Origin of the sequence: Mesorhizobium sp. RIZ17, from assembly GCF_051127865.1 — a bacterium.
GTDB classification, from domain to species: Bacteria; Pseudomonadota; Alphaproteobacteria; order Rhizobiales; family Rhizobiaceae; genus Mesorhizobium; species Mesorhizobium humile.
Map to the genome: position 1 here is coordinate 5,969,819 of NZ_CP147861.1, position 55,248 is coordinate 6,025,066.

Annotated in this window: 55 protein-coding genes and 2 tRNA genes (2 of these 57 only partly in view); 25 read left to right on the top strand and 32 right to left on the bottom strand. The window is 63.5% G+C overall.

Annotated features, from left to right (window positions below; translation table 11 throughout):
• On the top strand, positions 1-572 hold the 3' portion of the coding sequence (locus tag WDX12_RS29085; protein WP_434722912.1) for a carbohydrate kinase family protein. It extends 367 nt beyond the left edge of the window; the window shows 572 of its 939 coding nt (coding positions 368-939); its start codon lies off the left edge, out of view; the stop codon is at positions 570-572.
• Positions 573-611: 39 nt separating this feature from the next.
• Positions 612-1,529: a pseudouridine-5'-phosphate glycosidase gene (locus WDX12_RS29090; RefSeq protein WP_434722913.1), complete on the top strand. Its 918-nt coding sequence runs from the start codon at positions 612-614 to the stop codon at positions 1,527-1,529.
• Positions 1,530-1,734: 205 nt separating this feature from the next.
• On the opposite strand, the gene WDX12_RS29095 is transcribed toward WDX12_RS29090, so the two are convergent.
• Positions 1,735-2,058 (bottom strand): TfoX/Sxy family protein, encoded by a 324-nt coding sequence (locus WDX12_RS29095; protein WP_434722914.1) that lies wholly within the window; start codon positions 2,056-2,058, stop codon positions 1,735-1,737.
• Between the two features lie 88 nt (positions 2,059-2,146).
• On the opposite strand from WDX12_RS29095, the gene WDX12_RS29100 reads away from it, so the two are divergent.
• Entirely contained in the window at positions 2,147-2,644 is a 498-nt protein-coding gene (locus tag WDX12_RS29100) for a GFA family protein (RefSeq protein ID WP_434722915.1), read from the top strand.
• 135 nt (positions 2,645-2,779) lie between these two features.
• On the opposite strand, the gene sufA is transcribed toward WDX12_RS29100, so the two are convergent.
• The 7 genes from sufA to WDX12_RS29135 form a co-directional block, all read right to left on the bottom strand.
• Positions 2,780-3,160 (bottom strand): Fe-S cluster assembly scaffold SufA, encoded by a 381-nt coding sequence (gene sufA / locus WDX12_RS29105; protein WP_127226088.1) that lies wholly within the window; start codon positions 3,158-3,160, stop codon positions 2,780-2,782.
• Positions 3,161-3,248: 88 nt separating this feature from the next.
• Entirely contained in the window at positions 3,249-3,641 is a 393-nt protein-coding gene (locus WDX12_RS29110) for an SUF system Fe-S cluster assembly protein (protein WP_434722916.1), read from the bottom strand.
• 5 nt (positions 3,642-3,646) lie between these two features.
• Positions 3,647-4,888: a cysteine desulfurase gene (locus tag WDX12_RS29115; protein WP_434722917.1), complete on the bottom strand. Its 1,242-nt coding sequence runs from the start codon at positions 4,886-4,888 to the stop codon at positions 3,647-3,649.
• Positions 4,889-4,992: 104 nt separating this feature from the next.
• Complete coding sequence (gene sufD, locus WDX12_RS29120; RefSeq protein ID WP_434722918.1) at positions 4,993-6,264, bottom strand: Fe-S cluster assembly protein SufD; 1,272 nt, start codon at positions 6,262-6,264, stop codon at positions 4,993-4,995.
• A 22-nt stretch (positions 6,265-6,286) separates the two neighbouring features.
• Complete coding sequence (gene sufC / locus WDX12_RS29125; protein WP_042644485.1) at positions 6,287-7,042, bottom strand: Fe-S cluster assembly ATPase SufC; 756 nt, start codon at positions 7,040-7,042, stop codon at positions 6,287-6,289.
• 27 nt (positions 7,043-7,069) lie between these two features.
• Entirely contained in the window at positions 7,070-8,593 is a 1,524-nt protein-coding gene (gene sufB, locus WDX12_RS29130; protein ID WP_434722919.1) for a Fe-S cluster assembly protein SufB, read from the bottom strand.
• Between the two features lie 236 nt (positions 8,594-8,829).
• Entirely contained in the window at positions 8,830-9,990 is a 1,161-nt protein-coding gene (locus tag WDX12_RS29135) for a cysteine desulfurase family protein (RefSeq protein WP_434722920.1), read from the bottom strand.
• A 266-nt stretch (positions 9,991-10,256) separates the two neighbouring features.
• On the opposite strand from WDX12_RS29135, the gene WDX12_RS29140 reads away from it, so the two are divergent.
• Positions 10,257-10,931 carry an alpha/beta hydrolase gene (locus tag WDX12_RS29140; RefSeq protein WP_140815574.1) on the top strand — a complete coding sequence of 225 codons (675 nt, stop codon included), beginning with the start codon at positions 10,257-10,259 and terminating at the stop codon, positions 10,929-10,931.
• Between the two features lie 34 nt (positions 10,932-10,965).
• On the opposite strand, the gene WDX12_RS29145 is transcribed toward WDX12_RS29140, so the two are convergent.
• Positions 10,966-11,829 carry a phosphatase PAP2 family protein gene (locus WDX12_RS29145; RefSeq protein ID WP_434722921.1) on the bottom strand — a complete coding sequence of 288 codons (864 nt, stop codon included), beginning with the start codon at positions 11,827-11,829 and terminating at the stop codon, positions 10,966-10,968.
• A gap of 47 nt (positions 11,830-11,876) precedes the next feature.
• Entirely contained in the window at positions 11,877-13,520 is a 1,644-nt protein-coding gene (locus WDX12_RS29150; protein ID WP_434722922.1) for an ArnT family glycosyltransferase, read from the bottom strand.
• 272 nt (positions 13,521-13,792) lie between these two features.
• Between WDX12_RS29150 and tyrS the strand changes: the two genes are divergently transcribed.
• Positions 13,793-15,046 carry a tyrosine--tRNA ligase gene (gene tyrS, locus WDX12_RS29155; protein WP_434722923.1) on the top strand — a complete coding sequence of 418 codons (1,254 nt, stop codon included), beginning with the start codon at positions 13,793-13,795 and terminating at the stop codon, positions 15,044-15,046.
• Positions 15,047-15,057: 11 nt separating this feature from the next.
• Here tyrS and WDX12_RS29160 read toward each other — a convergent pair whose 3' ends face one another.
• Complete coding sequence (locus WDX12_RS29160; protein WP_434722924.1) at positions 15,058-18,483, bottom strand: hypothetical protein; 3,426 nt, start codon at positions 18,481-18,483, stop codon at positions 15,058-15,060.
• Positions 18,484-18,578: 95 nt separating this feature from the next.
• On the opposite strand from WDX12_RS29160, the gene WDX12_RS29165 reads away from it, so the two are divergent.
• Positions 18,579-19,046, top strand: coding sequence for a peroxiredoxin (locus WDX12_RS29165; protein ID WP_434722925.1), 468 nt, complete (start codon positions 18,579-18,581; stop codon positions 19,044-19,046).
• A 40-nt stretch (positions 19,047-19,086) separates the two neighbouring features.
• On the opposite strand, the gene WDX12_RS29170 is transcribed toward WDX12_RS29165, so the two are convergent.
• Both WDX12_RS29170 and WDX12_RS29175 read right to left on the bottom strand, forming a co-directional pair.
• A complete protein-coding gene (locus tag WDX12_RS29170) occupies positions 19,087-20,223 on the bottom strand; it encodes a GNAT family N-acetyltransferase (protein ID WP_434722926.1) in 1,137 nt (378 codons plus the stop codon).
• Positions 20,220-21,221: a sterol desaturase family protein gene (locus WDX12_RS29175; RefSeq protein WP_320295963.1), complete on the bottom strand. Its 1,002-nt coding sequence runs from the start codon at positions 21,219-21,221 to the stop codon at positions 20,220-20,222. The genes WDX12_RS29170 and WDX12_RS29175 overlap by 4 nt, the downstream gene beginning before the upstream one ends.
• Before the next feature lie 304 nt (positions 21,222-21,525).
• On the opposite strand from WDX12_RS29175, the gene WDX12_RS29180 reads away from it, so the two are divergent.
• A complete protein-coding gene (locus tag WDX12_RS29180) occupies positions 21,526-22,806 on the top strand; it encodes a M23 family metallopeptidase (protein ID WP_434722927.1) in 1,281 nt (426 codons plus the stop codon).
• 134 nt (positions 22,807-22,940) lie between these two features.
• Here WDX12_RS29180 and WDX12_RS29185 read toward each other — a convergent pair whose 3' ends face one another.
• Both WDX12_RS29185 and WDX12_RS29190 read right to left on the bottom strand, forming a co-directional pair.
• Positions 22,941-24,161, bottom strand: a complete 1,221-nt coding sequence (locus tag WDX12_RS29185) for a M20 metallopeptidase family protein (protein WP_434722928.1) — start codon at positions 24,159-24,161, stop codon at positions 22,941-22,943.
• Positions 24,148-25,326 carry a M24 family metallopeptidase gene (locus tag WDX12_RS29190; RefSeq protein ID WP_434722929.1) on the bottom strand — a complete coding sequence of 393 codons (1,179 nt, stop codon included), beginning with the start codon at positions 25,324-25,326 and terminating at the stop codon, positions 24,148-24,150. The genes WDX12_RS29185 and WDX12_RS29190 overlap by 14 nt, the downstream gene beginning before the upstream one ends.
• Before the next feature lie 197 nt (positions 25,327-25,523).
• Here WDX12_RS29190 and WDX12_RS29195 point away from each other — a divergent pair, with 197 nt between their 5' ends.
• From WDX12_RS29195 to WDX12_RS29225, 7 genes are all read left to right on the top strand, one after another.
• Complete coding sequence (locus WDX12_RS29195; protein WP_320295894.1) at positions 25,524-26,960, top strand: FAD-binding oxidoreductase; 1,437 nt, start codon at positions 25,524-25,526, stop codon at positions 26,958-26,960.
• Entirely contained in the window at positions 26,957-27,691 is a 735-nt protein-coding gene (locus tag WDX12_RS29200) for a FadR/GntR family transcriptional regulator (protein WP_320295895.1), read from the top strand. The genes WDX12_RS29195 and WDX12_RS29200 overlap by 4 nt, the downstream gene beginning before the upstream one ends.
• Before the next feature lie 2 nt (positions 27,692-27,693).
• The gene (locus tag WDX12_RS29205; protein ID WP_320295896.1) at positions 27,694-28,128 is read left to right on the top strand and encodes a VOC family protein; all 435 of its coding nucleotides are present in this window, start codon (positions 27,694-27,696) and stop codon (positions 28,126-28,128) included.
• A 66-nt stretch (positions 28,129-28,194) separates the two neighbouring features.
• Positions 28,195-29,247, top strand: a complete 1,053-nt coding sequence (locus WDX12_RS29210; RefSeq protein WP_434722930.1) for an ABC transporter substrate-binding protein — start codon at positions 28,195-28,197, stop codon at positions 29,245-29,247.
• Positions 29,247-30,020: an ABC transporter ATP-binding protein gene (locus WDX12_RS29215; RefSeq protein ID WP_434722931.1), complete on the top strand. Its 774-nt coding sequence runs from the start codon at positions 29,247-29,249 to the stop codon at positions 30,018-30,020. The genes WDX12_RS29210 and WDX12_RS29215 overlap by 1 nt, the downstream gene beginning before the upstream one ends.
• A complete protein-coding gene (locus WDX12_RS29220; protein ID WP_320295898.1) occupies positions 30,017-30,772 on the top strand; it encodes an ABC transporter permease in 756 nt (251 codons plus the stop codon). Before WDX12_RS29215 ends, WDX12_RS29220 begins: the two co-directional genes overlap by 4 nt.
• A gap of 163 nt (positions 30,773-30,935) precedes the next feature.
• The gene (locus tag WDX12_RS29225) at positions 30,936-31,493 is read left to right on the top strand and encodes a hypothetical protein (RefSeq protein ID WP_430699252.1); all 558 of its coding nucleotides are present in this window, start codon (positions 30,936-30,938) and stop codon (positions 31,491-31,493) included.
• 74 nt (positions 31,494-31,567) lie between these two features.
• On the opposite strand, the gene WDX12_RS29230 is transcribed toward WDX12_RS29225, so the two are convergent.
• Positions 31,568-31,643 (bottom strand) — tRNA-Val (locus WDX12_RS29230).
• Between the two features lie 218 nt (positions 31,644-31,861).
• On the opposite strand from WDX12_RS29230, the gene WDX12_RS29235 reads away from it, so the two are divergent.
• A tRNA-Asp gene (locus WDX12_RS29235) sits at positions 31,862-31,938 on the top strand.
• Positions 31,939-32,269: 331 nt separating this feature from the next.
• Positions 32,270-32,473, top strand: a complete 204-nt coding sequence (locus tag WDX12_RS29240; RefSeq protein ID WP_027166441.1) for a hypothetical protein — start codon at positions 32,270-32,272, stop codon at positions 32,471-32,473.
• 236 nt (positions 32,474-32,709) lie between these two features.
• Here WDX12_RS29240 and rbsK read toward each other — a convergent pair whose 3' ends face one another.
• From rbsK to WDX12_RS29255, 3 genes are read right to left on the bottom strand one after another with little or no spacing between them, the layout of a single operon-like run.
• The gene (gene rbsK / locus WDX12_RS29245) at positions 32,710-33,654 is read right to left on the bottom strand and encodes a ribokinase (RefSeq protein WP_434722932.1); all 945 of its coding nucleotides are present in this window, start codon (positions 33,652-33,654) and stop codon (positions 32,710-32,712) included.
• A 4-nt stretch (positions 33,655-33,658) separates the two neighbouring features.
• On the bottom strand, positions 33,659-34,111 hold the full coding sequence (locus WDX12_RS29250) for an RbsD/FucU family protein (protein WP_434722933.1): 453 nt from the start codon (positions 34,109-34,111) through the stop codon (positions 33,659-33,661).
• Between the two features lie 26 nt (positions 34,112-34,137).
• Positions 34,138-35,196 carry an ABC transporter ATP-binding protein gene (locus WDX12_RS29255; RefSeq protein ID WP_320295901.1) on the bottom strand — a complete coding sequence of 353 codons (1,059 nt, stop codon included), beginning with the start codon at positions 35,194-35,196 and terminating at the stop codon, positions 34,138-34,140.
• Between the two features lie 281 nt (positions 35,197-35,477).
• Between WDX12_RS29255 and WDX12_RS29260 the strand changes: the two genes are divergently transcribed.
• From WDX12_RS29260 to WDX12_RS29270, 3 genes are all read left to right on the top strand, one after another.
• Positions 35,478-37,142, top strand: coding sequence for an ABC transporter substrate-binding protein (locus WDX12_RS29260; RefSeq protein WP_320295902.1), 1,665 nt, complete (start codon positions 35,478-35,480; stop codon positions 37,140-37,142).
• A gap of 93 nt (positions 37,143-37,235) precedes the next feature.
• A complete protein-coding gene (locus tag WDX12_RS29265; protein ID WP_320295903.1) occupies positions 37,236-38,351 on the top strand; it encodes a carbohydrate ABC transporter permease in 1,116 nt (371 codons plus the stop codon).
• Positions 38,352-38,360: 9 nt separating this feature from the next.
• Positions 38,361-39,278, top strand: a complete 918-nt coding sequence (locus WDX12_RS29270; RefSeq protein ID WP_434722934.1) for a carbohydrate ABC transporter permease — start codon at positions 38,361-38,363, stop codon at positions 39,276-39,278.
• 170 nt (positions 39,279-39,448) lie between these two features.
• On the opposite strand, the gene WDX12_RS29275 is transcribed toward WDX12_RS29270, so the two are convergent.
• Positions 39,449-40,192, bottom strand: a complete 744-nt coding sequence (locus tag WDX12_RS29275; protein WP_434722935.1) for a creatininase family protein — start codon at positions 40,190-40,192, stop codon at positions 39,449-39,451.
• Between the two features lie 3 nt (positions 40,193-40,195).
• The gene (gene hxlB, locus WDX12_RS29280) at positions 40,196-40,762 is read right to left on the bottom strand and encodes a 6-phospho-3-hexuloisomerase (RefSeq protein ID WP_434722936.1); all 567 of its coding nucleotides are present in this window, start codon (positions 40,760-40,762) and stop codon (positions 40,196-40,198) included.
• Positions 40,763-40,948: 186 nt separating this feature from the next.
• Here hxlB and WDX12_RS29285 point away from each other — a divergent pair, with 186 nt between their 5' ends.
• Positions 40,949-41,971 (top strand): aldo/keto reductase, encoded by a 1,023-nt coding sequence (locus WDX12_RS29285; RefSeq protein ID WP_434722937.1) that lies wholly within the window; start codon positions 40,949-40,951, stop codon positions 41,969-41,971.
• Positions 41,972-42,038: 67 nt separating this feature from the next.
• Here WDX12_RS29285 and hupB read toward each other — a convergent pair whose 3' ends face one another.
• The 4 genes from hupB to clpP all read right to left on the bottom strand — a co-directional run bounded on the left by hupB (position 42,039) and on the right by clpP (position 47,393).
• Positions 42,039-42,311, bottom strand: coding sequence for a DNA-binding protein HupB (gene hupB, locus WDX12_RS29290; RefSeq protein ID WP_027166452.1), 273 nt, complete (start codon positions 42,309-42,311; stop codon positions 42,039-42,041).
• Positions 42,312-42,505: 194 nt separating this feature from the next.
• Positions 42,506-44,917 (bottom strand): endopeptidase La, encoded by a 2,412-nt coding sequence (gene lon, locus WDX12_RS29295; RefSeq protein WP_320295908.1) that lies wholly within the window; start codon positions 44,915-44,917, stop codon positions 42,506-42,508.
• A gap of 274 nt (positions 44,918-45,191) precedes the next feature.
• Entirely contained in the window at positions 45,192-46,466 is a 1,275-nt protein-coding gene (gene clpX / locus WDX12_RS29300) for an ATP-dependent Clp protease ATP-binding subunit ClpX (protein WP_320295909.1), read from the bottom strand.
• A gap of 291 nt (positions 46,467-46,757) precedes the next feature.
• The gene (gene clpP, locus WDX12_RS29305) at positions 46,758-47,393 is read right to left on the bottom strand and encodes an ATP-dependent Clp endopeptidase proteolytic subunit ClpP (protein WP_434722938.1); all 636 of its coding nucleotides are present in this window, start codon (positions 47,391-47,393) and stop codon (positions 46,758-46,760) included.
• A gap of 344 nt (positions 47,394-47,737) precedes the next feature.
• On the opposite strand from clpP, the gene WDX12_RS29310 reads away from it, so the two are divergent.
• Positions 47,738-48,325, top strand: coding sequence for a hypothetical protein (locus WDX12_RS29310; RefSeq protein WP_434722939.1), 588 nt, complete (start codon positions 47,738-47,740; stop codon positions 48,323-48,325).
• Positions 48,326-48,394: 69 nt separating this feature from the next.
• Here the strand turns inward: WDX12_RS29310 and WDX12_RS29315 are convergent, their stop codons facing one another.
• Both WDX12_RS29315 and cysE read right to left on the bottom strand, forming a co-directional pair.
• On the bottom strand, positions 48,395-48,598 hold the full coding sequence (locus tag WDX12_RS29315; RefSeq protein ID WP_027166457.1) for a DUF3126 family protein: 204 nt from the start codon (positions 48,596-48,598) through the stop codon (positions 48,395-48,397).
• A 150-nt stretch (positions 48,599-48,748) separates the two neighbouring features.
• Positions 48,749-49,597: a serine O-acetyltransferase gene (gene cysE / locus WDX12_RS29320; RefSeq protein WP_434722940.1), complete on the bottom strand. Its 849-nt coding sequence runs from the start codon at positions 49,595-49,597 to the stop codon at positions 48,749-48,751.
• A 121-nt stretch (positions 49,598-49,718) separates the two neighbouring features.
• Here cysE and WDX12_RS29325 point away from each other — a divergent pair, with 121 nt between their 5' ends.
• Positions 49,719-50,324: an HD domain-containing protein gene (locus WDX12_RS29325; RefSeq protein ID WP_434722941.1), complete on the top strand. Its 606-nt coding sequence runs from the start codon at positions 49,719-49,721 to the stop codon at positions 50,322-50,324.
• 94 nt (positions 50,325-50,418) lie between these two features.
• Entirely contained in the window at positions 50,419-51,384 is a 966-nt protein-coding gene (gene speB, locus WDX12_RS29330) for an agmatinase (RefSeq protein WP_434722942.1), read from the top strand.
• A 36-nt stretch (positions 51,385-51,420) separates the two neighbouring features.
• Here speB and WDX12_RS29335 read toward each other — a convergent pair whose 3' ends face one another.
• The 4 genes from WDX12_RS29335 to WDX12_RS29350 form a co-directional block, all read right to left on the bottom strand.
• On the bottom strand, positions 51,421-51,921 hold the full coding sequence (locus tag WDX12_RS29335) for a GNAT family N-acetyltransferase (protein ID WP_434722943.1): 501 nt from the start codon (positions 51,919-51,921) through the stop codon (positions 51,421-51,423).
• Positions 51,922-51,936: 15 nt separating this feature from the next.
• A complete protein-coding gene (locus WDX12_RS29340) occupies positions 51,937-52,704 on the bottom strand; it encodes an alpha/beta fold hydrolase (RefSeq protein ID WP_320295916.1) in 768 nt (255 codons plus the stop codon).
• Between the two features lie 12 nt (positions 52,705-52,716).
• A complete protein-coding gene (locus WDX12_RS29345; protein WP_434722944.1) occupies positions 52,717-53,217 on the bottom strand; it encodes a DUF192 domain-containing protein in 501 nt (166 codons plus the stop codon).
• 114 nt (positions 53,218-53,331) lie between these two features.
• Positions 53,332-53,925, bottom strand: a complete 594-nt coding sequence (locus WDX12_RS29350) for a cold-shock protein (protein WP_320295965.1) — start codon at positions 53,923-53,925, stop codon at positions 53,332-53,334.
• A 260-nt stretch (positions 53,926-54,185) separates the two neighbouring features.
• Between WDX12_RS29350 and gloA the strand changes: the two genes are divergently transcribed.
• Positions 54,186-54,626, top strand: coding sequence for a lactoylglutathione lyase (gene gloA, locus WDX12_RS29355; RefSeq protein ID WP_320295918.1), 441 nt, complete (start codon positions 54,186-54,188; stop codon positions 54,624-54,626).
• A gap of 116 nt (positions 54,627-54,742) precedes the next feature.
• Positions 54,743-55,030 (top strand): DUF2218 domain-containing protein, encoded by a 288-nt coding sequence (locus WDX12_RS29360; RefSeq protein ID WP_320295919.1) that lies wholly within the window; start codon positions 54,743-54,745, stop codon positions 55,028-55,030.
• An 11-nt stretch (positions 55,031-55,041) separates the two neighbouring features.
• Here WDX12_RS29360 and WDX12_RS29365 read toward each other — a convergent pair whose 3' ends face one another.
• A protein-coding gene (locus tag WDX12_RS29365; RefSeq protein WP_434722945.1) for a DUF1697 domain-containing protein crosses the window boundary here: on the bottom strand, positions 55,042-55,248 show its end. 351 nt of this gene lie beyond the right edge of the window; 207 of the gene's 558 nt are visible here — the last part of the coding sequence; its start codon lies beyond the right edge, outside the window; its stop codon occupies positions 55,042-55,044.

The following is a 55,248-nucleotide window of genomic DNA, read 5'->3' on the forward strand; positions in this document are numbered from 1 at the left end:
AGATAAGGCGCTCCAAGGTCCGCGAGGCGATCGCCGCGGCAGACGCCATCCTGTGCGACGCCAACCTGCCGACGGCCGCTCTCGAACGCCTGATGGCACTGGCCGACGGCCGGCCGGTCTTCGCCATCGCCGTCTCGCCGGCCAAGGTCGTGCGCCTGACGCCGCTGCTCGACCAGCTGTCGCTGCTTTTCATGAACAGCCGAGAAGCCGCCGCGCTTGTCGATGCCGAGCCATCCGGCGAACTCCTTGTCCGCCGGCTCAGGCAGGCCGGGCTGAACGCCGGCGTTGTGACCTCCGGCAGCGCTCCGGTGCTGGGCTTCGACGACAGCGGCATCTTTGAGATCGATCCGCCCGCGCCACGCAAGGTTGCCGACGTGACCGGCGCCGGCGATGCCCTGACCGGCGCGACGGTCGCCGCCCTGTTGCGCGGCCTGCCGCTGCGCGCGGCACTGCGTGAAGGCCTTGCGGCGGCGATGCTGGCCATCGAGAGCCCTCAGGCCGTGCCGTCCTTCACGAACGCCAACTTCGGCCAAGCGCTTGCCCTTGTGCCGGAGGCGCGGGAGGTGGCATAGGGCCACCAGACATCCACTTCCTCCTGACCGGAGACAGCCGTGACGCCCGAAACCGCCCGCCCCTTCGTCGACATCCACCCGCCCGTGGCCGAGGCGCTTGCCGCCGGCCGGCCCGTGGTGGCGCTGGAAAGCACCATCATCACCCACGGCATGCCCTACCCCGATAATGGTGCGATGGCAGCCAGGGTCGAGCAGATCATCATCGACGGCGGCGCGGTGCCGGCGACGATCGCCGTGGTCGATGGCCGCATCAAGATCGGCCTGTCCGACGGCGAGCGCGAATCGCTCGCCATGACCGGCGACGCCATGAAGCTGTCGCGCGCCGATATCGGCTTCGCCGTCGCTCAAAAGCGCACCGGCGGCACCACGGTTGCCGCCACCATGATCGCCGCGCACATGGCTGGCATAAAAGTCTTCGCCACCGGCGGTATCGGCGGCGTCCACAAGGGCGCGGAAAAAAGCTTCGACATCTCGGCCGATCTCGACGAGCTGGCGCGCACGCCGGTCATCGTCGTCTCGGCCGGCGCCAAGGCGATCCTCGACATCGAAAAGACGCTGGAAGTGATGGAGACGCGCGGCGTGCCGGTGATCGGCCATGGCTGCGAGACCATGCCCGCCTTCTGGTCGCGCCAGTCGCCCTTCCGCGCGCCGCTGACGCTCAATGCGCCTGAGGACATCGCGCATTTCTACCGCACGCGTCAGGCGCTCGGCCTAAGCGGCGGCATCCTGGTCGCCAATCCGGTGCCGCAAAATGACGAGATCCCGGCCGCCGAGATGGATGGCTACATCCAGGCCGCGCAACAGGCCGCCGAGGCGCTCAACGTCACCGGCAAGGCGGTGACGCCCTTCCTCTTGTCGAAGATCCTGGAACTCTCCGGCGGCCGCAGCCTGAAAACCAACATCGCCCTGGTCGAGAACAACGCGCGGCTGGCGGCGGAGATCGCGGAGGCGCTGTAGGGCACGCGGCGAAGCCCCCTCACCCGGATTGCCAAGGCCGAATTGCGAAGAGCAATTCGGGGCATTCCGACCTCTCCCCAAGGGGAGAGGACCGGCCGGCGCCTGCGCCAACCTCTTCTCCCCAGCGGGGAGAAGGTGGCCGCGAAGCGGCCGGATGAGGGGGCGGCCTCGACATGACCTTCATAGTGTTTCAACAGCGGACCAATCACTTCCCCGCCCTTCGCCCCGCTTCATAAGCGCGCCGCGCCCACAACGTCATCTCGTCGGGATCGTCGAAAGCCTCGTCGGGAATGCTCCAATAGGGCATTGCGATCAGCTTGCCGTGCCGCGAGCCTGTATAAGTCCATTGCTTGCACCCGGCGGCCTCGAAATCAGGCGCGCTCTCCTCGTCCGCCTTGAGCAGCAATTCGCCGCGCACGACGACCGCGACGATGACGCCGTCGCAATAGATGCCCTTGCCGCCGAACAGCTTGCGGATGCTGATCGGCCCCAGGCTTTCGAACAATTCCTCAAGGCGGGCATTATCCATGCAGCAATCATCTCATCCGGCATGGGCCTTGTCCTCGCCGCAACCAAGAGCATGCTGACAGGTTGAGATCAAAAAACGGAGATCCGCCATGCCCGTCCTGCTCAAAGGCTCCTGCCGCTGTGGCGCCGTCCGCTTCGAGGTGGAAAGCCACACGCCGGTGCCGTTCATGCTCTGCTACTGCTCGATCTGCCGCAAGCAGCAGGGCGGCGGCGGCTTCGCCATCAATCTCGGCGCCGACTACGAGACGATGAACGTCCGGGGCAAACGCAGCCTCGGTGTCTACCGAGCCGAGATCGAGGACGACGAGCATCCGCATTGCGATGTCTCGACCGGTGAGCGCAATTTCTGCAAGAAATGCGGCGCGGCGCTCTGGCTCTACGATCCGACCTGGCCTGACCTCGTCCATCCTTTCGCGTCAGCCATCGACAGCGACCTGCCGAAACCGACGGAAAAGGTGCATCTGATGCTGAAATACAAGGCGAACTGGGTCGAGCCGGTGATCGGCAGACAAGACAAGGTGTTCGACGTCTACCCGGAAGAGTCGATCGCCGACTGGCACAAGCGCACAGGGATGTGGGTGGAATAGCGTTCTTCGCCCCGTTCACGGGGAGAAGATGCCGGCAGGCAGATGAGGGGCGGCGCGAACTTCGGATAGAGCAGCTCTGCCCCTCATTCGGCCCTTCGGGCCACCTTCTCCCCGTAAACGGGGCGAAGGAAGGGGTCAGGCGGAAGCGCGCGCCTCCGCAAGCGCCTTTAGGTCCGCAGGCTTCAGCTCGACGGATTCGCCGCAGCCGCAGGCCGAGCTCTGGTTCGGGTTCTTGAAGGTGAAGCCGGTGCGCAGCGTGGTCTGCTCGAAATCCATCTCGGTGCCGAACAGGAACAACGCCGCCTCCGGCGCGACATAGACATGCGCGCCGTCTCGCTCGATATGGTCGTCCTTGGGATTGGGCTCGGTCACGAGGTCGACCGTATATTCCATGCCGGCGCAGCCGCCCTTCTTGATGCCGAGACGGATGCCATGCGCGTTGTCGCGCGCAGCCACAATCTCGCGCACCCGGTCGGCGGCCTTGTCGGTCATCGTGATGACGGCGAAGCGTCCCATGTCATTCTCCACGTTCGCGCGGGTTCAAGGCCCGCGGAATGAGTCTGCCCTTAAGATGGTGAAGTTTCACCTAGCGTGCAAGTCAAGCTCAATACCACCCGACCGCCACCTGCGCCTCTTCCGACATGCGGTCGGGCGTCCAGGGCGGATCGAAGGTCATCTTGACCTCGACGCCGGAAACGCCTTCGACGGCGCCGACGGCGTTCTCGACCCAGCCCGGCATTTCACCAGCCACCGGACAGCCCGGCGCGGTCAAGGTCATGTCGATCTTGACCGACCGGTCGTCCTCGATGTCGATCCTGTAGACGAGGCCGAGCTCATAAATGTCGGCCGGGATTTCCGGGTCGTAGACGGTCTTCAGCGCCGAAACGATATCGTCGGTCAGCCGCGCCAGCTCGTCGGCGGGGATCGCCGAGGCCGAAACGATGCCGTTGCCGGCCGTTTCCGGAACAGTCTCTGCGGTCGCCCTCACATCGTCCATCATCATCACCCGAAGAACTTTCGCGCCTTTTCCAGCGCCCCGGCCAAAGCGTCGACTTCGGCCCTCGTATTATACATGCCGAACGATGCCCTGCATGTGGAGGTGACGCCGAAGCGTTTCAACAGCGGCTGGGCGCAATGCGTGCCCGCCCGCACCGCAACACCTTGCCGGTCGATCACCATCGACACGTCATGCGCATGGATACCTTGCAATTCGAACGAGATGATGGCGCCCTTGCCCGGCGCGTCGCCGAAGATGCGCAGCGAATTGATCGCCCGCAGCCGCTCATGCGCATAGGCCTTGAGGTCCGCCTCGTGTGCTGCGATCCGCTCGCGACCGACCTTCTCCATGTAGTCGAGCGCAGCGCCCAGGCCGATCGCCTGCACGATCGGCGGCGTGCCTGCCTCGAAACGGTGCGGCGGTTCGTTGTAGGTGACGATGTCTTCCGTCACCTCCTCGATCATCTCGCCGCCGCCCATGAAGGGCCGCATCTCTTCCAGCCTGTCCTTCTTGCCGTAGAGCACGCCGATGCCCGACGGACCGTAGACCTTGTGTCCGGTGAAGACGAAGAAATCGCAGTCGAGGTCCTGCACGTCGATCGGCATGTGCACGGCGCTCTGGCTGCCGTCGACCAAGACAGGAATTCCGCGCGCATGCGCGATGCGCACGATCTCCTTGATCGGCGTCACCGTGCCCAAGGCATTGGACATCTGCGTGATGGCAACCAGTTTCGTGCGCGAGGTCAATCGCTTTTCGAATTCCTCGATGTGGAACGCGCCGAGATCATCGACCGGCACCCAGACAAGCTTGGCGCCCTGCCGCTCGCGGATGAAATGCCACGGCACGATGTTGGAATGGTGCTCCATGATCGAGAGCACGATCTCGTCGCCTTCGCCGATCCGCGGCATGCCGTAACCGTAAGCAACTGTATTGATCGCCGAGGTGGTGTTGGAGGTGAAGACGATGTTGTCGGTGCTCGGCGCATTGAGGAACCGCTGCACGGATTTGCGCGCATTCTCATAGGCGTCGGTCGCGGCGTTGGACAGGAAATGCAGCCCGCGATGGACGTTGGCGTATTCCTGGGAATAGGCATGCTGGATCGTGTCGAGCACCACCTGCGGCTTCTGCGCCGAGGCGCCGTTGTCGAGATAGACCAGCGGCTTGCCGTAGACCTGGCGCGACAGGATCGGGAAGTCGCGGCGGATCGCCTCGACGTCATAGGGGGTGGTTTCGATCTTCTGGTCCATTTCCAAGTCCTTGCCGGCCAAGGCCGCGATCCTTCCAACACCCCTCATCCGTCTCGGCGCTGCGCGCCGATCCACCTTCTCCCACAAGGGGAGAAGGTTGGGCGCTACCCGTGCGTCGAAAACCAGCCGTCGAGCCGCTCTTCCAGCGCCTCGACCAGCGCCTCGTCGTCCAGTTCCTCGATCACTTCGGCCACGAACGCCTTCACCAGAAGGCCTCGCGCCGATTTCTCGTCGATGCCCCGCGCCATCAGGTAGAACAGATGGTTGTGGTCGATCTCGGTGACCGTGGCGCCATGGCCGCAGACGACGTCGTCGGCGAAGATTTCCAGCTCCGGCTTGGTCGAGAACTCGCCGTCATCCGACAGAAGCAGCGTGTTGCAGGCCATCTTGGCGTTGGTCTTCTGCGCATATTGATGCACGTTGATGCGGCCCTGAAAGACGCCGCGCGCCTTGCCGGTCACGACATTGCGCATCACCTCGGTCGAGGTCGTGTGCGGCACCGCGTGGTCGAGCACCATGGTGGTGTCGGTATGCGTGTCGCCGGCCAGAAGATTGATGCCGCGCAATTTGAAATCGGCGCCTTCGCCGGTCGTCCTGACGACGACCTCCTGGCGCACGAGCTTGCCGCCGGCGTTCATCACGAACAGCGTCAGCTTGGCATCCTTGCCGATATGCGCCTTGAACTGGGCGAGATGCGTGGCGGTGTCCGGCTGCTCCTGCACGATCAGCCAGGTCACTTCCGCGCCGTCGCCGATCACGAGCTGGCTGACCGAAGAGACGAGCGCATCGTCGCCCTCGCCCGCCTGGCGCTCGACGACAATCGCCTTTGCGCCGGCGCCGACGCGCGCCAGGAGCCGCACATGCGACTGGCCGCCGGACTGAAGGTTCTGCAATTCGACCGGCTTTTCCAGCGCCACGCCGTCGGCGATGTCGACGAAATAGCCGTCGGCGACGAAGGCCGTGTTGAGCGCACCGATCGCGTCGTCGCTGCCATAGGGATCCAGTCCCGGAGCCACGCTGCCGTCGGTGAGCTTCTCCGACAGCCGCTGCACGGTGACGCCTTCGATCTCCGGCAGCTTGGCGTTGGAGACGCCGTTCAGCACCGGAAGCACCGCCGAGCCTTCAAGGATAGGCGCAAGCGCCTTGACGACGGCGCCGGCCTCGAAAGCCGGCACCGAGGTGAGCAGCCGGCGCAGGTCCGTATAATGCCAGGATTCGACGCGTCGCGTCGGCAGGCCGTGCTTGATCGCCTCGATCGCGTCGTCGCGCTTGACCATCACCGCGCCGTCGCCGGGCAGCAGCGACAACCGCTCGCCGAAGGCGTCGATCAGCGCCGTCTCGGCCAATGTCCGCTGGGGCTGTGCGTGCATGTTCATGGCTCTTGCCTCGACCGCCATCTCACGCCGCTTCGCCGATCACGCCGGCATAGCCGTTGGCCTCGAGATCGAGCGCCAGCGACTTGTCGCCCGACTTGATGACCTGACCCTTGTAGAGCACGTGCACCGAGTCCGGTACGATGTGCTCGAGCAGGCGCTGGTAGTGGGTGATGACGACGATGGCGCGTTCCGGCGAACGCAACGCGTTGACGCCGTCCGAGACGATCTTCAGCGCGTCGATGTCGAGGCCGGAATCGGTCTCGTCGAGCACGCAGAGTTTTGGCTCGAGCAGCTTCATCTGCAGGATCTCGGCGCGCTTCTTCTCGCCGCCGGAAAAGCCGACATTGAGCGGCCGCTTCAGCATGTTCATGTCCATGCTGAGCGAGGCCGCAGCTTCCTTCACGCGCTTCAGGAATTCCGGCACCTTCAGCGGCTCCTCGCCGCGCGCCTTGCGCTGCTCGTTCATCGCCACTTTCAGGAATTCCATGGTCGCCACGCCCGGTATCTCCATCGGATACTGGAAGGCGAGGAAGATGCCGGCGGTGGCGCGCTCGGCCGGATCCATCTCCAGGATCGACTGGCCGTTATAGAGGATGTCGCCTTCCGTCACCTCATAGTCCTCGCGGCCGGCGAGGATATAGGACAGCGTCGACTTGCCCGAACCGTTCGGGCCCATGATGGCGGCGACCTCGCCGGCTTTCACCGTCAGATTGAGGCCGCGGATGATCTCGGTGCCGTCATCGACGATGCGGGCATGCAAATTCTTGATCTCAAGCATAATCTCTTCCTGAATATCGTATTGCGGTCAGCCGACCGAACCCTCGAGGCTGATGCCGATCAGCTTCTGCGCTTCGACCGCGAACTCCATCGGCAACTGCTGGATGACGTCCTTGACGAAGCCATTGACGATCAGCGCGATCGCCTCCTCTTCCGGAATGCCGCGCTGCATGACGTAGAATTTCTGGTCCTCGGAGATCTTCGACGTCGTCGCTTCGTGCTCGAACTGCGCCGTTGAATTCTTGGCCTCCATGTAAGGCACGGTGTGCGCACCGCACTGGTCGCCGATCAAAAGCGAGTCGCAATTGGTGAAGTTGCGCGCGTTGGCCGCTTTGCGATGCGCCGAGACCTGGCCGCGATAGGTGTTCTGCGAGAAGCCGGCGGCGATGCCCTTGGAGATGATGCGGCTCGACGTGTTCTTGCCGAGATGGATCATCTTGGTGCCGCTATCGACCTGCTGGTAACCGTTCGACACGGCGATCGAATAGAACTCGCCGCTGGAATCGTCGCCGCGCAGGATGCAGCTCGGATATTTCCAGGTGATGGCCGAACCGGTCTCGACCTGCGTCCACGAGATCTTCGAGCGGTCGCCGCGGCAGTCGCCGCGCTTGGTGACGAAATTGTAGATACCGCCCTTGCCCTCGGCGTCGCCCGGATACCAGTTCTGCACCGTCGAGTATTTGATCTCGGCATCGTCGAGCGCGACCAGCTCGACCACCGCGGCGTGCAGCTGGTTCTCGTCGCGCTGCGGCGCCGTGCAGCCTTCGAGATAGGAGACATAGGCCCCCTCCTCGGCGATGATCAGCGTGCGCTCGAACTGGCCGGTGTTCTTCTCGTTGATGCGGAAATAGGTCGACAATTCCATCGGGCAGCGAACGCCCTTCGGCACGAAGACGAACGAACCGTCGGTGAACACGGCCGAGTTCAGCGTGGCGTAGAAATTGTCCGTAGTCGGCACGACCGAGCCGAGATATTTCTTCACCAGATCGGGATGCTCGCGAATGGCTTCCGAGATCGAGCAGAAGATGACGCCGGCCTGCGCCAGCTCCTTCTTGAAGGTGGTGACCACGGAAACGGAATCGAACACGGCGTCGACCGCGACGCGGCCCGACTTGTAGACGTTGTCGCCAACCTCTTCTTCTTCGGCGTCGACCGCCCCGGTCTTCTGCACGCCGGCCAGGATTTCCTGCTCCTTGAGCGGGATGCCGAGCTTCTCATAGACCTTGAGCAGTTCAGGGTCGACTTCGCTCAGCGACTTCGGGCCGGGCGTGCTCTTCGGCGCGGCGTAGTAGTAAATGTCCTGGAAGTCGATCTTCGGATAGTGGACGCGCGCCCAGGTCGGCTCTTCCAAGGTCAGCCAGCGGCGATAAGCGCCCAGACGCCATTCCAGCATCCAGTCCGGCTCATCCTTCTTGGCCGAGATGAAGCGAATGATGTCTTCGCTCAGGCCCTTGGGGGCCTTGTCCATCTCGATCTCTGTCTGGAATCCGTATTTATACTGGTCGACGTCGATCTTTCGGACTCGATCGATCGTCTCCTGCACAGCAGGCATAAGCGTTCTCCATCCACGCCGGGGTCAAGGCCCGACAGTTTTCAAACTATGGCACCGCCGAAATCGCGCCCCAGGGGGCTCGCGGCGGAGTAAGTTCCATATAGTGCGTGTCCGCCGGAAATTCACCCGGCCAGGACAAAACGCACGGCTCTACCAGGCCATAAGGCCTGAATTCGTTTCCGAGCAGCGGAAATCCGAGAGCCGTAGGCGTCTCCCGCTCCGATGCTCCGCCGCCGTCAGGCGGCTTCTTCCTTGCCCGCGCGGCGGGCGACGATGCCGGCCAGCGCGGCCCGGAAGGCCTCGATATCCGCGGCGCCGGTCGCGCGGCCGATCGAGACCCGCAACGCGCCCAGGCTGTCGCCATGGCCCATCGCCTTCAGCACATGGCTTGGCCCGACTTTTCCCGACGAGCAGGCCGATCCCGCCGACAGCGCGACGCCGGCAAGATCGAAGGCGATCTGCGCCGTCTCGGCCTTGACGCCGGGAATAGCGAAGAATGTCGTGTTGGCAAGCCTGGGAGCGCCATTTCCGAAGATTTCCGCGTCCGGCGCCAGTTCGGTCACGATGGCTTCGATCCCGTCGCGGCGCCGCGAAACGGCATCGACATCGTCCAGGCCTGCCAGGGCAGCCCGCGCGGCGGCGCCGAAACCGGCGATCCCGGCGACGTTTTCCGTGCCGGCGCGATGGCCTTTCTCCTGGCCGCCGCCATTGACCAAAGGCCGCGGCATCATCAGGTCGGATGCGGCGACGATCGCGCCGACGCCCTTCGGGCCGCCGATCTTGTGCGAGGACAGGATCAGATAATCGGCATAAGGAACTGACATATCGAGCGGAATCCGACCGGCGGCCTGAACGGCGTCGACCAACAGCACCCCGCCGGCGGCCTTGACGATTTCGCCGATGCGTTCGACCGGCTGGACGACGCCCGTCTCGTTGTTGGCGGCGTGGATCGCCACCAGCGGCAGGCCGGCGGTCCTGTCATGCGCGGCAAGCGCGGCGGCAAGCGCGTCGAGATCGGCAATGCCGTTCCGGTCGACGCCGATCTTCGTCACCTGCGCAGGCGCAAACCGACCGCCATTCAGGATGCAGGGATGGTCGGCCGCCGAGACATAGAGATGGCTCATGCGGATCGAGCCGCGCCCCATCTGCCAGTCCGGCCCAAGCAGCGTCGAGGCGGCTTCGGTGGCGCCGGAGGTGAAGACGACATGCTCGGGCCTGGCGTTGACCAGCCGCGCCACGTCGCGGCGCGCGTCCTCGATCAGCCGGCGCGAGGCGCGCCCTTCCGTATGGACCGATGACGGGTTGGCGGCATCAAGCGCGGCGACCATCGCCGCCCGCGCTTCCGCAATGAGCGGCGCGCTGGCGTTGTAGTCGAGATAGGCGCGGGTTGCGGCCATTTTCGCTCAGTTCGTCCTTCCGCCAACTATCCCGCGAGGATAGCGCGTTATTTCCTTGAAATTGCAAGGCAAGCCGTCCTATTTACCCGGCTTGCGGCGCGGGCGGCCGGACCATCGGGTTTCGGCCTCCCAGTTTTGAACAATTCTAAACTAGCTTCTAGGAACACGCTCGCCCGGCGTCAAGGCCACAGAAGGTGTGGGGCCTCATGAGAGTGGGGCCAGAAGAGTTCCGGGCTAGCGCATTCATATGCCACGTGGAGTATTTTATGCCTGAGGTCATTTTCGCCGGTCCGGCTGGTCGCCTGGAGGGACGCTATCAGCCCTCGAAGGAAAAGAGCGCGCCGATCGCCATCGTGCTTCACCCGCACCCGCAATTCGGCGGCACGATGAACAACAAGATCGTCTACGACCTCTTCTACATGTTCCAGAAGCGCGATTTCACCACGCTGCGCTTCAATTTCCGCGGCATCGGCCGCAGCCAGGGCGAATTCGACCACGGCACCGGCGAATTGTCGGATGCGGCCGCGGCGCTCGACTGGGTGCAGTCGCTGCATCCGGATTCCAAGAGCTGCTGGGTGGCCGGCTATTCCTTCGGCTCGTGGATCGGCATGCAGCTTTTGATGCGCCGGCCGGAGATCGAAGGCTTCATCTCGGTCGCGCCGCAGCCCAACACCTATGATTTCTCGTTCCTGGCGCCCTGCCCGTCGTCCGGCCTGATCATCCATGGCGATGCCGACAAGGTGGCGCCGCCGAAGGACGTGCAGGGGCTGGTCGACAAGCTGCATACGCAGAAGGGCATCACCATTACGCAGAAGACGATTCCCGGCGCCAACCACTTCTTCGCCAACGATTCCGAACTGCTCATCCAGGAATGTGCCGACTATCTCGACCGGCGCCTCGCCGGCGAGCTCGCCGATCCGAGGCCGAAGCGGCTGCGCTGACCTGCGGAAGGGTCCGCAGACCCTTCGAAGAGACCTACTGTCTGTCCTCTGTCTTCTCTTCGGCGGCGCGGGACTGCCCGGCCATCGATATCCTGACATTGGGCGGATCGGACCACCACAGCCGAAATGTCCGCTTGGGCATCGGCAATTTCGACCCCGAGCGGCCGAAGATGAAACCGAGCCGGGCGAAGACCAACCCCGAGACCACCGCAAACGCCAGCCCGAGGCCGAAGCCCGCAACCGTGTCGCTTGGATAATGCGCCCCGACGAAGACGCGCGTCGAGGCGATACAGGCCGTGACCGCCAGCGCAAGGTACCAGCGCCGCGGGAACAGCAGCAGCAGGATGCCGAACACCGCGCCCATCGTCGTGGCATGGCCGGACGGAAAGCCGGCAAAACGCGCGTCCATGGCGAAGGGATGCAGCGACAGCACGCCGAAACTGTCGAAATAGAGCGGCCGGGCCCGGCCGATACCGTATTTCAGGACGTTGACCGCGAGACCGGACAGGCCGACGGCGCAAAGCACCAGGAAGGCGAAACACGTCCAGTTGTAGACAAGCATCCGCCCATCCCTGGACAGGCCACGCCAGTCCGTCAGATTGGCGGCGACCAGGCAGAGTGCCGCCGGAATGAGATACCAGCCGCCGAGGCCAAACTGCGTGAAGAAATCGGTGAAGCGCACGAAGCCGGGGGACCATTCGCCGCGCATCTCGCCGGCGCCGGCATCGAGGCGAAGGAAAACCGCCACGATGAGCAGCGCCCAGGCCAGCAGCCAGACACCCCACAAAATTCGCGGATAGCGCGCCGGGCGTACGCCAACGCGCCGCTGCACGATCGACATCGTGTCGCTGAAATTGCCGAGCGAGCGGCGGTAAAGGGCAAGGGGCGCGACGGACATGGCTTTGGCGCGTGCTTATAGGGACATTCGACGCCCGACGCTATTCATCACGGCGCCACCCGGTAAAGCCCGAGCGACAGCTTGTCTCCTGACGAATAGTTGATCCCGTCGATCTCGGTCAGGCGCTTCGCCGACTTGCCCTGGGCGGTCAGCACGTCTGCAAGCTTCTGCTCGTCCTTGATCGGCGCCAGCCCGAGCGCGCAGGAGGGATCGGCCAGCAGATGCTTCCCCACGCCCCCGACGTCCGTGAGCACGGTCTTGGTGCCGACCAGGAAGACCAGGCTCGGCTCCTGGAACTTCGCCGAGGCAAGCACGGTTGTGTCGCAAAGCCGGTTGGCGTCGACGGCGGCCCTGACGGCGGGGCTGAGCCAGATCGGTTTCAGCGACGGCGCGATAACGCCGAACAGCAGGCTGAAGGTGATGCCCGCGCCGACGGCGATCGCGGCGATGCGTGGAAGCGGCACCTGCAATTGCCGCGGGAAGGCAAGATAGCCGGTGACCAGGGCGGCGATCGCCGCCGGTACGCTCCACCAGGAAAAGGCCTTGGTGAGATAAAGCGGCGCGCCGACGCAGACCACGGCGAGGCCGATCGCCACCACGGCAAGGCCGAAAGCCGTCGCCCACCAAAGCCATGTCTGCCAGCGCTTCAGCGGCGCGTTGGCCTGGTCCGCCGGCAAGGTCAGCAGCCAGCCAATCAGAAGCGCCATGCCCGGATAGGCCGGCATGACATAATGCGGCAGCTTGGTCGGGATCGCCTCGAACACCAGCCAGAACGGGATGTACCAGGCGAGACAGAAGCGCAGGCGCGGATCGTCCCAAAACCGGTTGATCGCCTGGAGCCCGGCGCCGACCGCGATCAGCCCGAAAGGCCACATGAACAGCGAATAGGTCAGCATGTAGAACCCGGGCGGCAGGCCGTGCGATTCCTCGCCCTGCGCCACCTTGTTCAGCATGTCCTTGCCGACCGCTTCCTGGAAGAAGGCGCCGCCGCTCTTCCAGGTGATGAGAATAAGCCACGGCAGCACGATCGCGAGCACGATCAGGACGCCGCGCACCAGCTTCATCTTGGCGAGCCAACGCCAGTCGCGGTCGAAGGCAAAGAGCGCCGCGGCCGTCAGCAGCGACAAGAGCGGCGAAACCGGTCCCTTGATGAGGATGCCCAGCCCCTGCGCGATCCAGAAGATCCAGGGCAGATGCCCGGGAACAGGTTCGTTGCGCTTCGAAGCCCAGTAGACCTGCGCCAGCGCGCCTTGCGCTATCACGCAGCAGGCCAGCAGCATGGCGTCGGTCTTGGCGTTGCGCCCCTCGAATGCGGTGGCGAAGATCGCCGCCATCATCAGGCCGGCGGCCAGCCCGGCGTTGGCGCCGAAAAGTTTTGTGCCTGTCCAGCCGATGCCGACGACGGCCAGCGCGATGCCCAGCATCGAGACCAGGCGATAGACCCAGATCGGCGCCGCGGCCCCCTCGCCGCTGAGCGCAACGGCCGCCGACTGCAGCCAGTAGATGCCGATCGGTTTCTTGTAGCGCGTGACGTCCTGCAGGCGGATGTCGACATAGTCGCCCGTCTCGACCATCTGCTTGGTCGCCTGGACGAAACGGGATTCATCGCGGTCCACCGGCGGCAGGCTGGCCAGCCCGCTGACGGTCATGACGATGCTGAACAGAAAGAGGAAGAGGTAGTTCCTGTTCATCGCGGGAGCTTTTCCGATCTAAATTGCGGGATGGCCCCGGCGGCGCGTTGCGCGGCGCCTCATTACGCCAGCAAAAAGGGCGAAGCAAGGACACGTGGGCGCCTCCCGATCGGACGCAAAACCGGAAACCACTTTTGCTGATCGCCGGTCTTTTGTTTGGCGGGCGATCGGACGCAAAACCGGAAACCACTTTTGCTGATCGCCCGCGGATGCTAAACGCGCGCCTTCATATCAAGCACGGCCAAGTGCCCGGCGACCTCCAGGAAGAAAAAATGTCCGCCTTCAAATCCGATTTCCTGCGCATCATGAGCGAGCGTGGCTTCATCCACCAGATTTCGGATGAATCCGGCCTCGACCAGCTTTTCGCCAAGGAAACGGTAAGCGCTTATATCGGCTTCGACGCCACGGCCAAGAGCCTGCATGCCGGATCGCTGATCCAGATCATGATGCTGCACTGGCTGCAGCAGACCGGCCACCGGCCGATCGCGCTGATGGGCGGCGGCACCTCGATGATCGGCGACCCGTCCTTCAAGGACGAGGCGCGCAAGCTTTTGACCCCACAGGATATCGACGACAATCTCGTCGGCATCCGCCGTAATTTCGCGCCCTACCTGAAATTCGGCAGCGGCCCGGGCGACGCGGTCATGGTCAACAACGCCGACTGGCTGATGCAGATCAACTACGTCAACTTCCTGCGCGATGTCGGCCGGCATTTCTCGGTCAACCGCATGCTGGCCTTCGATTCCGTGAAGCTCAGGCTCGACCGCGAGCAGTCGCTGTCCTTCCTCGAATTCAACTACATGATCCTGCAGGCCTACGACTTCGTCGAGCTCTACAAGCGCGTCGGCTGCCGGCTGCAGATGGGCGGCTCGGACCAGTGGGGCAACATCGTCAACGGCATCGATCTCGGCCACCGCATGGAGGGCGTGCAGCTCTTCGCCATGACCACGCCGCTGCTCACCACCTCCTCCGGCGCCAAGATGGGCAAGTCGGCCTCTGGCGCCGTCTGGCTCGATGGCGACATGCTGTCGCCCTACGAGTTCTGGCAGTACTGGCGCAACACCGAGGACGCCGATGTCGGGCGCTTCCTGAAGCTTTACACGACGCTGCCGCTCGACGAGGTGGCGCGGCTGGCGAAGCTCGGCGGCTCGGAGATCAACGAGGCGAAGAAGATCCTCGCCACCGAGATCACCGCCATGCTGCACGGCCGCGACGCGGCCGAGACCGCCAGCGAGACAGCGCGCAAGACCTTCGAGGAAGGCGCGCTCGCCGACACGCTGCCCAGCGTCGAGGTGGCCAGATCGGACCTCGAGGCCGGCCTCGGCATCCTGGCACTGTTCGTCACCGCCGGGCTCGCTGGCTCGAACGGCGAAGCACGTCGGCACATCCAGGGTGGCGCCGTGCGCATCAACGACCAGCCGCTGACCGACGACCGGCGCGTCGTCACGCTTCAGGATCTCGGTCCGGAAGGCGTCGTGAAGCTTTCGCTCGGCAAGAAGAAGCACGTCCTGGTGCGGCCGAGCTGATCGGCCGCGGCTTACTGCGCATTTTGGGATGGTTGCTGCCTGTACTCGAAGATCGAGCGGAATATCCCGGGCGCCACGACCGATAGCGGGTTGATGTTGAGCGTCGGCTTGTTGGCGTTGCCGCGCAGCCGGTAGGTGACCCCGATCAGGCCGCGGTCGCGTCCGTTGCCGAGCAGCGGTCCGAACAGCGGCAATTCGCCGAAGATGCGGTTGAGACCATAGACCGGCATGAAGGTGCCGGTCATGTCCATGTTGTTGTTCGGATCGTAGAGCGTTCCCTGGAAGGTCGTGCCGATGCGCGGACCGCGCAGCAGGCCGTTCGCCAGTTTCAGATAGCCGGAACCCTTGTCGATCTCGGCGAAGCCGCGCTCGAACTGCACCCTGGACGTGTCGATATTGCCTTTGACGGCCTCGTTCAGGCTGCGCGTGTCGCCGGCCGGCGTCGTCGACACGATCGAGGCGAGCTTTGGCTCGTTGACGACATAGAAATTGCGGGCATCCACCTGTCCCTTCATCGGTCCGTCGGCGGCGCCCGAGAGCGACAGCGTGATCGCACCGCCTTCCATATGCTCGTAGACGTTGAGGAAACGCAGGATCGCGCCGGCATCGGCCGACTTGACGCTGAGCGAGCGACCGCCTTCACCGGTGGTGTTGTTGATGGTGATTGCGGCGCCGGAGCTTGCCGCGGCGGTGACGTTTAGCCCATTCACCCGCGATCCGGCGGCGCTGTATTCGAGCTTGAGGTTGGAGAGCACCTCGTCATGGAAACCGGTCAGCGATGCCACATCGGCACTGACCGAGATCGCACCATTGCCGGCGCCCTTGGTGGCGGTGTCGACATCCGAGGTGAACTGCTTGATCAGGGAGCGTGCGTCGAGCGAGGCGCCGCTGACATCGACGGCATAGCTCTTGCCGGAGCGCTTGACCGAGACCGCGACGTCGTCGCCGCGGTTGAGCGCCACCTTGGTGAAGCGGGCCGACGACAGCGAGCCGTTGACCAATGTCACATCGCCGTCGATTGAAAAGCTCTTTCCGCCGAGGTCGAAGTCCGAAAGCGTGGTGGTGCTGCCGGACTTCGCCATGTTGAAAGCGACCTTGGCGGGAATGCCGACGCCCTTGCTCCAGCCGGCCCAGGGAATATCGAGCCTGGCATTGGTCAGGTCCGCCGAGACCTGCTGGGCACCCTCGCCGCTCTTGTCGATCGCCACCTTGATGGTTCCCGAAAGCAGGTCCGACAGGCCCGGCATGCTGGCGTTGCGCGTCTTGTCGTCGAGAACCAGCGCGATCTTGCGGCTGCGCGCCGGCCCATCATCCTCGAGCGGTTCGACCAGGTCGAGCTCGGCCGGAATGCCGTTGAGCTTGGCCTCGGCCGAAATCACAGCCTGCTTCGGCCCTACGGTTATCGAGCCATCGGCGCCAGTCACCGTCTGGTCTTCGAACGGCTTGGCTAAAGACAGGTTCTGATAGTCGAGCGAAACCAGCCAATCGAGCGTCGAGGTGTCCATGCCCTTTGTCAGTGGAATGTCCGCCTTGACGTGGCCGGTAACGGTCCCCGAAAGGTCTTCCGGCGCCAGTCCGACATGGCGCATGGCATTGATCGGCTCGTAGGACGCAAGCTCGGCGATCGCCGGCGCCTCACCCGCGACGTCGATGTCGAGCCCGCCGACGACAATCGGTCGGTTCGCGTTCTTGATCGTCAACGTGCCGCCGCTTGCCGCCACGGTGCGGCCGCTCGGCATATAGACGCTGCCCGAGGAGAGCGCGATGTCGACATCGTTGCCGTGGAACGCAACCACGCCGACGGCGTCGCGGACCGGCGGGATGCGCCCGGCGGTATCGAAGCGCGACCCCTCGATCTGGAAACGGCCGAACACTTCGTCGCCGGTGAGCGGCACGCCGTTGCCCAGGCGCCCCGGCGCCACCTGGAACTGCAGATTGGCGTCGGTCACTGTGCCCCCGAACAGATTCCCCAGCACCCAGAGCCGCGCATTGCGGGCCGAGAACCATGGCCACAATTGCTTGACATGCGAAACCGGCATGTCGTGCACGTTGAGCGACAGCGATACCCCTGGCGGGCCGTTGTCGATGAAGGCGACCGTGGCGGCGCCCAGCACCTCGCCCGGCCCGCCGGAGCGCACGCCGATCTGCTCGGCGACGAGCTTGCGGCTGTTCGGGTGGTAGACGCCGGCGATGCGGGCCACGAATTGAAGCGCCGGTTCTGGCGATTCCGAAGGCGCCAGCGTCGAGCCGTCGCTGGTGAGGTCATAGCGGTAGGCTGGCTCCTCCCCCGCCACCGCCGGCTTCGGCCCGATCGATCCGGCAAGGTCGAAGCTGGAGCGGCCGCTCCCGATCCGCAGCCGGTCGACAGAGATCTTGTTCGAGCCGGCCACCAGCGTGGCATCGGCATCGACATCGGTCGGCAGCAACCCGCGTTCGTCCAGGTCGAGCACCGAACCCTTGAGCGAGAGCGAAGCCGCCAGGCGCGACGGGCTGTCGCCTGACGCTTCCGAGCCGGAAAGCTTCAACGCGATCGAACCCAGCTTGGCGCCGTCGGCCGTCGGGGCGGTTCCGGTCGAACTGTCTTCGCCGGGGGCGCCTTCTATCTCGAGGTTGGCGTCCAGCGACGAAATGCGCCTAGCCGTCGCATCGCGCGTCGCCGAGGCGATCAAAGTCGCATGTCGGCCATCGACATCGGCATCGTAGGAGGCCTGCATGCTTCCCGTGCCGGTCTGCGCGACGGTTGCCGAGGCGACGGTCACGCGCTTGACCCGCCCGGTGTCCGGCAGCTCGAACTCGACATTGCGCAGATCGATCTGGCGCATCGAGTCCTCGCGCACGGCATCCAGCGCGTCGTTGACGCTTGAAAACACCGCCGCCGACACTTTCTCCGGGTCGACAAGCCCTTCCTCGTTGCGCAGCGCTGCCGTCCAGTCGCCGCCGCCGGAGGGCATGGCGGCCACCACGATATGAGCATCGGAAAATCTGGCGCTGGTTAGCCGGACGTCGCCGGAAAGCAGCGGCAGCAGGCGCATGCCGAAACGCACGCGCCCGATATCGGCCATCGGTTTGCCGTCGGCCGTCTTCAGGCTGACATCGTTCACCTGCAGGGCGATAAAGCTCGACCCGTCGAGCGTCAGTCGCGCCGCGCCGACGGTGACGTTGACATCGACGCCGGCGAGCTTTTCGATGGCCGTCTCCGCCTCCGCCCGGAGGCGCTCCGTGCCTATACCGGAAGCGCCGAGGACATAGACGCCCGCCGCCGCCAAAAGCAGGAGCGCGCAAAACCCGGCAAACACGCGGCCGAGAATGCGGAAGCGCCGCCGCACTGCCGCCCGGCCGAGCGGCGGCACGCTGCACGCGGACGGGAGCATCGCCAGGTCGGTGATCTCGTCACGCCTGAACCTGATCTTCTCGTGCTGCGGTTCTTCCTGATCCAAGCAATATTCCGTTGTGACGAACTCGTCGTGGACGAATCCCCGCCTCACGTTATATCGATGATTTCCCGCGCGTAACCGCAAACAAGGGCATCGATATGGCTGATCTCGACGTGGGCGACGCAGCGCCGCAATTCGATCTTCCGCGTGACGGCGGCGGCTCTCTCAGCCTCGCCGCGTTCCGGGGCAAGCCCGTTGTACTCTACTTCTATCCGCAGGACGACACCACAGGTTGCACCACCGAAGCGATCGGCTTCTCGCAGTTGAAGCCGGAGTTCGAGAAGGCTGGCGCCGTGGTGATCGGGCTATCGCCTGATAGCGTGAAGAAACACGACAAATTCAAGGCGAAGCACGACCTCACCGTCGACCTCGTCGCGGACGAGGAGCGCAAGGTGATCGAGGCCTATCAATTGTGGGTCGAGAAGACGATGTACGGGCGCAAATATATGGGCGTCGAGCGCGCCACCTTCCTGATCGGCAAGGACGGGCGCATCGCCCGCATCTGGCGCCAGGTTCGCGTCAAGGGCCACGCCGAAGCGGTGCTCGAGGCCGTGCGCGCGCTTTGAGCGTCGCCAAAGCCCACAATGCAATCAACAATTATGATCGTTACTCGTCAGGTGCCTCGGCCTTCAGCTGCCGCCGCGTCCTCCAGGATTTCGAAACATGGCTCACTTGATCGGCCAGCGCGGCAAGATGGCCACGCAAGCCGCGCGCGCCCATCATGGACGACAGCGTGACTGATTGCGTGGCGAAGCGCCGCTTGAAATCCTCGCCGCCGCAGAGAAAATCAATCGTGGCAAAGCCACGGTCGAACGACCATTGGATATAGTCCATCATCAGTACCATACCCGGCGAGGCGCGCTCGTATTCGGGGTCATAGGTGGTGACGAAAGCCATCATCGTGCCGTGCTGCTCGAAGTTGATCGAGACGGCGACGATCGTGTCGTCAAGCTCCAGCACGAAGATGCGCAACAGCCCGAGGTCGGCCAGCACTGAAATAAGCGCGGCGAGAACCGGCGAGCCTTTGTCGAACAGATCCGAGGCACGACCATGGCGCGCGAGCCAGAGGCGCTTCAACGTCGCGACGCGCTCGAGCACCGGCTCGCGTGGATCCTTCGCATCCAGCAGCCGGAAGCGCAATGCACCGCTTTCTTCCATGAACTTGCGGCCACGGCGATAGTTCTGCCGACCCTTCTTGGACAACGTCTCGAACCATTCCGCCCCGCGCTGCCAGGAGCCAGCGACACGATAGCTGATTTCAGTGCGGTGGTTGGGCCGAAGCGCCTTGCCATGAGCCGGTTCCCGCAGGGCATGAACACCGGCATCCGGTAGTAGACGGTTGAGATAGATCAGGTCGAAGCCACCCTGGTCAAAAACATACTGCCAGAGGCGGGAGATCGCCCGCGGATCGCTGTCAGGTGCAACCAGCGCGTCGCCATAGTCGCTGTGATCCTTCGCCGCCCATTCGAGTATGCGGATGCCGGAACGCCTGAAGGTCGCGAGCGCTATCACGCCATCGAGCCGGTCGCCGTTCCAGGCAAGCCCAATCCTGAGCGCGCGCCGCTCCTGCTGCGGGGTGGTGCGCCACCAGGCCGCGATCCAGTCCGGGTGCTGGAAGACAAGCCCGCCAGCCCGCTTCCAGAGCGCGCTCCAGGCCGGTGCGATCTCGGCCAGGCGCACCGCCGATGTCACGACTTCGAAGGTGCGTGTCCGCGGGACTGCGAGCATAACGGGAGCGTTCATGGCCGTGTCCCCTCCGAGGATCGCGAAGTGAGCGACCGTGGCTTTCCGGGCCGGATGCGCCTGGCAATATGCCCCCACATCCGCTTCAGCGGCATGAGGTAAAGGCCTGCGAGAGACTGATAGTCGCGCACATCGCGGTCGACCAGCCCGAACTTGAAGTCCTCGTCGGGCCTCGGCACACACAATGTTCCGAAGAGCCGATCCCAGAACGAGAAGAGCAACCCGAAGTTCTTGTCGTAGTGGCGCGGATCGACGCTGTGATGCAACTGATGCCAGTGAGGACACAGGATCAAATTGTTGAGCGGGCCGAACGAGATCTTGAAATGCGTGTGCCTGACGAAATCCATCATCAGGATGTTACGCATGACATAGACGTTGACGCCAAAAACGGTCAATTCGACCAGGTTCAGCGAAATCAGCGACCAGATGCCGAAGCAGAGCCCCACGATGATGCCGTCCCAAGCTCGGTTCATCAACTCGTCGAGCGGATGGACCCGGTCCTTGGTGATTCCGACCATCACCTCGGCCGAGTGATGCACCTTGTGCAGTTCCCACAGCAGCGGATAGCGATGCTGGGCAACGTGATAGAGATAATAGGAAATGTCGTAGGCGAGGAGCATGCTGAGGGTGAAGATCAGAACCGTCACCGGCCCCGCCGGCCCCTCGATCAGAGGCGGCTGAAAGTGGAACAGTGTCGAAAACAGCCAGTTGGTCGCGTACCCCACTGCCGTGACGAAAACGATTCCGGCAGGCAACATCAGGAACGGCATCAAGGCCTTTTTCGTGACCCAGAACAGCAGGTCGGCCTTCGCGGAGGGATGGGTGATAACCTCATGCGGGATGGCAAACTCGAAAAACTCCTTCCAGCTCCTCTCCTCGACCGTGCGCCAGTAGGCCACGAGCGCGCTGACAAAGGCAGTCAGCAGCAAAAGCCCGGTCGCCAGCAGACTGGTGCCCGAAATCTTGTCGAAGATCTTGCCAACCAGATCGTCCAGCATTCCTACCGTCACGGTGAACCTCAAATACCAACACGCCTTTACTCGAAAAACGTCAACTAAATGCAATCGAAGACAGTTAAGAAACCCGAGCCTTGCTTTGCGGGCTGCAGGCTGCTCGTGGCACAATATTGGTGTTCATCGCCAACGATTTCGCGGCATGGTGTCCGCGTCCCGGAGATTTTCGTGCAACCTCCTGCCCGTGCTGCGTGCATTCAGGCCTGCGCTGTCGACGCGGCAAAACTTTGTTAACCCTAATAATGTGTAATCGAGCTTGTCGTTGGCCCCGTAACGAAAGCTCGGTCCCGTGAAACAAACCGGTCAGTCAGCTGTCTTCGGCAGACGCAAGGAACCGCACACGGTCATCATCGCCCGGGGCAATGAGATAAGGCATTTCACCATCCGCCCCTGGCTCGCCGCCTTTATCGGCTCCGCTCTGGCGGCCATCGCCATCGGTTATTTACTCGCCACGTCCTATCTGGTGCTGCGCGACGACCTGATCGGCGCCACGACGGCAAGGCAGGCGCGCATGCAGCAGGCCTATGAGGACCGCATCTCGGCCCTTCGCGCCCAGGTCGACCGCATCACCAGCCGCCAGCTTCTCGACCAGCAACAGATGGAGACCAAGGTCAGCGAGCTGCTGGCCAGGCAGACCCAGCTCAGCGAGCGGCACGGACGGCTCGGGCCGATCCTAGAGCGCGCCGAGAACGAGGTCGGCGACACACCCGCAACCGGCGCGGCGGCGCCCAAGCCCGATGACCACGCCGAGGTGACCGGCAGCCTTTCGCAGGCGCCGACCTATTCCGTCGCATCCTTGAGCGCCGGCGACACCAGGCCCTTCTCGCTTTGGTCGACAAGGTCCGAGCCGCTTGACGGCGAAACGGCCGCCGATCGCGCCGACAAGCTGTTCGTCTCAATCAATGCCTCGCTGAAGGCCATCGAAACCCAGCAGCTTTCGCGCATCACCACGCTTGCCGACAACGCTTACAAGAATGCCGATGCCATCGCCCAGGCACTGGAAGCGGCGGGCCTGCCGGTCGACAGCGAACTTAACAAGAGCGATGTCGGCGGCCCGCTGGTTCCGATTGATCCCTCGATGGTTTTCGACAGCCGAGTCAAGGAGTTGGACGAGGCGCTCGATGCACTAGACGAGGTGAAGAAGGAGGCGCGCAAGCTGCCGCTCACCAATCCTGCCCCTGGCCGTACGGTGACCAGCCCGTTCGGCGTGCGCACCGATCCGATCCTCGGCACCGCCGCCCTGCATACCGGAATGGATTTCAGGGCCCCGATCGGCATGCCGGCCAAGGTCACGGCCGCCGGCACCGTCACCCGCGCCGGCTGGGCCGGCGGCTACGGCCGCATGGTCGAGGTCGACCATGGCAATGGCTTTGCCACGCGCTACGGACATCTGAGCGAGATCGATGTTGCCATCGGCCAGAAGCTAGCTGCCGGCGACGTCATCGGCAAGACTGGCAGCAGCGGCCGCTCGACCGGCCCGCACCTTCACTACGAAGTGCGCCACGGCGGCGAGGCGGTCGACCCGCTGCGCTTCCTGACCGTCGGCAAGAAGGTAGCGCAGTATCTTTGACCGGCTGATCCAACACCGGCGCCGGCGAGCTCGCTAGAGCAATTCCAGGAAAAGTGTGAGCGGTTTTCCGCCCGGAATTGCGTAAAAACAAAGAGATAGGGCATTTCGCCGTTTCCGTGAAACGGTGAAATGCACTAGGCGTCGGGATTCTCCTGCCCGGCCAGGTACATCGTTGCTGCCGAGACCAGCGTAAGAACGCCGCTCTTCAACGCGGCCTCGTCGACGCGAAACCTGGCATGGTGAAGCGGATAGACCGACCCGACCTCCTCGTTGCGGATGCCGAGCCGGAAATAGACCGACGGACGCTTCTCGCTGTAATAGCCGAAGTCGTCGGCAATGCTCCATCCGGGCATGCTGAGCGCATTCTCCGCGCCGATGCTGGCCTTGGCGCCGGCCATGATCAGGGCTGCCATCTCGACATCGTTGACGACGCCAGGTTCGCCTCGATGCAGGTCGACCCGCACGCTGGCGCCGTGGCTGGAAGCCACTCCCTCCAGCACCTCGCGAAGCCGGCGCCAGGCACGCTCGCGGGTGGCGTCACTGCCGCTGCGGATGGTGCCCTTGAACGCGACCTTGCCGGCGGTCACGTTGTAGGCATTGCCGCCATTGATGGCGGTCACCGAAATGACCAGCGGATCGTAAGGATCGGTCTCGCGCGAAACGATCTTCTGCAGCTCGCTCACCATGGAGCAGGCCACGGTCAGCGCGTCGATGCCTTCATAGGGTTTTGCCGCATGCGCCGCCGAGCCGGTGACCAGCACATCGAACGTGTCACATGCCAAAGTGTAGGGGCCGGAGCCGACAGCGACCTTACCCGACGGCGTGTACGGATCGACATGGACGCAGATCGCGGCGTCGACATCGTCGAGAAGCCCCTCCTCCACCACCCGTTTGCCGCCTGACGGCTCATCTTCCTCGGCTGGTTGGAAGACAAGGCGGACGGTTCCGCCGAAATTTTCACGCGACCGATGCAGGTGCGCGGCCACCGCAAAGCCCATCGCGGCATGGGCGTCATGGCCGCAGGCATGCATCACGCCCGGATTTTCCGACGCATAATCGACGCCGGATTCCTCTTCGATCGGCAAAGCGTCGATGTCGGCGCGAATGGCGAGCTTGCGATTGGAGGGCCGGCCGGTGCCGACGATATCGACGGCGAGCCCGTAACCGGCAACGTCCCGAATCTCGGCGATGCCTTCGCTCGCGAGCATCTCGCGCAAATAGCGCTGCGTGCCCACCTCGCGGTTCGAAAGCTCCGGGTGGCGGTGCAGATGGCGGCGGATCTCGATCATCCGATCGAGAATCCCGGCGTCGATCTCGGGCACGGTATCGCCCGCAGGCCGGTCAGGATTTGACATGGATATCCCGCGGGAACTTCGTCAGCGTCTCGTTGCCGGTGTCGGTCACCAGAATGGTCTCGCTGATCTCGATGCCCCAGCCGTCCATCCACATGCCCAGGATCGAATGAACGACATTGCCGGGTTGAAGCATCGTCTTGTCGCCGGGTCTGAGGCTGATCGTATGCTCGCCCCAATCGGGCGGATAGGCGACGCCGATGGAGTAGCCGATGCGCGATTCCTTCTTCAGCCCGTAACGCGCGATGACCTTGCGCCAGGCAGCTTCGACCGCTTCCGCGGTCGTGCCCGGCCGTACGGTATCGAGCACCGCATCCATGCCCTCGATCACAGCCTTTGCCGTGTCCGCGACGCGGGTCGGCGTCTTGCCGAGCTGCATCGTCCTGGCCAGCCCGGCGGCATAGCGGCGGCAAACGCCGGCAAGCTCCAAGGCGATCGTTTCGTCCTTTCCGAACCGCCTGTCGCTCCACATGATGTGCGGCGCGGAAGCATTTTCACCACCCAGGATCGTCGGCGGCAGCGCGGTGATGTCGCCGGCGAAATTAGGGCTGCCGGCGATCTGCGCCGCCTGGATGGCGGCGATCGCGTCGCACTCGCGCACACCCGGCGCAATGACTTCGAACGCCCGCGCGACCGCTGCTTCGGCCAGCCTCGATGCGTTGCGCAGATAGGCGATTTCCGGCGCCGATTTCACCGCGCGGATCCAGTTCACAAGCAGGTCGGCGTCATGCCATTTCGCATTGGGCAATCCGGCGACGAGCCGCGCATGCGCCTTGGGTGAGAAATAATAGGCTTCGAGCTCGATGCCGGTGTGGCGGCTGCCCCAGCCCTTGGCGACGATCCAGGCCGCGATCCAGTCCATGGGATGACGGTCGGCGCGCTGAACATGGTCCTCCGGGAAGCCGACCACGTTTGCCGGCTTCATCCAGGCCGTCAGCAAGCCGCCGGCCGCGTCCATGGCGCGGCCTATCCAGACAGGCTCGGCATCCTCGATCGGAACCAGCACCACCTGCGGCGTGTAGAAAGACCAGCCGTCATAACCGGTGATGTAATGCTGGTTGGCGACGTCGTTGACGATCAGGAGTTCGATGCCGCGCCTGGCCATCTCGGCACGGATTTTTCCGAGCCGCTGCCGGTACTCTTCGCGGACAAAGGGCAGTTCAATCATCTTTTCTCCTCACCGGATCGATCTGGCCGGGGACGAGCCGCGTCTCCCGTAGCGCCCACCATCGCGGTGGTTTCGGCGGCCGGCAATCAGCCAGGACGATGCATAGGCAGGGCCTAGTCCGATGACAGAGTCCGCCTGTTGACTCGAATTAAGTTGTAGGATGATATGTATCACCCGATATCCAGACATGAATTTTCATGACCGTTCACCATCTCTCGCCGGAAATCCTTAGCGCCATCGAAGGCGCAGTCGGCCCAGGCGGATTCACCGCCGATGCCGCCGGTATGGCGAAATATCTGGGCGATTGGGCAGGCGATTACCGAGGCGAGGCTCTTGCCGTGCTGCGGCCAGGCTCGGTCGGCGAAGTCCAGGCCGTGATGCGTCTGTGCAGCGAGCTTGGGCTCGGCGTGATCCCGCAGGGTGGCAACACCGGGCTGGTGTCGGGCGCGATCGACAGCAAAGGCCGTGGTCTGGTTGTCGTCAGCCTTGAGCGGCTGAACGCCATCCGGCAGATCGATACGGAAAATTTCACCCTGCGTGCCGATGCCGGCTGCGTGCTGCAGACGATCAAGGACGCGTGCGAGGCGCAGGATTGCTTGTTCCCGTTGGCGCTCGGCGCGCAGGGCAGCTGCCAGATCGGCGGCAATGCGGCGAGCAATGCCGGCGGCGTCAACGTGCTGCGCTATGGCATGGCGCGCGACCTCATCCTCGGGTTGGAGGTCGTACTTGCGAATGGCGAGCTGTGGAACGGTTTTGCCGGGCTGCGCAAGAACAACAGCGGCTACGACCTGAAGCAGCTTTTCATCGGCTCGGAAGGCACACTGGGCATCATCACGGGTGTCGAGGTGAAGCTCTTTCCGAAGCCGGTTCAAACAGAGACAGCCTATCTCGGTCTCGCTTCTTTCGAAGCTGCCATCCAGTTATTCAATCGGGCGCGCCGCGACTGTTCGGACCTGATCTCCGCTTTCGAGATCATCGGTTCGGAATGTATCGAGCTCGCCCGGCTGATCGACCCAGGCATAGCTGCGCCGGTCTCGGCGCCCGTGCAGGTGCTGATGGAATTGTCCTCCGGGCCGGGTATCGATCTCAATACTCTCTTGGCCAGTTTCCTGGCCGATGCCATGGAAAAAGGCCTGGTGACCGACGCGGTTCTCGCCACGAGCAGCGTGCAGGCCAGGAGCTTCTGGGCGATCCGCGAAGGGCTGGTCGAAGGCCAGGCCAGGCGCGGCTATCATGTTCGGACCGATCTATCGGTGCGCATCTCCGACATCCCTGCCCTGATCAGCCAAGCCCGGCACTTCATCGCGAATAGCCATCCCAGCTGGATTCCGCTGGTCTATGGCCACGCCGGCGACGGCAACATCCATTTCAACGTGCTGCCGCCGCTTGAACTTGCCGAGCACCATGCCCGCGCGCGGGGCGCTGAAGTCATCGCCGGTCTCTATGAAATCGCCGTCGGCCTCGGCGGTTCGATCAGCGCGGAACACGGTATCGGCCGCAGCCGGCGCGAGGAATTCTGGACCGGGCTCTCGCCGACGCATCGCCACATGGTCGCGGCGCTGAAGACTGCGCTCGACCCCAAGGGACTGATGAATCCCGGTTGTCTGTTGCCCGCGACGGAGATTCTTTCATGAAGCAGAGACTGGCCGCCATCGGCACCGTCGAGACCTTGCCACACCGGGTCGCGGCCTTCCTTAGCCGCGAGATTGAATCCGGCGAATTGAACCCCGGCGCGCGGCTGCCGACCGAGCAGGAGCTGTCGGAAAAGTTCGGCGTCAGCCGCAATGTGGTGCGTGAGGCGATCGCTCAGCTCAGGGCTGACGGCATGATCGAGGCGCGGCAAGGCATCGGCGCCTTCGTGCTGGCGCCCGAGCAGCGGGCCGCGATCCGCATCGACCGCGAGGCGCTCAAGGACACGCACAACATGGAGCGGCTGTTCGAGTTGCGCTGCATCCTTGAGGCCGAGTCGGCGGCACTCGCCGCGGCGCGGCGCACTAAGGAGCATCTCGATTCGATCAAGGCAGCGCTCGACCGCATGGGCGGCGAAGAGCGCTGGGAAGAAGGCAGCATCGACGCCGACCTGCTCTTCCACCGCGAGATCGCGCGCGCCACCGGCAACAGCTACATCCACACTTTCATCTCGTTCGTCTGCGAGCAGATCCGTCACTCCATCCACTACGCCCGTATGACCAACCCGCTGCACGACCTCGTCGAGATCAATGTCGGCGAGCATGTGCGCATCTACGAGGCGCTGGTGGCGGGCGATCCGGCCGCGGCGGAAGCGGCAATGCGGGCTCACATCGTCGGCGCCGCCAATCGCGTCGGCGTCAGGCTGCCGCTGCCGAAAACCGACGGAGCGAAATAGCCATGCCGGCGAGCATCACCCGCATTTCCGACGTCTGCCTGCTGGTGGAAAACATCGAGCGCACCGTCGAATTCTATGTCGACAAGCTCGGCTTCCGCCTGCGCCGCCGCGCCGAAGGCTTTGCTGATTTCCATGGCGAGGGCGTCACGCTCGCCGCCTGGGAACTCGACCACATCAACCGCCATACCGGCGTGTCGAAGCTGAAATCGCAGCGCCAGGCGCACAAGGTCTGCGTCGCCGTGCAGCTCGATACGCCGGCAGACATCGACCGCATGCATGCCGAACTCAGCGGCAAGGGCGTGCCTTTCTACGGCCCGCCCGAAAACTACGCCTGGAATGCGCGCTGCGCCTATTTCACCGACCCGGACGACACACTCTGGGAGCTTTACGCCTGGCTCGACGGCGGCCCCGGCGACTACCACGACGAACAGCCGTAGACGACGCCGCGCTGAAGGGAGCGGCGCCTGAAGAAGAGACGAGAAAGTCTGCAACAGGAGCGAAAAATGAATGGGAACAGGGACTTCGAATTGAACCGTCGCGCTTTCATGAAAGGCGGCGTGGCGGCTGTGGCGGCCGTGTCGGCCGGTATGCAGCTGGTGCTGACGCCGGGCGCAAAGGCCGCCGGCAAGGTCGTCATCCAGTATGACTGGCTGATGTCCAACGGCCAGATCGGCGACATCGCGGCCGTCGCCAACGGCTATTTCAAGGATGCCGGGCTGGAGGTCGAATTCAGCCCCGGCGGCCCCAACGCTTCGACCGTCCCGCCGGTCATCTCGGGCGCCGCGCAGCTTGGCCAGTTCTCGGAGACGCCACAGCTCTATTCGGCGCGCGCTAGCGGCGTGCCGATCAAGATCATCGCCTGCGGCTTCCGCACCGGTCCCTACGCGCTGACCTCGAAGTCGGCCAAGCCGATCCGCGGCGTCGCGGATCTCAAGGGCAAGAAGATCGGCATCCAGCCGACGGCGCGCTTCGTCATCGACGAGATCCTGGCCAAGAACGGCATCGATCCTTCCGAGGTGACCATCGTCAATGTCGGCTTCGACAAGGCGCCGCTGGTGCGCGGCGACGTCGATGCGATCGGCGGCTGGATCACCAACACGCAGGCACTGAGCGTCGTCGGCGATGACCGCATCGACCTTCTGACTCGCGACCTTGGATTGAGCTCCTACGCCGACGTCTATTTCGCCACCGACACTGCGATCGAAAAGGATCCGGAGACCCTGGCCAAGTTCATCGGCGCCGTCGGCAAGGGATGGGGCTGGGTGCATGCCAACCCGCAGGAAGCGGTGAAGAAGATGGTCGCCGCCTATCCGGAAATGGATCTCGGCTGGGAGGAAAAGACCGTCAATCTGGTGCTGAAACTCTCCTTCGACGGCGCGACCGCCAAGGATGGCTGGGGCACGTTCGACCCCGCCTCGATCGAGGAGCAATTGGCGCTGCTCGACAAGGTCGGCCAATATCCGAACGGCCGTCCGGCAGCCAAGGATGTCTACACGACCAAGATCCTGGAACTGTCGGCCGCCGACCGGCCCAAGCTCGACGCGCCCGCGGCGTGATGGTGGAGGCTATCGAAGCGCGGCAGCTAGATGTCGGCTATGGCGGCCGGCAGACGGCCGTCAAAGTGCTCTCCGGCCTCGACCTGACCGTCGCGGCCGGTTCCTTCCTGTCGATCCTGGGGCCGTCCGGCTGCGGCAAGTCGACCTTGCTCAGGGTGGTGGCCGACCTGCTCGATCCGCTCGGCGGCTCAATCAGCGTGCTCGGCGAAACGCCGCATGCGGTGCGCTCGCGCCGCGACGTCGGCTTCGTCTTCCAGGATTCCACCCTGCTCCCCTGGCGCACGGTGCGCGACAATGTGCGCCTGCCGCTCGGCGTCGGCCAGGGCAGCCTGACCCGCAGGATCGAGGACCGCAGCACGGAGCTGCTGGAGCTCATGGGCCTCGGCGGCTTCAGCGAGCGCCTGCCGCACCAGCTCTCCGGCGGCCAGCGCCAGCGCGTCGCGATCGCGCGCGCCCTACTCGGCGAACCGAAACTGCTGCTGATGGACGAACCCTTCGGCGCGCTGGACGAGATCACGCGCGACCGGTTGAACGACGAGCTTCTCGCGCTCTGGCGGCGCACCGGCACGACGATCCTTTTCGTCACCCATTCGATCGCCGAGGCCGCCTATCTCGGCGAACGCGTGATCGTGCTGGCCGCCAATCCGGGGCGTGTCGTCAGGGACCTCGACATGCGGCCCTTCAAGCAGGAAAGCAATCGCTGCAAGCGCGAGGATCCGGCGATCGTCGCCGCCATGGCCGATTTGCGGACGGCGCTGGAGCGCGCATCGTGAGACAGGCGCCGCTCTCTCCGCAAATGACCCTTGCGCTTCCCGTCCTGGGCGCGGCTTCAATCCTGCTCGCCTGGCAATACTTGCTGCCCCTGCTTGGCGTACCGGCCTATATCGTGCCGACGCCGACGGCGATCTTCGGTGTCTTCCAGAAGAACTTTTCGCTCCTCATCGACAATCTGCGGCCGACGCTGATCGAGGCGCTGGCCGGCTTCGTCATCGGCAACCTGGCTGCCGTGCTGCTGGCCGTGCTCTTTGTCCACAGCCGCGTCCTTCAGGCCGCCTATTTCCCGATCGTGCTCTTCTTCAACACCATTCCGATCCTGGCGCTATCGCCGATCATCATCCTGATCTTCGGTCTCGGCATGACGCCGAAGATCGTTATCGCCGCGGTGATCTGCTTCTTCCCGACGCTGGTGAACATGATCCGTGGGCTCGATTCGGCCAGCGACAACGAGCACGAACTGTTCAGGGTGCTGTCGGCGACACGCTCGGAGATTTTCTGGAGTCTGCGCTTGCCGCGCGCGCTGCCGATGCTGTTCTCCTCGCTCAGGATCGCCTCGGCCACCGCCGTCATCGGCGCCATCGTCGGCGAATGGATCGGTTCGGACAAAGGGCTCGGCGCGCTGATCATCCAGGCGACCTTCAACTACCAGTCCGACCGCCTCTACGCCGCGATCGTGCTGTCGTCGTCGCTGTCGATCGCACTGTTCTGCATCGTGGTCCTCGTTGAGCGGCGGATCATAAAATACTGAAATCACAGCCGGCCGAACCGTTGGTCGGCATCGCTTCCTTGACTCCTCGACAACCGGACGCAGCGAGCGATAATCTGGCATACGACCGGCGACCAAAGCGTTCATCGCACATTCAACAGCTTCGCTGTAGGGTGTCCGATGCAATCAAAACGGGAGACGAATCGTGTCGAAAACCCCTACTTTCCTGATCCGGATGGCACTGGCGGTCATTTGCCTGGTCGGCCTGGCCGCGACCGCCACGGCCCTTTTCCCAAGCACCGCCTCGGCGCAGCAGCTGCGGCGATGCGCCAATGAAGGCGGCATATGCCGCCTGCCCTATCCCACGCAAGTGATCTACGGCGCCCGGGGTCGAACGACGTCCCGGTTTTTCGACCGCCGGGCCGTGCCTTGCTCAAATCGCCTTTTCGGTGATCCTGCACCCGGCCGCGAGAAAGCTTGCTATTACGTGGCGCGCGGCCGCGGCGGCTATGGCGGTGACAACAACTACGGCGATGACAACAATTACGGGGGCGATTACGGCTCACGGCCGGACCGCGGCGATTGGGTTGCCTGCGCCGGTGAGGGCGATTTCTGCGATTTCGAAGGTCGTGCGGTGGTCAGATACGGCGCACGCGGCCGGTACACGCAGGATGTCTTCAGGAACGGCGTCGACTGCAGCAACGACTCCTTTGGCGGTGATCCTGCTCCGGGCGCGGAAAAAAGGTGCTACGTCAGGCAGTAGCAGCCCGCCGCTCGATAAGGTGGTGGCCCTGGCAAGGGCCGCCGCCACATTCCGTTTCAGCTTGTTCGACAGGCTGGTGGGCGATGACGGGCTCGAACCGCCGACATCTTCGGTGTAAACGAAGCGCTCTACCAACTGAGCTAATCGCCCGCTTGAGCGCGGACCTTTAAGCAGTTAGGGCCGCATCCGCAAGGCCAAATGAACGGACGGCGCACCCGTCGCGGTGCGGTTTTCCCCAGCCAGGACGCCGCTGTCAAAAAACCTTCTGCTGATTGCTGTTATGCTTCGATGCTGCGCTTGACACCCGCAAACGAACCCCTTATCCACCGCCCCAACGACGAACACGGCTGACACGTGCTCGTCAGTGCGCGGGTGTAGCTCAGTCGGTTAGAGTGCCGGCCTGTCACGCCGGAGGTCGCGGGTTCGAGCCCCGTCACTCGCGCCATTTCCCTTTCCGGGGTCAATCAGAAAATCCGGCTTGTGCGGCGCGCTTTGACGGGTGTTCCGGCCGTATCGCCTTGACCACCGCGGATCGCGGTCTGCTTCTACACCGCCTGCCGGCCTGCGCCTGCCGCATGGAAGAGGACAAGCCGATTGCCCACATCGCCGAGTTGGCCAGCTAACGACCTCTGGCCAATTGCGAAGTCAATTCAAGGCGTTGAAGCAACCGACGCCGCGCGAATGTCGCAGCGGGTTTGACAACCGAGGGCCTTTACCCGGGAACCATTCCAATCTTGCCTCGTTCAGCCCACGGGCGAAAATGACGGGAGATCAAGATGGCTGTGAGATGCCGCATTTCGATCGATGACGCCAGGGACGTCGACGAGCTCGCCTTCCAGGAATTGCCACGGGTCGGTGAAAGCGTTTCAATGCCGGTCGAAGGATCGAGCAGGGACCTTCGGGTTCTGCGCGTGGTGCATATGCCCGGCAGCGAGCAGGGCGCAACGACGATGCTGGAGCTGACCAGCAGGATTCTGTAGCGCTATCCGAGCCCGATTCAGGAAATCATTCGCCCAGGACGACGCCGGAAGCGATGATCTGGGCCGTCCGTTCGGTGAGCTTCTGCCGCTTCGTAAGCGTGGGCTTTTCGTAAGGCTTTTTCATCCAGCCGTTCCAATCGGCGTTGCCGACCAGGACGATGAACGCGCTCGCCGCCGTTGCGTTCCGGATTAAGGAGCCGCTAACAAAGCCGAGAAAGACAGGTGGACGGGAGGCGTCAGGCCTTGGCGAGCAGCGCCTCGACCTCCCGCAATGTCGGCATCGACGGCGCGGTGCCTGGGCGGGTCACAGAAATGCCGGCGACCGCGCAGGCAAAGCGCACGGCCTCCAGCGGCTCGACGCCTTTTGCCAACGCTGCGGCCAGGCCGCCGTTGAACGCGTCACCCGCCCCCGTGGTCTCGACCACTGGGCCCGCATTGACCGCGCCGACATGTTCGGATCGCTCCTTGGTGTGGAGCAAGGCGCCCTTCTCGCCGAGCGTCACGATGACGGCGCCGACGCCCTTGGCCAATAGGGCATCGGCGGCGCGGCGGGCGTCGTCGATCGACGAAACCTTGATGCCGGTCAGTCCTTCGGCTTCGGTCTCGTTGGGCGTGACATAGTCGCAGAGGGTGTAGATGCGGTCGGGCAGGCTGGCGGCCGGCGCGGGATTGAGGATGGTCGTCACCCCTGCCCCGCGCGCGATCTCGAGCGCCTTCAATGCCGCGTCGATCGGCTGCTCAAGCTGGGTGACGAAGACGCCGGCGGAACGAATGAGCTCGGCATGCGCTTCGATGTCGACCGGGGAAATCAGCATTGCCGCGCCCGGGCTGACGATGATGGCATTGTTGCCGCTGCCTTCCTCGACGAAGATGTAGGCGGCACCCGTATAGCTGTCCGGCGTGTCGATGACGGCGCTTTTCACGCCTGCGTCTTTCCAGGTCTGCTTGGCCATGTCGGCGAAGGCATCGACGCCGAGCCTGGTCAGGAAAGTGATGTCGGCGCCAAGCTTGCCGGCGGCCACGGCCTGGTTCGAGCCCTTGCCGCCCGGGCCGAGCTTGAAGGAATTGCCGAGGATCGTCTCGCCCAGGCGCGGCTGGCGGTCGGCGCGATAGGCGGTGTCGGCAACGAACACACCCAAAATTACAACAGGCTTCGTGACGACGGGCTTGCCGATAGCCATGTCCTTACTCCGCATCCGGCGGCACGACGCCCTTGCGGAAGGCAAAGCAGCCATAGAAGCGCCGCTCGCCGGTCTGGATCACGCAATAAGCTCTCCTGGAGCGCTCGTAGAAGGCGTAGCGCTCGATCGAGATCATCGGCCAGGGCTTGCCCTCGGCCGCGTCGATCTCCTTCTGGACCTCCTTCTGCACCGGCGGAATCTCGTTCGGCTTGCCGACGATCTCCATGCGCGCCGCCGCATCGTTGACGAAAGTATCCAGCGGCAAGACCGACAGCACCGCCTTCACCACTTCGGCCGCCGTCGCGTCGATGCGCAACAGCTTGCCGAGCACGGTTTGCCGCGCCACCGAATCGGACGGGAAATTGGTGTCGGCGATGATCAGGTCGTCGCCATGGCCCATCGCCCGCAGCGCCTGGAGCACATCGGCATTGAGCAGCGGATTGATCCCTTTGAGCATGGTTTCCTCTTGAAGGGTTGATGCGGTCAGAGACGCTTGCCGGTGCCGGCGTCGAAGAGGTGGACCTGGTCGAGGCGCGGCTTGAGCTTCAGCGTGTCGCCCGGTTTGAAGTCGTGGCGCTCGCGAAACAGCGCCACCATCTCGCCCTCGCCGAAGCGCACGAAGGCCAGGGTCTCGGAGCCTGTCGGCTCGACCACCGAGATCTTGGACTCGACGCCGTCCGGATGGATCTCCAGATGCTCCGGCCGCACGCCGTAGACGACGGCCTGGCCATCCTCGGCAGCAACTCCCGGCGGCATCGGGAACGCCGTGCCGGCGATCTCGACGACCGCCTTCTCAGCCTTCTTCACGGTGCCCTTAAGCAGGTTCATCGAAGGCGAGCCGATGAAGCCGGCGACGAAAAGGTTCGCCGGCCGGTCGAACAGTTCCAGCGGCGCGCCGACCTGCTCGATGCGGCCGTCGCGCATCACGACGATCTTATCGGCCATGGTCATGGCCTCGATCTGATCGTGGGTGACGTAGATGGTGGTCGTCTTCAGCCGCTGGTGCAGTTCCTTGATCTCGGTGCGCATCTGCACGCGCAGCTTGGCGTCGAGATTGGAAAGCGGCTCGTCGAACAGGAACACCTGCGGATTGCGCACAATGGCGCGGCCCATGGCGACGCGCTGGCGCTGGCCGCCGGAAAGCTGGCGCGGATAGCGCCTGAGATAGGGCGCCAGGTCGAGGATGTCGGCGGCGCGCTTGACCCGCTCGGCGACGACGGCCGGATCGGTGCCGCGCAGCTTCAGCGCGAAGGCCATGTTCTGCTCCACCGTCTTGTGCGGATAGAGCGCGTAATTCTGGAACACCATGGCGATGTCGCGCTTGGCCGGCGGCAGGTTGTTGACGACGCGATCGCCGATCGAGATCGTGCCGCCGGAAACCGTCTCCAGCCCGGCCACCATCCTCAAGAGCGTGGACTTGCCGCAGCCCGACGGGCCAACCAGCACGACGAACTGGCCGTCGGCGATGTCGACACTGACCTCATGCAGGACCTTGACGGTTCCGAACGCCTTGGCCACACTGCTGATCGCTACTTGAGCCATCGTCTCCCCTTTATCGTTTGCGGTGAAGCTAGCCATTGCCAACGGCGACGGCAAGTCGGTATCTTATAGATAAAAACCCAATCCTGTTGACAAGGTAATCGATTACGCGAATAGTGGCGAGTGCCAATCCGAGAGCAGATCTGTTACCCTGAGATCGGATCTCCGGCGACGCAGGGTGGGGTCCCACGTCCCCGTATGATCGAGGAGAACCGTCAGACGTTTCGACGTCCGAGAGATTGGCACTTCAATTCAATGGCTGTTGTTCTGGGAGGAACCTGTAGATGAGAGTCGACCTGTATGAAAAACTGATGCGCGCCGGCGCCAGCCGCCGCGATCTGCTGAAAGGTGCCGCCTCGATGGCCGCGATCGCCGCCGCGTCCGGCGCCGGGCTCGGCGCGCTGACGAGGCCGGCCGCCGCCGATGACAGCCTGCGTGCGAAGATCCTGCAGATCCCCGGCGTCGGCAAGGGCCAGCCGACCGATGCGGATTTCCAGAAGGTCGGCGAGCTCTGCCTCGAAGCGACCAAGGCCAATGTCAAGGAAGGCGAGTTCGCCGGTGTCGAGCTCACCTTCATGGGCCTCAACAACCAGAACCTGCACAACGTGCTGTTCCGCGGCTTCCTGAAGCCATGGGAAGCCTATACCGGCGCCAAGATCAGCTGGATCGACCTCGCCCAGGCAGACTACAACGCCCGCCTGCAGCAGTCGATCGCCACTGGCACCGTCGACTTCGACATCATCGAAATGGGCGCGCCCTTCGAAGGTGACGTCTGCGGCAAGGGCCTCACCTCGGAGATGCCCGACTGGGTCAAGAAACAGATCGATTTCGACGATCTCGTCAACTACCTGAAGCCGCCGGTCGGCACCTGGGACGGCAAGCAGTATCGCGTGACCATCGACGGTGACACGCACAACTTCAACTACCGCACCGACGTGTTCGCCGATGCCGACCTCGCCAAGGCCTGGAAGGAAAGCGGCGCCACGACCGAATGGGGCGTGCCGAAGACCTGGCAGGAAGTGCAGGCCGTTACCAAGTTCCTGAAGGGCAAGAAATTCAAGGGCCAAGACGTCTATGGCTATCTCGATGCGCCCAAGCCCTGGGGCGGTTTCGGCTTCTACTTCCTCGGCAGCCGCGCCACCGCCTATGCCAAGCATCCCGATGACAAGGCCTGGCTGTTCGACGCCGACACGATGAAGCCGCGCGTCAACAATCCAGCCTGGGTGCGCGCCATCCAGGACGTGATCGACGCCCTGCCCTCAGAGCCTGCCGACCAGATCAACGCCGATCCGAACACGACTGCCTTCCAGCAGTTCCTGGCCGGCACCGGCTCGATGATCCCGTGGTGGGGCGACGTCGGCTCGAACGTGAAGACCAACGACTCATCGGTCATCGGCGACGTCACCGGCTTCTCGATCCTGCCGGGCTCCGACGACGTCTACAATTCCAAGACCGGCAAGTGGGAAAAGCTCGCCAGCGGCCCGAACTATTCGCCGAATTGCGCCTATCTTGGCTGGGGCGTCTATGTCATGGCCCGCGTCGACAAGGACGAAAAGAAGAAGAAGGCCGCATGGTCCGCCGCGGCCCATCTCGGCGGCAAGGACCTGTCGATCTGGACGGCGATGTATCCGTCGGGCTTCCAGCCCTACCGCAACTCCCATTTCAACATTCCCGAATGGGTGGCGGCCGGCTATGACGAGGCCTTCATCACCTCCTATCTCAAGTCGGAAGGCGATTCCTACAACCATCCGAACGCTGCGATCGAGCCGCGCATCCCCGGCATCTTCCAGTACTATTCGGCTGCCGAGGATATCCTGGCCAACACCTTCGCCGGCAAGATGAAGGCGCAGGAAGGCGCCGACGCCATCGCCGCCGCATGGGAGAAGCTGACCGACCAGATCGGACGTGACAAGCAGGTGAAGCTCTACAAAGCTTCGCTCGGCATGTAAGCTGTCTCACGGAAGTCGCGGCCCGGCGGCACCAGTCGCCGGGCCGCATCTTTGACCGGCTGCGGCCGGTCGTCAGTCAAAGAGGCGAGAGGCGTGGCTGAGCAGACTTCGACCGCGAATGCGTGGGCGGCAAATCCGGCCGACCTGATCCCGGCAGGCCGCAAGCGCCTCGGCTGGGGTCTGCTGGCCCTCGCGACCCTTGGCCTGCTGGCGATCATCGTCGTGCAGGTTCTCTACAAGACCGAAATGTCCACGGTCGGTTTCGACACCTGGCGCCCGGTGATCTACGCCTACATCTTGTGGGGCGCAGCGCTCGGCGCCTGGCAGGTGCTGACGCGTGGCGAGGACGGCCAGCGCGCGCTGTTCCTTCTGCCGGCGCTGCTCTTCACCATCGCCATGGTGATCTTCCCGACGCTGTTCGGCTTCTACATCGCGCTGACCGACTGGAACCTCAGCTCGTTTACCGGGCGCAGGTTCAACGGCCTCGACAATTTCTGGCAGATGCTGGCCGATCCCTATTACCGCAACGCGCTGTTCAACATGGTGCTCTACGTGCTTGCGGTGCTGGTCGAATATGTCATCGCCTTCGGCCTGGCGCTGCTGCTCAACGCGCAGATCCGGGCCCGCAAATTCTTCCGTGTCGTCTTCCTGTTGCCGCTGATGCTGTCGCCGGTCGCCGTGTCCTGGATGGTCGGCAAGTCGTTGATGGAGTACCGGTTCGGACCGGCGGCGACGCTGGCGCGTCATCTCGGCTGGGACAATCCGGCCTTCTTCTCCGATCCGATCACCGCCCGCATCTCGATCATGATGCTCGACGCCTGGACCTTCATCCCCTTCATGATGATCATGCTGCTTGCCGGCCTGCAGGCGATGTCGCGCGAGGTGCTGGAAGCCGCCCGCGTCGACGGCGCGACCGCGTGGCAGACATTCTGGCAAGTCACCTTTCCGCTGATGCTGCCGGTGTCGGTGACGGCCGTTATCCTGCGCATCATCTTCAAGCTGAAGCTTGCCGACATCATCATCACCCTGACCTCCGGCGGCCCCGGCGGCGCCACCGATTCCGTGTCGAGCTTCATCTATCGCGAATATCGCGACCGCTCGAATGTCGGCTACGGCACCATGCTCGCCATGGCCTATCTGATCATCATCGTCGTTTTCGTGACCTGGCTGTTGAAATTCGCCAGTCGCTTCGTGCGCAACGTCAACTGAGCGGCCATCATGAGCGTCCAGACCACCGACTACACCGTTTCCGAAATCCGCTCGCCGGCGGCCTTCGTCGCCAGCCGCGTCTTCATCTATGGCGCGCTTGTGTTCTGGGCTTTCGTCTGCCTGTTCCCGATCTACTGGACGATCACCACCTCGTTCAAATCGGCGGTCGACGTCACGCAGGGCCATCTCGTCCCCTTCGTCGATTTCCAGCCGGACTGGAAGGGCTGGCGCTCGCTCGGCCTGTCGCCGGACTCGATCTTCCAGACCTCGACCGTGCGCGACGAATTCTTCAAGCGCTTCATGAACTCCGTCATCACCTCTGTCGGGGCATCGGGCCTCGCCATCATCATCGGCAGCCTCGCCGCCTATGGCCTTGTCCGCTACCGCTACAAGTTCGCCTGGTTCAAGAACGAGGACATCTCCTTCTTCTTCCTGTCGCAGCTGATCCTGCCGCCGGTCGTGCTGGCGCTGCCTTTCCTGGTGCTCTACCGCGAAGTGGCCCTCCTCGACACGCGCATCGGGCTCGTGCTCCTCTACACGCTGATGGTGCTGCCGATCGTGATTTGGATCATGCGCGACCAGTTCAACTCTATTCCGGTCGAATTGGAGGAAGCAGCTTTGGTCGACGGGCTGTCGATCTGGGGCGCCTTCTTCCGCATCGTCATGCCGATCGCGCTGCCCGGCATGGTCGCCGCTTTCATCCTGGCGATGGTGCTGTGCTGGAACGAGTATTTCTTCGCCGCCCTTCTGACGTCGACCGATGCCAAGACCATCCCCGTCATGGTGGCGAGCCAGACCGGCTCGCAAGGCATCAACTGGTGGTCGATGGCGGCGCTTGCCACGGCCGCGATCGCGCCGCTGGCCATCATCGGCATCGCGCTCGAGCGCTATCTGATCATGGGCATGACGGCCGGCTCGGTGAAGTAGCGATGGCACTTCTTCCTTCTCCCCTTGTGGGAGAAGGTGTCGCCGAAGGCGACGGATGAGGGGTGCTCCAGGGAAAGCCAGCGCCTCACTCCGCTGGAACACCCCTCATCCGTCTCGGCGCTATCGCGCCGATCCACCTTCTCCCACAAGGGGAGAAGGAGGAGCCGCGCCTAGCTGACCAATATCGACCGCAGATGGTCGAGGATCATGGCAACGCCGATCTTGCCGAGACCCGCCGAGGCCTCCGACGCGCTTTTCGTATACCAGCCGGTGTTGTCGGCGAAGCGCTTCTCGTCCACCGCCTCCGGGCATAGCGCCAACATCAGCGAGGTTTCGCCGATGCCGGCATGGTCGAACGGATATTTGCCGTTCATCGCGGCCGGCATCAGAGGATGCACCTGCACCCAGTTGAAGACATTCTCGCCCTGCGCATGGCCGGCATAGTAATCGGCCATTGTGTTGGAGCCCCACCAACCCTCGCCACGTTCCTTCTCCAGGAAGCGGAAGATCGCCTGGCGGCCAGCGGTCTTGAAGGCGAGATCGGTCGGCATGCCGGCCACGAAATTCTCGGTCTGGTGGTGGATGATGGCGTGGATGTTGCGGAAGCCGATGCGCAGCAGGCCGTAGAACAATTCATCGGCGAATGGCGAAAGCACCGGACCGCCGACCTGCACCGAGCCGCTGCCTTCGGGCGCCGCCACCGCATAGCTTGCCGCGCCGTAGTAGAAGGGCGGCAGGATGACGATGTCCCTCTCCTTTTCGATCAGCTCCACCGTCTTGATGACGGCCAGCGTGTCCATGCCGACCGCCATGTGCTCGCCATGGTATTCGAGCACACCGAGCGGCAGCGCGACCGGCCAGTTCTCCTCGATCGCCTTGCGGATCTGGTGCGGCAGCATCAGCTCGTAGCGCATCCCCTACTCCATATTGGTGTGCCTGGCGCGCATCGCTTCCGGCGTGGCTTTTGTCAGCGCCTTGAGCTTCAGCACCATGATCTCGAACAAGAGGAACAGCGCGCCCTCGAACAGCGAGCCCATCGGCAGAACCGAAGTCCGGGCGGCGCCCTGGTCGCTGGCCATCGTCTGCGCCGGGATGAGCAGCGTGAAGTCGGCGAGTTTCTCCGAGCTGCTTTCCGGTTCCGCCGTCAACAGCAGCACCTTCGCGCCGGCCGCGCGAGCAACCCGCATCAAGGTCAGCACCGTGGTGGTCTCGCCTGGCCCCGAACTCGCCAGGAACACATCCCCTCGCCCCAATGGCGGCGTGGTCATGTCACCGACGACCGAGACCGGCAGGCCGAGATGGTAGAGCCGCATGGCGAAGCCTTTCACCTGCAGCGCCTCGCGACCGCAGCCATAGACGGCGATCCGGGCGGCGTCGGCAAGCATTTCGCAGGCGGCGTCGATCCGGGCTTCATCCGTACGCGCCAGCACCGCGCCAAGCTCGTCCAGCGCGGTCGCGAACATGCCTGATCCGGCTTTGGTCATGATGGCTCTCACCCTGCCTGAGAGGTGTCGCGACGCTTTGTGGATTTGCGGTATGCTGCCGCGAAAAGCTTGTTTCTGTTCATGCTACCACCGCGAAAATCGCTGTCCAACGAGCCTCGGCACTTTTGCTGGGCCACGAGCGTGATAGTGTCATGTCAGACAAATCACTCCGGGACATCGTCAGACATGAAGACACGGCATTTCGACCGCATCGGCAATGGCGGCATCACCTTCACCGAGCTCGGCTTCGGCGCCGCGCCGCTCGGCAATCTCTACCGCGCCATTTCCGACGAGGACGCCAATGCTACCTTGCAGGCGGCCTGGGCGACCGGATGCCGCTATTATGATACGGCCCCGCTCTACGGCCTCGGCCTGTCGGAAACGCGCCTCAATCCCTTCCTGCGCGGCAAGAAGCGCGACGACTATGTGTTGTCGAGCAAGGTCGGCCGCATCATGCGCGTCGCCCCGCCGGACAAGCGCACCGGCATCGGCAAGTTCTTCGAGACGCCGTCGCGCCGGGAAGTCTACGACTACAGCTATGACGGCGTCATGCGCTCTTTCGAGGCCTCGCTGGAGCGCCTGGGCGTCGACCGCATCGACATCCTTTTCGTCCATGACGTCGACATCTTCACCCATGGCAGCAAGGAGGCCTCGGATGCCCGCATCGAGGAATTCATGTCGTCCGGCTATTACGGCCTGCTGGCGCTGCGCGACCAGGGCGTGATCAAGGCCTTTGGCGGCGGCATCAACGAGTGGCAGGTCGCCCAGACGCTTGCCGAGCGCGGCGACTTCGACCTGTTCCTGCTTGCCGGCCGCTACACGCTGCTGGAGCAGGAGGCGCTGCAATCCTTCCTGCCGCTTTGCCAGAAGCGCGGCATCGGCATCGTGCTGGGCGGCCCCTACAATTCCGGCGTGCTTGCGACCGGACCGAAGCCCGGCGCCTTCTACAATTACAGCGAAGCGCCCAAGGAGATCCTGGATCGCGTGGCGCGTATCGAAGCCGTCTGCAAACGCCACAATGTGCGGCTGATCGAGGCGGCGCTGCAATTCCCGCTACAGCATCCTTCGGTGATGTCGGTGATACCCGGCGGCCAGCGGCCGGCCGAGGTCGAAAGCAACCGGGCGCTGCTCGACACCAGGATACCGGCGGCGCTGTGGGCGGATCTGAAACAGGAAGGCCTGATGCGCGCCGACGCGCCGACGGCCTGAGCGACTTCCACCGCAAAAAAGAAAAGCCGGGCAAGCCCGGCTTTTCTGCTCTTAAAGAAAAAAGGTCTTAGTTGACCGCGTCCTTGAGGCCCTTGCCGGCCGAGAACTTCGGCACGGTGCGCGCCGGGATCTTCACTTCCGCGCCGGTCTGCGGATTGCGGCCGGTCGAAGCAGCGCGTTTTGACACGGTGAAATTTCCGAAGCCGACAAGCCGGACATCGCCGCCCTTCTTCAGTTCGCCAGTGATCACGGAGAACACCGCATCGACGGCGGACTGCGCATCAGCCTTCGAAATGCTTGCGGAGTCGGCGACGGCGGACACCAGTTCGTTCTTGTTCATAAAAATTCCCTTCCATGAGAAAACCGGAACTACGACTCATCCGGCAGGAAACGGACTTTAGAAAGAAGCGTTCAGGAACCCAAGCCGAAAACCGCGGAATTCCGGGCTTTTTTGCTTTTTTTGGTGGCTTTTCACATGAAAAAGCCGGGCTCAAGGCCCGGCTCTCTCTTTGTGCGCTGCAATGTTAGCAAACGCTAATGAGCAAGCGACTTTCCGGCATCGTCGCCGCTGTCGACCGGAGCCGGCGCATTGACCGGCTCGACCCACTCGATCGGCTCCGGCATCCTGACCAACGCGTGCCTCAGCACCTCGCCAACCCGCGAGACCGGAATGATCTCCATGCCGTTCTTCACATTGTCCGGAATCTCCGCCAGATCCTTGACGTTCTCTTCCGGGATCAGGACCTTCTTGATGCCGCCGCGCAATGCCGCGAGCAGCTTCTCCTTCAGGCCGCCGATCGGCAGGATGCGGCCACGCAGCGTGATCTCGCCGGTCATCGCCACATCGGCCCGCACCGGGATACCCGTCAGCACCGACACGATGGCAGTGGCCATCGCGGCACCTGCGGACGGGCCGTCCTTCGGCGTGGCGCCTTCCGGCAAGTGGACGTGGATGTCGCGCTTGTCGAACAGCGGCGGCTCGATGCCGAAATCGATAGCCCGAGAGCGGACGTAAGAAGCCGCCGCCGAGATCGATTCCTTCATCACGTCACGCAGATTGCCGGTCACCGTCATGCGGCCCTTGCCGGGCATCATGACGCCTTCGATCGTCAGCAGCTCGCCGCCGACTTCCGTCCAGGCAAGACCCGTGACCACGCCGACCTGATCGTCGGCTTCGACCTGGCCGAAGCGGAAGCGCGGCACGCCGAGATAATCGGCGAGGTTGTCCGCCGTGATCTTCACCGTCTTCTTCTTCGTCCGCAGGATCTCGGTCACCGCCTTGCGCCCGAGCTTCATCAGCTCGCGCTCCAGGCTGCGCACGCCGGCTTCCCGCGTGTAGGTCTGGATGATGCCGCGGATCGCGTCCTCGCCGACCGAGAATTCGTTCGGCTGCAGGGCATGGTCACGGATCACCTTGGGCATCAGGTGACGCTTGGCGATCTCGATCTTCTCGTCCTCGGTGTACCCGGCGATACGGATGATCTCCATGCGGTCCATCAAGGGCGCCGGGATGTTCAGCGTGTTCGCCGTCGTCACGAACATCACGCTCGACAGGTCGTATTCGACCTCGAGGTAATGGTCCATGAACGTCGAGTTCTGCTCCGGATCGAGCACCTCGAGCAGGGCCGATGACGGATCGCCGCGGAAGTCCTGGCCCATCTTGTCGATCTCGTCGAGCAGGAAGAGCGGGTTCGACTTCTTGGCCTTCTTCATCGACTGGATGACCTTGCCGGGCATCGAGCCGATATAGGTCCGCCGGTGACCGCGGATCTCGGCCTCGTCACGCACGCCGCCGAGCGCCATGCGGATGAACTCGCGGCCGGTCGCCTTGGCGATCGACTTGCCGAGCGAGGTCTTGCCGACGCCAGGCGGTCCGACGAGGCACAGTATCGGCCCCTTGATCTTCTTCTGTCGGCTCTGCACGGCGAGATACTCGACGATGCGCTCCTTGACCTTGTCGAGGCCGAAATGATCGGCATCGAGCACGTCCTGCGCATAGTTCAGGTCCTGCTTGACCTTGGAGTTCTTGCCCCACGGGATCGACAGCAGCCAGTCGAGATAGTTGCGCACCACCGTCGATTCAGCCGACATCGGCGACATCGAGCGCAGCTTCTTCAACTCGGCCTCCGCCTTCTCGCGGGCCTCCTTGGAGAGCTTGGTCTTCTTGATGCGCGCCTCGATCTCGGCGGCCTCGTCGCGGCCGTCCTCGCCCTCGCCGAGCTCCTTCTGGATCGCCTTCATCTGCTCGTTGAGGTAGTACTCGCGCTGCGTCTTCTCCATCTGGCGCTTGACGCGCGAGCGGATGCGCTTTTCCACCTGGAGCACGGAGATTTCGGCTTCCATGAAGCCCATCGCCTTCTCCAGACGCTCCTTGACGGAAAGCGTGGCGAGCATCTCTTGCTTCTCGGGGATCTTGATGGCGAGGTGCGAGGCGACCGTATCGGCGAGCTTGGAATAGTCGTCGATCTGGCTGGCCGCACCCACCACTTCGGGCGAGATCTTCTTGTTCAGCTTGACGTAATTCTCGAAGTCGGTGACGACCGAGCGGGCAAGCGCCTCGATCTCGACCTCTTCCTCTTCCGGTTCGGCGAGCGCGGTGGCGCGGGCTTCATGGAAATCGGCGCGGTCGGTGAACGAGACGATCTTGGCGCGCGAGGCGCCCTCGACCAGAACCTTCACGGTGCCGTCGGGCAGCTTCAAAAGCTGCAGCACATTGGCGAGCGTGCCGATGTCGAAGATCGCATCGGGCTCGGGATCGTCGTCGGCTGCATTCATCTGGGTGGCGAGCAGGATCTGCTTTTCCTGACCCATCACCTCTTCCAGCGCCTTGATCGACTTTTCACGGCCCACGAAGAGCGGAACGATCATATGCGGGAACACGACGATATCGCGCAGTGGGAGGACTGCGAAAACGCCGTCGCCGGAAGCCTTGGATATCTTGGCCATTGTCCAACCTTTCATGTCGCGGACGCTTATTTTAGCCAACCGCGAATCTCATATTAACGACCGAGGGTCGTTCCGCCTACCACCGTTTGTGACGGGAGTTTTACAGCACAGAATTCGGCGCCTCGGCCTTCTGCTGTTAGGTGGATGCAGCCGGGGCAAAGATCAAGGGTTAACACGGTCGCTCGACCCGTTCCATCGCATGCCTTCCCGCCTTTCACAGCAAAACGGCGCCACGCGGGCGCCGTTCCATGAAAAATGTGGGGTCAACGCCATTTCAGGCGCTGACATTGCCCTTCTTTTCCTTCTGCTCGGAATAGATGTAGAGCGGCCGGGCGTTGCCGGACACCACCTCTTCCGAGATCACCACTTCGCGCACGCCTTCCAGCGCGGGAAGCTCGAACATGGTGTCGAGCAGGATCGCTTCCATGATGGAGCGCAGGCCGCGCGCGCCGGTCTTGCGCTCGATGGCGCGCTTGGCGATCGCCGACAGCGCGTTTTCGTGGAAGGTCAGGTCGACATTCTCCATCTCGAACAGCCGCTGATACTGCTTGACCAGCGCGTTCTTCGGCTCGGTCAGGATCTGGATCAGCGCCGGCTCGTCGAGGTCTTCCAGCGTGGCCAGAACCGGCAGACGGCCGACGAATTCCGGGATCAGGCCGAACTTCAGCAGATCTTCCGGCTCGACCTGCCGGAACAGGTCGCCGGTGCGCCGATCCTCGGGCGAGGCAACGGTCGCGCCGAACCCGATCGAGGTCTTGCGGCCGCGGTCCGAGATGATCTTGTCCAGCCCGGCGAAGGCGCCGCCGCAGATGAACAGGATGTTGGCGGTGTCGACCTGCAGGAACTCCTGCTGCGGATGCTTGCGCCCGCCCTGCGGCGGCACGGAAGCGACGGTGCCTTCCATGATCTTGAGCAGCGCCTGCTGCACGCCCTCACCCGACACGTCGCGGGTGATCGAGGGATTGTCCGACTTGCGCGAGATCTTGTCGATTTCGTCGATATAGACGATGCCGCGCTGGGCGCGCTCGACATTGTAGTCGGCCGACTGCAGCAGCTTCAGAATGATGTTCTCGACATCCTCGCCGACGTAACCGGCCTCGGTAAGCGTCGTGGCGTCGGCCATGGTGAACGGCACGTCGATGATGCGAGCCAGCGTCTGCGCGAGCAACGTCTTGCCGCAGCCCGTGGGGCCGATCAGCAGGATGTTCGACTTGGCCAGTTCGACGTCGTTGCTCTTGCCGGCATGCGCGAGGCGCTTGTAGTGGTTGTGGACCGCCACCGACAGCACGCGCTTGGCGTAAGGCTGGCCGATGACGTAGTCGTCGAGAACCTTGAGGATCTCCTGCGGTGTCGGCACGCCTTCGCGCGACTTCACCATCGAGGTCTTGTTCTCCTCGCGGATGATGTCCATGCACAGTTCGACGCACTCGTCGCAGATGAAGACCGTCGGCCCGGCGATCAGCTTGCGGACTTCGTGCTGGCTTTTGCCGCAAAACGAGCAATAGAGCGTGTTCTTTGAATCACCGCTATTGTTGCCTACCTTGCTCATTTTCCTGTCCTTTCACCGACGCCCACCGATGGCCTGGCTTTGAGTGACGTCTCACCAATCTATCGCGGGAATCCGCCACCGCCAGTGTCCCGGCTCACACAGCGCATTCCGTACGAAACACAAATCAGAAAACGCGGCAATGATTCGCAGCAACCCCACACAAAGCTAAGCCGTCGAAAATCAACATAGCCTTAACGTAGGCAATCCCAACGCCTGAGGGAACAGCCAAATGTGGCCGAAATGCCGCAAGACGCGCCAAAACAGCGTTACGCTGCCATTTGCCGTCGATGGTCAGGCTGAAGCCGTGGCGGTCTCGACGGTTTCGCGGCTCGAGATGACCTTGTCGATCAGACCGAAGTCCTTGGCCTCGTCCGCGGTCATGAAGTGGTCGCGGTCGAGCGTCCTCTCAATCTCGTCATAGCTCTTGCCGGTGTGCTTGACATAGACCTCGTTCAAGCGGCGCTTCAGCTTGATGATGTCCTGCGCATGACGTTCGATGTCCGAAGCCTGGCCCTGGAAGCCCCCCGACGGCTGATGGACCATGATCCGGGCATTCGGCGTGGCAAAACGCATGTCCTTGTGACCGGCGGTCAGAAGCAGCGAACCCATCGACGCGGCCTGGCCGATGCAGAGCGTCGACACCGCCGGCTTGATGAACTGCATCGTGTCGTAGATCGCCATGCCTGAGGTGACGACGCCACCCGGCGAATTGATATAGAGGTTGATTTCCTTCTTGGGGTTTTCCGCCTCGAGGAACAAAAGCTGTGCACAAACCAGTGTCGCCATCCCGTCCTCGACCGGACCGGTGATGAAGATGATGCGTTCCTTCAGGAGGCGCGAGAAAATGTCATAGGCACGCTCGCCGCGGTTGGTCTGCTCGACCACCATCGGAACGAGGTTCATGTAGGTTTCAACGGGGTTCTTCATGGACTACCCTTGTTGGAGATGGATTCCGGCGCCTCGGTATACCAACAATCGCGCGGAATCGTTCTGGATCGGTTACGACCTAAATAGGATGCCGGCTCACCCTAGCGCAAGGCCGCCTCTCCTAGCCATCTGGTTAAGTCGAGTAAAGCGCTGCAGGCCCGGGAAACCCGGGCGGCTAGCCCCGTGAGGCAGGCCCCGGTCTCGGTTGACTGCCAACGCCGTTCGCAGGGTAGCAATTCCTTAACCGCGACGCTTAACGAAAAGCCTTGAAATCGCTGTCCGCCCCCGGAGCTTCCGCTACAGTCCTGCGTTGTGAAGGCGTCCTTTTTCAACGGGGGAATGTCATGATCCGCAAAAGCTCCGCATCGCTGGCGGCAGTCGCGATGCTTGCCAGCGTCTGTGAAACCGCCGCCGGCGGCCGCGCGCTCGAATGTTATGAGCCGACCCACAGGCCCGCACTTTACGACACCGTCTATGAGGACGTGATGGTGAGCCCCGGCGGACAGGTGGTCGATTACGACGCGCCGATCTACGGCACCTACCAAAGCGTTGACCAGATCGCGCCGCCGCGCGTCACCTACGAGGCCGTCCCGGCGGTGACGCGCACGGTCTATCACACGGTCAAGGTCGACGATGGCGGCTACGCCTGGGAATGGCGCGTCATCCATGGCCGCAAGGTGCTGTGCAAGGTATGGCGCAAGGCCCGCTATGCGCGCGTCGCCGAGACGGTCGTGGTTCAACCGGAGCGCGTCCGGCGCGTCGTTCAGCCGGCGGAATATGAAGCAGTGGCCCACGAAGTGCTGGTGCGGCCGCAACAAGTCCGCATCCGGGAAATCCCGCCTTCATACGGGACAGTGGCGCGCCGGGTGGTGGTGCGGGAAGGCTCGACAAGCTGGCGTCGGGTGCATATTCCGCGACATTGCCAGGATTAGGCGACACTCGCCTGTGGGTTGCGGCCGGCCGGGCAGCGTTGCCGTGCACCGGCCGCAGCTGTTGCTGGCCTAGGCCAGATCGATGTCGAGAATGGCCATCGAGAAATTATAGTCGCCGTCGTCCTCGTCCTTGAAGACGATGCCGAGGAATTCGTCGCCGACATAGACCTCGGCCGAGTCTTCCTTGCGCGGACGCGCCTTGACCTGCAGCTTGGGGTTCTGGAAAACGCGCTTGAAATAGGCGTCCAGCTTTCTGATCTCGTCAGGCTTCAAAAGTCTTCTCCGAAATGTCGGCCTTGTTCGTTGGAACGCGCTTCTGACACGCCAACAATGGCCATGTAAAGGCAAGCCGGTACAATTGCATGGGACAGGTCGGCCGAAAACCGGCGGCCCGATTTCGGCAGTTCCCGACGACGACGGAAGTCAGATGTCGAAGCTGACCACGTGGTCCATGCTCTGCGACGGCAGGAGCTGGTCCATCTGCCGCGAAGGCTGGTCGCAGCCGGTTTCTCCGACGACCCGGGCGGGCACGCCGGCCACCGTCTTGTTGTGCGGCACAGGCGACAGCACGACCGATCCGGCCGCGATCTTCGAGCAATGGCCGACCTCGATATTGCCGAGGATCTTGGCGCCGGCGCCGATCAGCACGCCGCGGCGGATCTTCGGATGGCGATCGCCATTGGCCTTGCCGGTGCCGCCCAGCGTCACCCCGTGCAGGATCGATACGTCGTCCTCGATGACGGCCGTCTGGCCGACGACCAGGCCCGTGGCATGGTCGAGGAAGATGCCCTTGCCGATGCGGGCGGCCGGATTGATGTCGGTCTGGAACACCGAGGACGAACGGCTCTGCAGGTAGAGCGCGAAATCCCTGCGGCCCTGGTTCCACAGCCAATGCGCCAGCCGGTGCGTCTGGATGGCGTGAAAGCCCTTGAAATAGAGCACCGGCATGATGAAGCGGTCGCAGGCCGGATCACGGTCGTAATAGGCCTGGATGTCGACGCGAACCGTCGTGCTCCACTCCGCATCGTCGTCCAGCATCGCCTTGAAGGTCTGGCGGATGAGATCGGAACCGATGTCCTGATGCGCCAGGCGTTCGGCCAGCCGGTGGATCACCGCTTCTTCCAGGCTCTCCTGGTTGAGGATGGTCGAATACAGGAAGGCCGCGAGCAGCGGATCGCGGTTCACCGCCTCCATCGCCTCGTCGCGGATCGACCGCCAGATCGGGTCGACCGGCTGCACCATGCTGGGGCGGGCAATCGTAATGCTGTTCATCGACGCTCTCCGGCCTTGCTCATTCTCCGGCGGCACATATAGGCCAGATCATAGCACGGTTGAACTCAATTTTCCTTAGTGCTTTGTCAAATGGACATGGTTCACGCGGATTCAAGCGACGATGGAAAACGAACCCTTGATCGACGAAGCGCTGAAAAGCGAGCTTGCGGCGCTCTACCAGGCCCCGGATCGCCACTATCACGGCTTGGCCCACATCGAAGCTATGCTTGCGCTGGCAACCGAATACCGGCACCTTCTCGACGATCCGGAGGTCGTCGAAGCGGCGATCTGGTTCCACGACGCCATCTATGACAGCCGCGCCAAGGACAATGAGGCAAAAAGCGCCGAACTGGCCGAAAAAAGGCTCGCCGGGCGCGTAAATCCTCACCGCCTCGCCCGCATAGCGGCGATGATCAACGCCACCGCCACCCACCAGTTGCCCCCGTTCCGCGACGAAAACGCGCTCAACGATGCGGCGCTTTTGCTCGACATGGATCTGGCGATCCTCGGCGCCGGACCCGCCATCTTCAATGCTTATGAAAAGGCGGTCCGGCTGGAATATGGCTGGCTCGAGGAGCCGATGTGGCGCGCCGGTCGAGCCGCCGTCCTGAAGAGTTTCCTCGCCCGGCCGAGGATTTTCAACACGCAAATATTCCGCGATCGGTTCGAGGCGCGGGCCAGAAAAAACCTGAGCCGATCGCTGGAAGGGCTGCAAGGCCAGCCTTGATAGGCCCACAAGCCCGCTGGGCTTTGCCTCTATGCCTGAATCCCGGGCCCTGCGATCACTATGGGAACGTGAACCGCGTCGGAGTGGCCACACCATGCAAAACAGCTTCTTTCAACCCGTCGACGCCGCTCAGGTGCCGCGCTTTGCCGGGCTTTCCACCTTCATGCGGCTGCCGGCCGTGCCGAGCGCGAAGGGGCTCGACATCGCCCTTGTCGGGATTCCGTGGGACGGAGGCACGACCAACCGGGCCGGCGCCCGCCATGGTCCGCGCGAAATCAGGAACCAGTCGAGCCTGATGCGCCGCGTCCACCACGTCTCGGGAACCGAGCCGTTCAGCATCGCCAACGTCGCCGATGTCGGCGACCTGTCGGTCAATCCCATCAACCTGCTCGACGGGCTGAAGCGCATCGAGGACGGCATTGCCGCGATCGTGGCCGACGGTGCCTTGCCGCTGGCAGCCGGAGGCGATCATCTGACGACGCTGCCGGTGCTGCGCGCCGTGGCCGGCAAGGCGCCTGTCGGCATGGTTCACTTCGACGCGCATTCCGACACCAACGATCGCTATTTCGGCGACAATCCCTATACGCACGGGACGCCTTTCCGCCGCGCGATCGAGGAAGGGCTGCTCGACCCCAAGCGGGTTGTCCAGATCGGCATCAGAGGCTCGATCTACGAACCCCGCGAGCACGACTGGGCAACGTCGCAGGGCGTGCGCATCATCTATATGGAAGAGTTCGTCAGACGCGGCGCCGCTTCCGTCATGCAGGAAGCGCGCGATCTTGTCGGCGACGGCCCGACCTACGTGACGTTCGACATCGATTGCATCGATCCGTCCATGGCCCCCGGCACCGGCACGCCGGAGCTCGGCGGCTTCACGACGCGCGAGGCGCAGGAGATGGTTCGATTGCTCGACGGATTGAATTTCGCCGGCGCCGATGTCGTCGAGGTCGCGCCTCCGTTCGATCTTGCCGGCATGACGGCGCTGGCCGGCGCGACGATGATGTTCGAGCTGCTGTGCGTCATGGCGAGATCCCTCGCCGGCAGGCGGGCTCGCGCCTAGGGCAATTCGGAGAAAAAGCGCGCAGCGCCTTTCCGGCTAATCCGGAAATGTCTCGATCCTTTCGGCATAACCTCTGAAACCAGCACGCCCGTAAACCGACTGGGCCGCCGGATGATCATAGGTATCGGTGTGAAGCCAGAGCCTTTGCGGGCCATGCGACCATGCCGCGCGCAACGCCTGGTCGAGCAGGAACGGCCCCAATCGCTTCCCTTGAAAAGCCGGAACCAATCCGAAATGAGCGAGTTCGATGGCCGCTTCGCCGACATTGTTGAACTCGCAGATGCCCGCGGGCTCGCCGGCGACGCGCAGCACATGGATATGCGTCGAGGCGCTGGCAAGCAGCGTTCCGAGTTCTGGTTCCAGCATGCGCAGGCGCTGGTCCCATTGCACCGGTCCGCCGACCGCGCGGTAGAGATCGAGATAGCTGGAAAGATCGAGCCTCTCGCGCGCCACGATGGCGTCGGGCGACGGCGACGCAAGCGGCGCGCCCTGCGGCGGCGCCAGCATCTCCATATAGGTGACGAGAAGATCGACCACCGGAGCGCCCCGCGCTCAGAGCGGGTTTTCGGCGTAGAACTCGAGCACGCGCTGCTTGAAGCTCTTGTCGCCAACGGCGAGCATGTGGTCGCGGCCCTCGATGTGAAACGCCCTGGCGTTGGGCATCAGGGCCGCAAGCTCGTCCGGCGAGCCACCAATGTCATCCTTGGTACCGACGGCGATCAGCGTCGGCTGGGCGATACGAGCCATGTCGTCCTCGCTGAGCAACTCGCGCGACTTGGCAATGCAGGCGGCGAGCGCGCGCCGGTCGCTGCGCGTCTGGTCGGCGAAGGCGCGGAACGAGCGGCCGCGGGGATGCGTGGTCTGCGAGGGGTCCTCCGCCAGCAGCGCCGCCGCGATCGGATCCCAGTCGCCGACGCCGTCGACCATGCCGATGCCGAGGCCGCCGAACACCAGCGTCGCGACCTTCTGAGGATCGGAGAGCGCCAGGAAAGCCGAGACGCGCGCCCCCATCGAATAGCCCATGACATGCGCGCGCTCGATGCCGAGATGATCGAGCAGCGCGGCCGCGTCGGAAGCCATCTTCTGCGGCGTGTAGTCGGCCTCGTCATAGCTCTTCGATGACGCGCCGTGGCCGCGATGGTCGAAGGCAATCGCCCGGTAGCCGGCGTCGTTAAGCGTCTTGAACCAGCCCGGGGAGACCCAATTGACATAGTGGCTGGAGGCAAAGCCGTGGATCATCAGCACCGGGTCGCCATGCCCAGGGGCCGGCTGGCGATCGAGATAGGCAAGCTCGAAACCGTCATGCGAAAAGAATTGCATCGAAATGGCTTTTCAGTTGGAACCCGCGCCCGCGGCGATAGCCGGATGGCGCAAGAGGTCCCCTTCCTTGATGCCGTCCCTGGCGGCCGTGCCTGCCTTGAGCTCAAGCACGAAGCGCACCGGCTGTCCCGGCGAGATGATCGCTTCGGATTCGGGCTCGCCGCGCTTGATAGCCTTGATCCTGCCGTCCTGGCCGACAAAGATGAGGTCGAGCGCCATCGGCGTGTTCTTCATCCAGAAATCCACCTCGTCCGTTCTTTCGAAGACGAACAACATGCCGTGATCCTCGGCCATGGTCTGCCGAAACATCAGTCCCGCCTCGCGTTCGGCGGAGGTATCGGCAATCTCGATGGAGAAGGAACGCTCGCCCGAACCTGTCGACACCACAAGCGGTGTCCGGTCGATGGGCAGCAGCATCGCATCGGCCGAGCTCGGCTTCGCGGCGATGAAACAGGCTGCGAAAACGATCACGGCGCAGAGTGCGCCCGCAGTCAGCCAATTGCGATGAGCCATGGGTTACCTCGTCCAGACGCTCGTCCTAAACCATGATCCGCGGAAGTGGAACCGGTTTTCGGACAAGACGGTCGTGCCGCGGCAGAGGGCCTTTCGACTGCGTCGAGAGGCCGCTTAGTGCGAGACCGACAAAGTACCCATATCGGGGTGGATTTCGGCGGCCATAAGGCCTTTGTCGCCGCGTCCGAAGCGGACGAGAACGACCTGGCCGGGCCGAAGCTCGGTTATGCCGTAGCGCCGCAGCGTCTCCATGTGGACGAAGATATCTTCCGTCCCCTCGCCCCGCGTCAGGAAGCCGAAACCCTTGGTGCGGTTGAACCACTTGACCAAGGCCCGCTCGAGGCCGCTCTCCGGGTTGACGATAACGTGGGTGCGCTGTTCCTGCTCCGCCGGGTGGACCGCCGTCGAGGCATCCATGGAAAGGACACGGAAAGCCTGTAAGCCGCGCTCGCCCTGTTTCACCAGGCAGACGACCCGCGCGCCTTCGAGCGCCGTCTGGAAACCGTCCCTTCGAAGACATGTCACATGGAGGAGGATGTCACCCGAGACGCCGTCATCCGGAAGAATGAAGCCGTAGCCCTTGGCCACGTCGAACCATTTGATAGCGCCGGCGATTTCGACAAGCTCGGCGGCGTCGCCGCCATTGTCCCGCTGCAAGGCGTCGTCAAGGCTTCCGTCCCGCCTCGTGAAAGAGGCCTTTTCCCCCATAAGAATGCCCCCTTTTTCTAACTGAACTGCAACTGATTCTTCCCAAGAGATTAACACTGCGGCTTCCGGGGTGTGCAAGGGCTGACGTGCCTTTTTTCACCGTTCAGCACTGGAAAGGCTGAAATGTTGTTTGCCGGCACTTCCGGAAGCCGAAATCGCGAGGCTTGAAATCGATCGTGCCGCCTCTTTTGTCGGACGATTGCCCTTTCACCGGGTGGCCCCTATGGTGCCCGCAACCCCAACACTTTGAGGAAGCCGCCATGCGCTATCTGCACACAATGGTCCGCGTCGCCGATATCGACGAGTCGCTCGATTTCTACTGCAACAAGCTCGGCCTGAAGGAGGTGCGCCGCTACGAGAACGAGCAGGGCCGCTACACGCTGATCTTCCTCGCCGCATCGGAAGACGAGCAGAGCGGCATCGATGAAAAGGCGCCACTGGTCGAGCTGACCTACAATTGGGATCCGGAAGATTATAAGGGCGGCCGCAATTTCGGCCATCTCGCCTATGAGGTCGACGACATCTACGCCACCTGCCAGAAGCTGATGGACAATGGCGTGACCATCAATCGTCCGCCGCGCGATGGCAACATGGCCTTCATCCGCTCGCCGGACGGCATCTCGATCGAACTTCTGCAGAAGGGCCCCGCCAAGGCAAAGGCCGAACCATGGGCCTCGATGCCGAATACGGGCGCTTGGTAATCGCTGATCCCGTACCGATTTGGCGGGTGGCATTCCGCCAAGCGCTGCCTATCTATCTGCCAATGGCGCCGGTCTCCCCAGGCCGGCGTTTTTCTTCAACCCGCCGGGAGTATTCCATGCCGATCAGCCGCGCCGATGTCGCCACCGAACATGCCAGCCGCTATCTGCAGCAGCTCTGCAAGCACTGGTCGCATAAATTCCCGGTCGAATTCGACCCGCAGCACGGCGCCATCCAGCTCTCGATCGGCCGCACCGTGATGGACGCCGACGACAAGGCGCTCCATATCGCGCTCAATGCCGACGATGCAGCCTCGCTGGAACGGCTGGAGAGCGTGGTCGCCGATCACATCAAGCGCTTCGCCTTCCGCGAGGAACTCACCTTCGACTGGCAGAAGGCCGCCTGAGCGGCTGACGATCAGCCGCCCGCCTTGCCCGCCATCTCTAGCAACGCCAGCACGCTGCGCCAGTTGCGCGCCGTGCCCGGCACCTTCAGCGTGCGACCAATGAGATTGGCGAACACGGATTTGCCGAGACCATCTGGCGCATTGAGGTAAAGCACGTCGCCCTTGATCTCGAAGCGCTCGGGGCCGGTGCATTTCTCCGCCAGCCGCTTGGCCTCCTC

What these genes read in the sequence shown, in the direction of transcription:
- WDX12_RS29095 (WP_434722914.1), bottom strand. Translation starts at nt 2,058, where the DNA reads ATGGATAATGCCCGCCTTGAGGAATTGTTCGAAAGCCTGGGGCCGATC.
- WDX12_RS29100 (WP_434722915.1), top strand. Translation starts at nt 2,147, where the DNA reads ATGCCCGTCCTGCTCAAAGGCTCCTGCCGCTGTGGCGCCGTCCGCTTC.
- sufA (WP_127226088.1), bottom strand. Translation starts at nt 3,160, where the DNA reads ATGGGACGCTTCGCCGTCATCACGATGACCGACAAGGCCGCCGACCGG.
- WDX12_RS29110 (WP_434722916.1), bottom strand. Translation starts at nt 3,641, where the DNA reads ATGGACGATGTGAGGGCGACCGCAGAGACTGTTCCGGAAACGGCCGGC.
- WDX12_RS29115 (WP_434722917.1), bottom strand. Translation starts at nt 4,888, where the DNA reads ATGGACCAGAAGATCGAAACCACCCCCTATGACGTCGAGGCGATCCGC.
- sufD (WP_434722918.1), bottom strand. Translation starts at nt 6,264, where the DNA reads ATGAACATGCACGCACAGCCCCAGCGGACATTGGCCGAGACGGCGCTG.
- sufC (WP_042644485.1), bottom strand. Translation starts at nt 7,042, where the DNA reads ATGCTTGAGATCAAGAATTTGCATGCCCGCATCGTCGATGACGGCACC.
- sufB (WP_434722919.1), bottom strand. Translation starts at nt 8,593, where the DNA reads ATGCCTGCTGTGCAGGAGACGATCGATCGAGTCCGAAAGATCGACGTC.
- WDX12_RS29135 (WP_434722920.1), bottom strand. Translation starts at nt 9,990, where the DNA reads ATGGCCGCAACCCGCGCCTATCTCGACTACAACGCCAGCGCGCCGCTC.
- WDX12_RS29140 (WP_140815574.1), top strand. Translation starts at nt 10,257, where the DNA reads ATGCCTGAGGTCATTTTCGCCGGTCCGGCTGGTCGCCTGGAGGGACGC.
- WDX12_RS29145 (WP_434722921.1), bottom strand. Translation starts at nt 11,829, where the DNA reads ATGTCCGTCGCGCCCCTTGCCCTTTACCGCCGCTCGCTCGGCAATTTC.
- WDX12_RS29150 (WP_434722922.1), bottom strand. Translation starts at nt 13,520, where the DNA reads ATGAACAGGAACTACCTCTTCCTCTTTCTGTTCAGCATCGTCATGACC.
- tyrS (WP_434722923.1), top strand. Translation starts at nt 13,793, where the DNA reads ATGTCCGCCTTCAAATCCGATTTCCTGCGCATCATGAGCGAGCGTGGC.
- WDX12_RS29165 (WP_434722925.1), top strand. Translation starts at nt 18,579, where the DNA reads ATGGCTGATCTCGACGTGGGCGACGCAGCGCCGCAATTCGATCTTCCG.
- WDX12_RS29170 (WP_434722926.1), bottom strand. Translation starts at nt 20,223, where the DNA reads ATGAACGCTCCCGTTATGCTCGCAGTCCCGCGGACACGCACCTTCGAA.
- WDX12_RS29175 (WP_320295963.1), bottom strand. Translation starts at nt 21,221, where the DNA reads ATGCTGGACGATCTGGTTGGCAAGATCTTCGACAAGATTTCGGGCACC.
- WDX12_RS29185 (WP_434722928.1), bottom strand. Translation starts at nt 24,161, where the DNA reads ATGTCAAATCCTGACCGGCCTGCGGGCGATACCGTGCCCGAGATCGAC.
- WDX12_RS29190 (WP_434722929.1), bottom strand. Translation starts at nt 25,326, where the DNA reads ATGATTGAACTGCCCTTTGTCCGCGAAGAGTACCGGCAGCGGCTCGGA.
- WDX12_RS29195 (WP_320295894.1), top strand. Translation starts at nt 25,524, where the DNA reads ATGACCGTTCACCATCTCTCGCCGGAAATCCTTAGCGCCATCGAAGGC.
- WDX12_RS29200 (WP_320295895.1), top strand. Translation starts at nt 26,957, where the DNA reads ATGAAGCAGAGACTGGCCGCCATCGGCACCGTCGAGACCTTGCCACAC.
- WDX12_RS29205 (WP_320295896.1), top strand. Translation starts at nt 27,694, where the DNA reads ATGCCGGCGAGCATCACCCGCATTTCCGACGTCTGCCTGCTGGTGGAA.
- WDX12_RS29210 (WP_434722930.1), top strand. Translation starts at nt 28,195, where the DNA reads ATGAATGGGAACAGGGACTTCGAATTGAACCGTCGCGCTTTCATGAAA.
- WDX12_RS29215 (WP_434722931.1), top strand. Translation starts at nt 29,247, where the DNA reads ATGGTGGAGGCTATCGAAGCGCGGCAGCTAGATGTCGGCTATGGCGGC.
- WDX12_RS29240 (WP_027166441.1), top strand. Translation starts at nt 32,270, where the DNA reads ATGGCTGTGAGATGCCGCATTTCGATCGATGACGCCAGGGACGTCGAC.
- rbsK (WP_434722932.1), bottom strand. Translation starts at nt 33,654, where the DNA reads ATGGCTATCGGCAAGCCCGTCGTCACGAAGCCTGTTGTAATTTTGGGT.
- WDX12_RS29250 (WP_434722933.1), bottom strand. Translation starts at nt 34,111, where the DNA reads ATGCTCAAAGGGATCAATCCGCTGCTCAATGCCGATGTGCTCCAGGCG.
- WDX12_RS29255 (WP_320295901.1), bottom strand. Translation starts at nt 35,196, where the DNA reads ATGGCTCAAGTAGCGATCAGCAGTGTGGCCAAGGCGTTCGGAACCGTC.
- WDX12_RS29260 (WP_320295902.1), top strand. Translation starts at nt 35,478, where the DNA reads ATGAGAGTCGACCTGTATGAAAAACTGATGCGCGCCGGCGCCAGCCGC.
- WDX12_RS29270 (WP_434722934.1), top strand. Translation starts at nt 38,361, where the DNA reads ATGAGCGTCCAGACCACCGACTACACCGTTTCCGAAATCCGCTCGCCG.
- WDX12_RS29275 (WP_434722935.1), bottom strand. Translation starts at nt 40,192, where the DNA reads ATGCGCTACGAGCTGATGCTGCCGCACCAGATCCGCAAGGCGATCGAG.
- hxlB (WP_434722936.1), bottom strand. Translation starts at nt 40,762, where the DNA reads ATGACCAAAGCCGGATCAGGCATGTTCGCGACCGCGCTGGACGAGCTT.
- WDX12_RS29285 (WP_434722937.1), top strand. Translation starts at nt 40,949, where the DNA reads ATGAAGACACGGCATTTCGACCGCATCGGCAATGGCGGCATCACCTTC.
- hupB (WP_027166452.1), bottom strand. Translation starts at nt 42,311, where the DNA reads ATGAACAAGAACGAACTGGTGTCCGCCGTCGCCGACTCCGCAAGCATT.
- lon (WP_320295908.1), bottom strand. Translation starts at nt 44,917, where the DNA reads ATGGCCAAGATATCCAAGGCTTCCGGCGACGGCGTTTTCGCAGTCCTC.
- clpX (WP_320295909.1), bottom strand. Translation starts at nt 46,466, where the DNA reads ATGAGCAAGGTAGGCAACAATAGCGGTGATTCAAAGAACACGCTCTAT.
- clpP (WP_434722938.1), bottom strand. Translation starts at nt 47,393, where the DNA reads ATGAAGAACCCCGTTGAAACCTACATGAACCTCGTTCCGATGGTGGTC.
- WDX12_RS29310 (WP_434722939.1), top strand. Translation starts at nt 47,738, where the DNA reads ATGATCCGCAAAAGCTCCGCATCGCTGGCGGCAGTCGCGATGCTTGCC.
- cysE (WP_434722940.1), bottom strand. Translation starts at nt 49,597, where the DNA reads ATGAACAGCATTACGATTGCCCGCCCCAGCATGGTGCAGCCGGTCGAC.
- WDX12_RS29325 (WP_434722941.1), top strand. Translation starts at nt 49,719, where the DNA reads ATGGAAAACGAACCCTTGATCGACGAAGCGCTGAAAAGCGAGCTTGCG.
- speB (WP_434722942.1), top strand. Translation starts at nt 50,419, where the DNA reads ATGCAAAACAGCTTCTTTCAACCCGTCGACGCCGCTCAGGTGCCGCGC.
- WDX12_RS29340 (WP_320295916.1), bottom strand. Translation starts at nt 52,704, where the DNA reads ATGCAATTCTTTTCGCATGACGGTTTCGAGCTTGCCTATCTCGATCGC.
- WDX12_RS29345 (WP_434722944.1), bottom strand. Translation starts at nt 53,217, where the DNA reads ATGGCTCATCGCAATTGGCTGACTGCGGGCGCACTCTGCGCCGTGATC.
- WDX12_RS29350 (WP_320295965.1), bottom strand. Translation starts at nt 53,925, where the DNA reads ATGGGGGAAAAGGCCTCTTTCACGAGGCGGGACGGAAGCCTTGACGAC.
- gloA (WP_320295918.1), top strand. Translation starts at nt 54,186, where the DNA reads ATGCGCTATCTGCACACAATGGTCCGCGTCGCCGATATCGACGAGTCG.
- WDX12_RS29360 (WP_320295919.1), top strand. Translation starts at nt 54,743, where the DNA reads ATGCCGATCAGCCGCGCCGATGTCGCCACCGAACATGCCAGCCGCTAT.